Source organism: Pelistega europaea, from assembly GCF_013133775.1.
GTDB classification, from domain to species: Bacteria; Pseudomonadota; Gammaproteobacteria; order Burkholderiales; family Burkholderiaceae_B; genus Taylorella; species Taylorella europaea.
Map to the genome: position 1 here is coordinate 1 of NZ_JABGBO010000009.1, position 57,671 is coordinate 57,671.

Sequence of the window (57,671 nt, forward strand, 5' to 3'; positions counted from 1 at the left end):
CCTCACTATAACCAACACCAGCGCGGAAATCCATATCCATTTTCTCACCAACTGGCGTACTACCATACATACCAAGCAAGAAAGTATCTGCACTTAATGTTTGTTGTGACGGTGAACCGATGCTACCCGCATGGTCATGACCATAACCTACCATCATACCTATACGTGTTTGGTTATAGCATACATGACCACCCGCTGCCGCATAGTAACTCTCGTTACGGTAACCTGCTGCTCCACGATAATTTTAGATTAGTAGTGTTTGTCTCTAAAATAATATTTGCACTAGCAACATCACCCGTTGCTTCGCCATTACCGAGTTGCAAAGTCCCTGCCTTAACTGTTGTATCGCCAACATAAGTATTATCGGCTGCTAAGATTAAATTACCTACTCCCTCTTTGGTTAACGCACCTGTACCACTAATCGCCGCTGTAGCAGATTGCGTGTAATCACCACTTGCAGAAGTAATTAAGGTAGTACCGCCAGCACCGATATTGATAATATCTGGCTTAGTACCTGTTAAGGTATTGAAATTCTTGAAAACACTTCCTGCTTTTGTAATGTCTAAGGTACCACCATCAATATTGACTTCGCCGTAAGTGTTAGCGTTATCAGTATAAATCTCCCCTGTTGTAACTTTACCACCATTGGTAATATTTAAAACACCCGCACCATTAAAACCATTACCACTATCACCAACAGCGATTGCTTGTGTTGCCGTAAGCGTTGAGCCAGATCCTGTCACCGTCACAAAGGAGTCGGTCCCTGTGGTACTAGCCCATGCCCCAATACCAACAGTTCCGTTTGTAGTGACCGTACCACCATTTTGAACAGTCAACCATCCATAATTGGTTCGTCCAATCTCCAACCAGCCTCCACCAGTATGTTGTAGTTTCCCTCCATCCACTAATATTGAAGAGCCAGCAACTGCCTGAACAACAGCATCCGAGGGTGAGCTCGTCACACCACCAGCGTATGCAGTAATTTGAAGATTGCGGCCGGTAGCGTTCAAAACACCAGTGGATGTAATTGTATAATGCACCGCTCCATCATTAGGATACACTGGATCTCCCACCTTAATAGGGTTGGCAGTCATAGTTTTAGTACCGCTAATCGTTTCATATGTATCCACCGCACTTGCCTGCCCAGATACCAATGCCAAGCACGCGACTAACGGTGTCAATACAAACCAGCGTATGGATTTTTTGGCTTCCTCTGTATGAGCTTCAATTCCTGCTAGTGATTTACGCTTACCTTTTGCTGTGGCTAGTTCAGACACACACTGCCACAATCCCAACGTTGCATTCCAAACCACACGATAAATTTTATTCATAGACTTTATTCCTATTTAAAACACGCACTTCTCAAGATGCAACCTCATCAAGAGAAGGCTTGAACTAGCCACTAATGAAGGAAATTGAATCCATAACCTAGAAGTTATTCGCACATTCTAGGGAAGAATTAAAAGAAAAGGAATCTAAAGTGTGAGTATTTATCTTTGGATTTACAATTCGTCTACCATCAAAAATAAAAAAATATATTTTTCAATAAGATGAAAACAAAATAAACCTTATCACGAAATATAAAACCAATACTTTGTCACAAATCACATTGATGACTGTTGTTGTACAACTACGAAAAATAAAGTACAACAAACAATCGTTTGAATATTCTTATTTTTTATAAAAAAATCAATTTATTATAATTCATTAAAGGAAATACGAATCCATCTCAATACGTTATTAAATAGTTCTTGCAATCCAAAAACTTCTCTGCGTTTTATTTTGTACTAATTATTCCTATAACTCATTGTTATATCATTATTTTTTTAAAAATAATACTCCTCACCAACTAAAAAATAAAATCCAAGAAAATTTTTTCGAAAAGAAAATTATTTCCATATTATTAATCTGATAATATCCCTCTATCTGCTTACACTAAAAAGGCTAGAAGAGACTTTCATCATCCTTTCTAGCCTTGTTCAGTCATCCGTATTCGACTAACTATACATCAATCTAATGTGAGTACAGTAGACCCCGTAGTTTTACGTGCAGCCAAATCGGTATGCGCCTGTGCCACCTCACTCAATGGATAACGCTGGTCAATCACAATCTTAATATCCCCTGCCAATACATGAGCAAACAACTCATCCGCTGCTGCCTGCATTTTTTCCAAGGTATCAGTGTGGGTACTAACGGTAGGACGGGTAACATACAATGAGCCTTTAGCAGCTAAGATACCTAAATTAACTCCAGTAACTGCGCCTGACGCATTACCATAACTTACCATTAGACCACGAGGACGTAAACAATCAAGGGAAGTTTCCCAAGTATCCTTACCAACCCCATCATATACCACAGGTAACTTAGCGCCATTGGTAAGTTCCAATACACGTTCCACCACATTTTCGCGACTATAGTTAATGGTTTCCCAAGCACCATATTGCTTAGCTAAAGCCGCTTTTTCATCGGTGGAAACAGTACCAATCAGATTCACACCCAAGGCCTTTGCCCATTGACAAGCAATCAACCCCACTCCACCTGCTGCTGCATGGAATAAGATGGTTTCTCCTTTTTCTAAACGATAAGTTTGGCGAAAAAGGTACTGCACAGTTAGACCTTTAAGCATCATTGCTGCTGCTTCTTCAAAACCAATACCATCAGGCAATTTCACCACTTGACGCGCTGGCACATTACGCACCCCTGCATAAGCACCTAATGGACTCTGACCGTAGGCAACACGATCCCCCACTTTTAAGTGCTTCACATTACTGCCTACTGCGGCAACAACCCCAGCTCCCTCAAAACCCAAACCATGTGGCAGGGCTGCATCATATAGCCCTGTGCGGAAATAAATATCAATAAAATTTAACCCAACCGCTTTTTGCTGAATTTGAACCTCATCGGCTGTTGGTGATGGCACCTCAATTTCTTCCAAACGTAACTGCTCTACACCTCCATGCGCATGCACTCGAACTGCTGTTGTTTTCATAAAAAAACTCCTTGCTAATAGATGATACTAGTGAGTTTAACAAAAATACATTACAATAGAAACAACAGATATTGCCTAGGCAGGCATTTGCGATTACTTATCCCTATTTGATTTATCTGTATTTTTGAACAACTTTTGATACTCCTTGGTTTATTCTATTATCTACCATGTTTTATGATTACAAAAACTGTCCTGAATCACTAGAAAACCCCTTAAGCAATCTGGGTTATCTCATCAAGATGTTACAGGAAACTATGTCGCAACAACTAGAAGATCAAATGAAAGAATTTGAACTTACAGCTGCCCAGTGGCACCCCTTGATTATTATTGATTTACAACAAGCTCGCACACCTGCACAGGTAGCACGCTTAATTAATGTAGATACAGGGGCGACAACACGCATCCTAGATAGATTGGAGCAAAAGGGCTTTATCAAACGTGTTCGCTCTACTGAAGACAGGCGTGTGGTACATCTTCATCTGACTGAAAAAGGTTCAAATGTTACCAAGAAATTAATGCCTGCTGTGGAACTAATTCTTAACAAGGCATTAGAGAGATTCACAAACGAAGAATTTGAACTTTATAAAAAGCTCACCATGAAAATGTTAGTAAACTTAAATCCCTCTGAGGTTGAGTGTATTCGTAGGGATACAGCTACATTATGTGCAAGACCGAACTAACTACCCTCCTTATCTAAGGCAGGAAATTCCCTTAAAATTTGCATCCAATTTTTTGGTGAGAAGCCGGCACAATAAAGAGGGTATTTTATGAAAATTCAGTTTTGTTAGTTCAACAACAATGTCGACTATTCAATCTCTTTAACTGAATTTGTACCATTCGCCTTTTCTAATTCCTCACGAATGGCTTTTAAGTTGTCATGGTTATGGAAGAAAGCAATCACTGTTTCATAACCTATACGGATGAATAAAATACTCAATGGTAAAATAACAAGAATTCCTAGTAAGAATAAAAGAATGGTTCCAACAGCCCCCAATCTCATCGCTGCACCGAAACCAAATGAGTAAACCACTGTACCAATAACAGTTATTACTAGGTGGATACGATAAACAATAAGAATGATAGACGGGGCAATAAACTTATCCAACCGCCAAAGCTTCCCTAAAAAGTTCATATAATATTTCCTCAAAAAAATAACAAATAATAAGCGATTGTGAATATCCGCAACTAAATGCAGATATTCACAACATTATTATTCTATCATTTATTTCATAAGGTTATATTACAATCACGTCATATTACAACTATTATTTAACGCCTTTTACCAATTAAAGACCCCAATACCCCACGTAATAATTGACGTGCCATGTTACGAGCCTCACTCTTAATCACTTGCTGTACCAAACCATCATGTTTACCTCCTCGTGGTCCCGTACTACCCCACAGCACGTCTTTCACTGTACCAAGCAGACCTCCGCCACCATCGTCAGATTGTTTTTCTACTGAAATTTGTTCTGCACGTTTTTGTAAAACCTCATAGGCAGACTCCCGATCCAAGGTACGTTCATATTTGCCTGCAAGAGAAGAAGATTGACGCAATGCTTGACGCTCAGCCTCAGTAACAGGACCGATGCGGCTTGCTGGAGGCATCATCCAAGCCCGTTGAGTAATGCTGGGAATACCTTTCTCATCTAGACAAGATACCAATGCTTCCCCCACGCCCAACTCTGTAATTGCCTGTACAATATCTAATTCCGGATTAGGACGCATAGTATCAGCAGCAGTTTTCACGGCTTTTTGATCTCGGGGCGTAAATGCACGTAAGGCGTGTTGAATACGATTACCTAGCTGACCCAATACATTATCAGGAATATCAAGAGGATTTTGTGTTACAAAATACACCCCTACCCCTTTAGAGCGCACAAGACGAACAATCTGCTCAATACGTTCAATAAGAACTTTTGGAGCATCATCGAATAATAAATGAGCCTCATCAAAGAAAAACACAAACTTAGGCTTGTCTAAATCACCCACCTCTGGCAAGGTTTCATACAACTCTGCTAGCAACCATAATAAGAAAGTTGAATAAAGTTTTGGGGACTGCATCAATTTGTCAGCAGCAAGAATATTCACTACACCTTGACCGTTGCTATCAACACGCATCAAGTCATAGATGTCTAGCATTGGTTCGCCAAAAAATAGGTTTCCGCCCTGCCCCTCAACCTCTAATAAAGCACGTTGAATAGCCCCTACTGAGGCGGCAGAGACATTGCCATAGTTCTGACGCAACTCCGCAGCTCGCTCACTTACATACTGTAACATCGCACGCAAATCTTTCAGGTCAAGAATCAACTGCCCTTCATCATCCGCCAGTTTAAAAACAATATTTAGCACCCCAGTCTGGGTATCATTCAAACCCAGTACTCGTGACAATAACAATGGCCCCATATCACTGATAGTCGCTCGTACTGGATGTCCTTGTTCTCCAAACACATCCCACAGTACTACAGGGCAACCTGCAAAATCTGGCATAGGAAGACCTTTTTCCTCAAGACGTGTCACCAACTTTGGTGAGGCCTGCCCTGCTTGTGAGACTCCTGTCAAATCCCCCTTGATATCCGCCATAAATACAGGCACACCTTGTTGAGAAAATGCCTGAGCTAATACTTGTAAAGAAACTGTTTTTCCTGTCCCTGTCGCTCCAGTGATACAACCATGACGATTAGCGTATTGCGGGAGTAAAAAAACCTCGTGAGCCTTATTTTTTGCTAAAAGAATGGGATTTGCCATATGTAAACTTTCCTAACAATGAAAAGAATGACCACATTATCCAAACACATTGATTTCTTAAAACTCTCCTATATTAGAACAAGCATCAATCCTCTGTCTAGATGTGGTTATGTCTGCTGTTGATAAAACGCTATTATTCAAAAAACACTTTATTTTATAAAAAAGATAAGTCAAGTCTTGTTAAAATATGCGTTTAATCTTTAATTTTAATCAACATTTTCAGGGAGTACTGTAAGTATCCCTTTTTATATGAGTAGAGAAAATTATGGCTGGTCATAGTAAATGGGCAAATATTCAACACCGTAAAGGTCGCCAAGACGCTAAACGCGGTAAACTTTGGACAAAAATCATTCGTGAAATCCAAGTCGCTGCACGTGCTGGTGGTGCTGATCCCAATGCCAATCCAGCATTACGCCTAGCATGGGATAAAGCAATGGCAGCTAATATGCCTAAAGACAACATTATGCGAGCAATCCAACGTGGAGCAGGTGGTGCTGATGGAGAAAACTACGAGAGTATCCGCTACGAAGGCTATGGTCCAGCAGGTGCAGCAGTCATCATTGATTGTATGACAGATAACCGTACACGTACCGTTTCTGATGTACGCCATGCGTTGACAAAATTCGGGGGTAACTTAGGTCAAGATGGTTCTGTTGCCTTTATGTTCAAGCACTGCGGTCAATTTATCTATGCTCCAGGTAGTGACGAAGAAAAAATTATGGAAGCTGCACTAGAAGCAGGAGCTGAGGATGTTATCACTGATGAAGAAGGCGTTATCGAAGTGATTTGTGCTCCTAGTGACTATACTCAGGTCAAAGATGCCTTACATGCGGCAGGCCTTATTCCTGAAGTTGAAGCTATCGTGATGAAACCTCTCAATGAGACTTTCTTAGAGGGTGATGATGCAGTTAAAATGCAGAAAATCCTTGATATGCTCGAAGGTCTAGACGATGTCCAAGAAGTACATACCACCGCAGTATTTGACGAAGCGGATGAGTAAGAATGATTAGGCTATCTTAATGAGGTAGCCTTTATCATACATTGACAATTAATCAAAGGATTCCAAATGAAAGTTCTTGTTGTTGGTAGTGGTGGTCGTGAGCATGCGATTGCATGGAAACTATCCCAATCTTCTCGTGTATCAACTGTTTATGTTGCCCCAGGCAATGGCGGTACCGCATTGACATCTTCTTTACAAAATATCGCTATTTCTAAAAAAGAAGAGTTAGCTCAGTTTGCCCAAAATAACGGTATTGCTTTTACAGTAGTAGGACCAGAAGCCCCTCTAGCAGATGGCATTGTGGACTTATTTCGTGCAAAGGGTTTAGCAATTTTTGGTCCTACACAAGCTGCCGCCCAACTCGAGAGCTCTAAAGACTTTGCCAAGGCATTTTTAACTCGTCATGGGATTCCTACAGCAGCTTATGCAACTTTTACAGATACTACCGCAGCTCATCATTATGTTGATGAGCAAGGAGCTCCTATCGTGATTAAGGCCGATGGTCTTGCTGCAGGCAAGGGAGTTGTCGTTGCCGAGACACTTGAACAAGCCCACAAAGCTATCGATGATATGCTTGGCGGTGGCAAGCTAGGGGCTGCAGGGGCCCGTGTAGTCATTGAAGGCTTTCTCAAGGGCGAAGAAGCTAGCTTTATCGTGATGGTTGATGGTAAAAACGTGCTTCCCCTGGCCAGTAGCCAAGATCACAAGCGTCAACTTGATCATGATCAGGGTCCAAATACAGGTGGTATGGGTGCTTATTCCCCTGCCCCTATTGTGACAGATGTGCTGCATGACCGCATTATGAGAGAAATCATTCTCCCGACGGTTCAAGGAATGGCTGATGATGGCATTGTATTTACTGGTTTTTTATATGCTGGATTAATGATTGATAAAGGAGATGATGCCACACGCCCTATCAATGTGCTCGAATTTAACTGCCGCATGGGTGACCCAGAGACTCAACCTATTATGATGCGTATTCGCAATGATTTTGCAGATGTCATTGAAAAAGCTATTGCCGGCAAGTTAGACCAAGCCCATATTGATTGGGACCCTCGTACAACCTTGGGGGTAGTGATGGCAGCAGAGAACTACCCTGCCTCTCCTCGCACAGGAGACGTTATCACAGGCATACCTGCTGCAACAGCTGATTGCGTAACATTCCATGCTGGCACCAAATTAGATGGTGATACGTTGCGTACCAGTGGTGGTCGTGTATTATGTGTAACAGCTATCGGTGACACTGTGGAGTTAGCACGTAAAACTGCCTATGATACTGTGGCTCAAATTCATTTTGATGGTGCCCAATATCGTAAAGATATTGCTTGGCGTGCATTAAAGAAATAGTCCTTTATACCCATTGTGTATTTGATATGTCAGAGTAACGTTTATGACAACATCAAAACATAAAATTGGTTTACTTGGCGGTAGTTTTAACCCTATCCACTTGGCACACATCCGATTAGCAACTACCGCCTTGCAGCAGCTTTCTTTAGATGAAGTGCAATTAATTCCTGCTGGACAACCTTGGCAAAAGGCACCTCTTGCTGTTAGTAGTGAACAACGCCTCGCCATGTTAAAGATTGCTATAAAAGGAATCGCAGGGCTGCGTATTAACACCATAGAACTTGAGCGTAAAGGCCCTAGTTACACGATTGATACGCTAAGAGAGCTACCTCGCCAATCAGGAGAACGATACTATTGGCTAATGGGAACAGACCAGATTAATAATTTTTGCACTTGGCGAGCATGGCAAGAAATTCTTGACTACGTACAGCTGGTAGTCGCTAAACGTCCTGATTATGCGTTTACACCCCCAGTCGAATTGCTCACTGTTTTGCAACAAAAGAGATGTAATTTAATCTTTCTGAATATGCCAGAGATTGATTTATCCTCGACAGCTGTACGTCAGAAGTTACTTGACCATGCACCAGTAGACAATTTACTAAATCCTGCAGTATTGGCATATATCCAAGCACATAAGCTGTATTATGATTAAAATAACGACTTACTAATTTAACTTGTACATTATGAATATTCAAAAACTACAACGTTTAGTTGTCGATGCGTTAGAGGATGTCAAAGCGCAAGACATTAAAGTATTTAACACCACACACCTAACTAGCCTCTTTGAACGAGTCATCATTGCTAGTGGTACATCTAACCGTCAAACTCGTGCACTTGCTCGTAGTGTTATTGATGCTGTGCGTGCACATGATATTGAGATTATTGCACTAGAGGGAGAGGAAAGTGGAGAATGGGTACTACTAGATATTGGTGATATTGTCATTCATTGTATGCAGCCTGCTATTCGTGCTTACTATGATCTTGAGTCTGTTTGGGGCGGTCGTCCAGTACGTATGAAACTTTTACCTCAGTCCACATCCTCTCAAAACAACGTTGTCTATGATGATTATGAAGAGGAAGAGTAATTGTTTACTCACATCTTCCAATGATGATAAAAGAATGATTCTCTCACTCATATCTTCTTACTACTCATAAAAACAGTACCATTACAGGCTTAAAATACCCTCGATAACGGGTATCTGTATACTACATTGGACAAACCAGTACTTTTCATCATTCCCGTAAGGACTGATTTAATATGAAACTCTACGTGATTGCTGTTGGTAATCGTATGCCAAAATGGGTTGAAACAGCTTGGGAGGACTATGCCAAACGTATGCCAGCTGATTGTGCTATTGAGCTTAAAGAAATAAAACCTGAACCTCGTAGCAATGGGAAAACGCCAGAGCAAATGATGCTAGCAGAGGCCAAACGCATTGAGGCAGCGCTTCCTACAAATGCCATTCGTGTTGTGCTTGATGAGCATGGTAAGGACATCACAACTGTTCAACTCGCCAAATATATTGAACAATGGAAGTTTAGTGGTCAAGATGTGGCAATCATTATCGGTGGACCAGATGGACTAGATGCAAGTATAAAGAATTCTGGCAATACCAAGTTGCGCTTATCTTCGCTCACACTTCCTCACCCTATGGTGCGAGTACTGTTGGCAGAACAACTCTATCGTGCTTGGAGTATTACGGTCAATCACCCCTATCATCGTGCCTGATAAACAGTTCTCTGCCTCATAAGAATCACCTTAGTAGCCAGGCAAAAACACAGACCCCAAAATGTTACTTCCTAGCTATTAATACCATAATCCAATATTCTTAACTTGTAATTGCTTTACTAACCTATGAACATTCCTGCTATTTATCTTGCTTCCGCTAGCCCTCGTCGTCATGAATTGCTCAATCAAATCGGTGTAGAGCATGAAATTCTGCGCGTACCAGCCCCCCCTGGTGAAGATGAACCCCAATTAGCAGGGGAAACCGCAGCTGACTATGTACAACGCACCGCCCTAGAAAAAGCGTTACGCGCTCAGACCTATGTTCAACAACAAGAAATGCTTGTGCGCCCAATTCTTTCAGCTGATACTTGTGTGATTCTTAATGGCAAAGTTCTCGGTAAGCCAACAGACCCAATGGACGCTTCGCGTATTCTTTCTCAACTATCGGGTCATACTCACGAGGTCCACACCGCCGTGGTATTAGCCCATCGAGAACTGCTACTAAAGGCAGTCTCTATCACTCACGTAACTATGCGTAAAATTACTATGAAAGAAATCGCCATGTATGTGGAAAGTGGAGAAGCTGAAGGAAAAGCAGGAGCCTATGGCATCCAAGGGCTGGCAGCTATATTTATTGAAAAAATTGAAGGCAGCTATAGTGGTGTGATGGGACTGCCACTCTACGAAACGTGGAATTTATTAACCCAGCTAGCTTAATTAGACCTAGAGATATTTGACTATCCCATCACTGACATCTGTAAAACCGATGCTAATCCAATCTCAATAGATTAATTTAAAATTAAAATTATTAGGGTGGTTGGCATCACACCAAACCACCTGAAACACTAACTTATAAGGAATGCTGTTAATTAACTATTCCCTAATTTTCTAGACAGCTCTTTTGGCAACGGGAATGAGACATTTTCCTCAATACCAGCCACTTTACGTACAGAAATTGCACCTAATTCTTTAAGGCGATTAATCACATTTTGTACCAGTACTTCGGGAGCAGAGGCACCAGCTGTAATACCAATAGCCTGCTTCCCTTCAATCCATTCTGGTTGAATCATATTGGGGTCATCAACAAGATAAGACGGACAGCCTAGACGGGCAGCTACTTCACGTAAACGATTAGAGTTGGAACTATTAACACTTCCTACCACAAAGAATACATCACATTGTGGTGCAACCATTTTCACTGCATCTTGACGGTTTTGCGTGGCATAACAAATATCACTTTTCTTAGGGGCAACAATATTAGGGAAACGCTCGTGCAGTGCCTTAGTCACTACTGTTGCATCATCTACAGATAAGGTTGTCTGGGTCACATAAGCAAGATTATCTGGATTATCCACCTCAAGTGCAGCCACATCTTCTGGGGTCTCTACCAAGTACATTCGCCCAGCAGCCTGACCAAGTGTCCCCTCTACCTCGGGGTGCCCCTTGTGTCCAATCATAATGATTTCACGACCTGCTTCATGCATTTTGCGGACTTCCACATGCACCTTGGTCACGAGAGGACAAGTAGCATCAAACACTTTAAGACCTCGTTTTTCAGCCTCTTCTCGTACTGCTGCTGAAACCCCATGTGCAGAAAACACCACAATATTGCCAGCAGGCACCTCATCTAACTCAGCAACAAAAATAGCCCCCTTGTCACGTAAAGACTGCACTACAAAGCGATTATGAACAATCTCGTGACGCACATAAATCGGGGCTCCGTGAAGCTCTAAAGCACGCTCGACAATATCAATTGCCCTATCCACCCCTGCACAAAACCCTCGTGGCTCTGCCAATAAAATCTCTGCATTACTCATTGACTACCTCATTCTTTTTACCACCAACCACTGTTTCACCTCATTAGTCCATATCATGTTCAGCATGACTTGCTTATCCACGAAACTCTCCTTATTACACATGCTGTTCAGATCAAGGCTTGAGGATTAACTTTACAGCACCCCTATGATTGATACATCAATTTTTAAATCCACCCCAGCTAGTGGGTGATTGAAATCAAAAATCGCTTTATCGTCCTCAAAACGCTTAAATAAACCAGAGAATTTCCCTCCATTGGGAGCCGTGAACTCCACCAAGTCATTTTCTTCAAATGTAGCATTTTCACCTGCATTTTCAGCAAGCATTTTTTTTGTGACTGCTTGAATCAAATCAGGATTACGCTCCCCAAAAGCATCAACCGCTTTTAAATAATACGTAAACGACTCGCCCTCTTGATGCCCTAATAACGGTTTTTCTAGCGACTCAGGCCATTGCCCTATACCCATTTGAAGTGTTGCAGGCTTACCTGTATATGTATCAATAAACACAGAACCCTTGCCCTCTCCAGAGTCCAAAGAGATGCGATAGTTCAATGTGAGATAAGAATTAGGGTGGACAATTTTGTCCACAGTACTATCATTTTTTTGCATTTTCAGGCACGCTTATAAAAATCAACTTAAAGCGATATTTTAACGATTATGAAGACTTCACGCATGGAATATTTGCAACAACTTCCAAGAGAACGCATTATCAAACACGGTCCGAAAGTCCTCAGCACAGCAGAATTGCTTGCTATTGTGCTAGGGACAGGTACCAAGGGTAATAATGTGATTAGTTTCTGCCAGTCTCTTTTAGACCAATTTGGAGGAGTGAGAGCCTTATTAAACACCACCAGCGAAGAATTACGCCCAGTCAAAGGATTAGGCAATGCCAAAATCGCTCAGCTATTGGCACTCAAAGAACTTGCATTGCGTTCATTAGAGGAGCCTTTGCGTGACTCCAAGGTGTTTAATAAGTCATCTGCTGTGAAACAATACTGCATTCAACTACTGGGGCACCTAGAGGTAGAACAATGTCATATCTTGTTTTTTAACAATGCCTTTAAACTATTACATACTCAACTCGCCTCAGAAGGCACCATTGATAAAGCACAAATTTACCCAAGAGAAATCATTAAACTTGCCATACGCTTTCATGCCACCAATATCATTTTGGTACATAATCACCCCTCAGGCATCCCCAAACCTAGTGATGCCGATGTGCAATTCACTGATGATATAAAATGTGCGCTTGCACTTGTCGACATCCGTTTAGTTGACCATCTCATCATAGCCAACAATGAAGCCGTATCCCTAGCAGAAGAAGGCTACCTTTAAAAACTATTTATCAGTGATGACTTATACTGAGTTTCTCCAAGTCTAACATTTATCCACATTGTCAGTTAAATGACAACTTAAGCCCTCTGTTTATGATAAACCTAGAACATTACTAACTTTATTGGACCTACCATGCACAACGAAGTCACCATTATTTTTAATGCACATGATCAGATGGAGTTTGACTTTTTCTCCCATGACAATTCTGAAGAAACTCGTAAAGCAGCTCGCATTTGGTTAGAGAATAAATGGGAGGAGCTAGAGTGCGAACCCCTACGTCCAAGCGGTAAAGTGTTGCTCCTTGATCGTATTCTTAGCATTGCTGATGCTCTGGGTTATCATTGGTGCCAAGCTCACCCCAAAGAAGCCCAAGAGTTCGCTGAACAATGTGCATTAGCATTGGACTCCGTAACAGTCACTATTGACCTGCCCAATTTCTCAATTAGCTCTAATTAAGCAGACACCCTGAGACATTGTTGATGTTTTGCACTGCACGCCATAGATCTCTTACCATGCCGACACCCTCCTGCATCACAAATAGGTGGCATATTACAGGGGAAATAGGCGTGTTACCATCCTAGTATGTGTTGCCACCACACAACTTTTTTACATTATTAGTGTAAATTTCAAGTAACAACATACACTTTATTAGCCCATTAACGCCATTTCTCCTGTATAATGGCGAATTCAATCTTGGATACGTGGCAGGACATGGTGTTTTCTGCAGGCGACCCACTATATCTTTAAGGAATTGACATGAAAGAAGGCATTCACCCAGAATACCGCGAAGTGGTGTTTTTAGACCAACAAACTGGTAATAACGTCATCATTCGCTCTACTGTACAAACTCGTGAAACTATCGAGTTAGATGGTAAAACTTACCCACTATTTAAATGTGATGTGACTGCAGAGTCTCACCCATTCTACACTGGTGCTCAAACTCGTATCGTTGAAACTGGTCGCGTTGAGAAATTCCGCGCTCGTTTCGCACGTACTGCTGGTACACTTAAGAAATAATTCTAAGTTACCTCTAGCACTCAAGAAGCAGCTTCTCACAAGCTGCTTTTTTATTGTTATTTTTAGATTATATGGGTGGGACAACAACATCTTGCCAAAATTGGCAATAGTCATATGTCTACATAAGGATATGACTACTTCGAATAACAGTCTTCCCCACCATGCAATATAGATTGCCTGATATAATGGCAACTGTTTTGAGTAATCGACGTATTTTAAACGTATAAAAATCGTGGTATCTACACAAAGAAAAACCCCTGCTAGACTTGCTAGCCCAGCAGCCAGAAAATTACCTAGAAAAATTCTCTTTTGGTTCATGCTCGCTTATATTGTGGCGGGTCTATTCGGTCGTGACCCTTGGAAGACAGACGATGTGGCAGGCATTGCTTCTATGCTATCAGCTGTCAATGATGGGCATTGGGTGACATCCTATATTGGATTAATTCCCTACACCGATCACGGCCCACTTACTAGTATGATTGGCGGGCTGTTCATCAAAATCTTCAGTCCTCTTTTTGCTTTATTTACGAATACTCTTGATGCACAGATTATTGCTGCACGCTTGCCCAACTTTATCTACTTCTTTGGAATGATGTGGGGAGTTTGGTATGGTACTTATGTATTAGCACGCCGCCCAGAAGCCCAGCCATTATCCTTACCTTTTGGTGGTGAGCCTAACCCTCGTGACTATGGTCGCATGATGGCCGATGTTGCTTTCTTCTTTATGTTAGCCACTGTCGGCATTGTTATCCGCACCCACGAGACCAGTTTTTATCCTCTGTTAATCTGCTTGCATTCTCTAGCCTTTTATGGCGTTGTGCAGTTACTTAACCATCCCACACAAGGTAGCCTTGTCGTAGGGACAGTAATGGCTTTAACATTTATGACTCGCGGATTTATTGGTGTAGCCCCCATCCTTCTTGTCACTATTTTCTTGTTTTTTAGTAAAGTTTATTCTTTTCGACTTAAAGTATTCCTCTTTTTAAGTCTTGTTCTTGCTAGTCTACTCAGCGTCATCTGGATTACAAGTGCACATGATATGGATCCCGGATGGGTGACTTTATGGTGGAGAGAACAACTACAGACATTTTCACTACCTCAGTTTACAGGCACACTAAAAAGCCTACGTGACCTTGCTTGGTTTTTATGGCCTAGCTGGCCTTTTGCCTTGTTTGCATTATGGAGCTGGCGTAAATGGTTTGATGTACCGCATATTTTTATCCCTGCTTGCTTTATCATAGCTAACCTTATCATGATTCTTGTCTCTCATGAGGCTTTTGAAGCTGAGTACGGTCCTATCACTATGGCATGTGCTGCTCTGGCTGCCATGTCCATTCCTACCTTAAAACGCAGCGTGATCAATCTTTTAGATTGGTATTCTATTATGGTGGTTACGCTTGGTCTATTAGCTATCTGGGTCGGTTGGTCAGCCCTTTACTTTGGAACACCCCCACAAATTCATCGCAACATTATGCGTCTCATACCAGGCTTTGATACGACCATTCCTTGGATTGCTGGCATTATAGGGGTGATTATCTGCCTATTTTGGTACAAAGCTGTTGCATGGCGACTTAAAGCAAATCCTACCGCTAGATGGAGAGGTATTATGCTTACAGCGGCTGGCACCATTATCTCTTGGTTATTATTGTCAACCCTTTGGCTACCTGCTATTGACTATAACCGCTCTTATCGCAGTGTTGGAGCCTCACTTGCTCAGACCATCCAAACCCAGGCTCCTGAGTATGACTGCGCCCTTACTATTGATGTTAATCAAGGGCAAGCAGCGGCATTTGCCACATTCGCTCAGCTACGCCTATCTCGATTACCTCACTGCCGATACGCTCTGATACAGGCCAATGATGCCCAAAGTCTTGCCACAATCCAGCAAAACTATGCAGGCAGGATTATATGGAGAGGGCGTCGCCCATCTGACCGTCATGGAGAAACCTTTTTATTCATTGATTTAGCAACAAATAAAGCGCATAATAACTCACTATAAGACAATATCCTCAAAGGGGGAGGCCCTCTCCCCTTACTTTACGCCGAACCTCTCATATCCGCAGAAACCTTTCTGCTTACAGGTGTTATTTCCAACCATAGTAGCAATATGACGCAGAGTACTCCACAGATTCGTAAATCGTTGATTCAGCAGGCTTGGCCTATCCTTATTGGGCAATGGGCAAGCATGGCTTTTGGTGTATTAGATACCATGATGCTAGGGAATTTTAATGCACAATCCCTGCAAGCGATGAGTTTGGCTGCTTCTATCTTTATTACAGTAAATGTAAGCCTTATGGGGGTCGTACATGCATTGATTCCTATTACATCCCAACTGTTTGGAGCACAGAAAAATAAAGAAATTGGGGTTATGTGGGGACAAGGTATTTGGTTAGCCTTATTTCTTTCTCTCACGGTTGGTCTATTATTGTTATTTCCTGACCAATGGCTCCGTTACTCTGGCAGAATTGATCCAGAGGTACGCAATGAAGTCACCAATTACCTATTAATTTCATTCTTTGCTATTCCTGCAGCGTTGATGTTCCGTGCAGTATATGCCCTATGTACCTCAGCCTCACGTCCAAAACATGTCATGTATATTAATGTCGCTAGTATTGCAGTTAAAGCACTATTGAATTGGGCGTTAATTTTTGGGCATTTGGGTCTTCCGTCACTGGGTAGTGTAGGTGCAGCCCTATCCACTATGATTGTGAGTTGGTTTACCCTATTTTTAGGGTTATGGATTGTTTTCTCAGATGGTTATTATCGACAATTTGAACTCCAGCTAGGCTTACCTAAAATAGATAAGATTATCGAGTTACTTAAACTTGGTCTGCCAATGGGGGGCTCTTACTTTGTAGAAGTCAGCGCCTTTACTTTTATGGCATTACTCGTCAGCCGCGAAGGTACCTTTGTTGCAGGGGGACATCAGATTATGTCTAATCTGGCTGCCATCCTTTATATGATGCCACAATCTATTGGGATTGCTACTGCTGCTTTATCTGCTCACGCCATTGGTCGCCGAGACTATCCTCTATCACATCGCATTAGTACCCAAGGCTTATTACTCGGCTTCAGTGGGGCTGTTATCAGTAGCCTCATTGTTTTCTTTGGTAAACCCTTTATTATTTACCTCTATACCAATGATACACAGGTAGCCCTAATGGCTGCTAGCTTATTAACACTAATGCCATTCTTCCACTTGTTTGACCACTTCCAATGCATTATCACCTATATTCTACGTGCCCATAAAATTGCAACTATCCCATTTATGACTCAGACAGTATTGCTTCTTGGCCTAGGACTCGGTGGTGGTTATTACTTTGGATATGGTTCTGGATATGGACTATTAGCGTGGTTAAGTCATATTGTGACCCCCAACTCAACACTTGGAGTGTCTAGTTTATGGATTATGTGCTGTGTAGCACTTGCTTCCTGTGGTGCGATATTAGCCTTATGGTATAGGACGATTATCCGACGTTTACTTGTCGAAAAATAGCCTATACCTTAAAATTTCTTCGCAAGTCCTGTTTGATAGGTTATAGTGTCCAATTTTATTGGCAAAATTTATTATCGGAATTTATTGTCTGGACTTATTGTCTGGATGCCAAAGTCTAAGCAGTTGCCGACCTCTCATTTAGTGATATGCTCTTCTCTTAATACTTAAAATATTGGTAGATAATAGTTAAGTATTCAGCGAGAATGCAACACTAATGAATAAAAAACTCATTGATATTATTGCATTATTTATATTCTCATTATATAATTTTAGATTAACCTGTGAAGTTTATTAGGGTTTTTAAACTATAAGAAACTACACAGATTTTTACTAAGGCAGATCTGGGCCAACAATCAGGTCTATTAACTTAACGAGGTGTAATATGGCAAAAGTATGCCAACTAACCGGCAAGCGCCCAATGTCCGGTAACAATGTTTCTCATGCGCACAACAAAACTAAGCGTCGTTTCTTACCAAACCTTCAAACTCGTCGTTTCTGGGTTGAGAGCGAAAACCGCTGGGTACGTCTTCGCATTTCTACTAATGCGTTGCGCACTATTGATAAGAAAGGCATTGATGCAGTTATTGCTGAAATGCGTGCTAATGGTCAATCAGTTTAAGCCTTGGGTGCTTAAATTTCATTATTCCCTAGGAGCTTAACATGGCAAAAGGTATTCGTGAAAAAATCAAATTAGAGTCTAGTGCTGGTACTGGTCACTTCTATACTACGACTAAGAACAAACGTAGCATGCCAGAAAAGATGGTCATCAAGAAATATGATCCAGTTGCTCGCAAGCATGTAGAATACAAAGAGACTAAACTTAAATAATCCGTTTAGCCTCCTAATAAAAACCTCGCTAATTAGCGAGGTTTTTTGTTATAGACCAAAATGTTTACGATAACGCGGATCCATACTCAGCGAATCAATAATTACAGGGAAATCCGCCGCATTAAAGTCCTTATCCCAAGCGGGTTCGCCACAAATACGGGCTCCAATTTTAAGATAACCTTTAATAAGAGGGGGAATCTTTACCTTCTCATCTACAGCATTAAATTTCTCTAAATTCTCTAAGGGATAGGGTTGTAACGGTCTGATATAAGGCAAATCAGGGTGGAGTTCCTTTTCTTGTTTAGCAGCACGCCAAACCTCAGCCGCCTGAATACCGCCATCTGCCAAGCTTACACTAGCACACCCCAACATATAACGGTAATTATTCATCCGCAAATATTGTGCAAGCCCTGTCCATAGCAACATAATAGCAGCCCCACTCCGATAATCAGGATGGGTGCAAGAACGACCACACTCTGTTAACTCTGAACGAATGCCTGCTAACTGACTTAAGTCAAACTCTGACTCTGAATAATAACCACCCGCTTTAATTGCATTTTCTGGACTCATTATGCGATAGGTACCAACAACTTGATTGGTTCGCACATCACAAACCATCAGATGCTCACAAAATATATCAAATCGGTCCTTATCAACACCATCCACTGCATCAGGGAAAACCGCCCCCATCTCTTGTGTATAAATATCAAAGCGCAACCGTTGCAATGCTTCAATTTCTTCCGGCGTCGTCGCAATACCAAGCACCAATCCCCTCTCATTGGGATTATCAGATGATGGCGTCCTGAGTAATTCACGCATATACGAACTATTTTCCCTAACTCCGCGACCAATCACAACGTAAAAGGTCTGACTGTCTTCAACAATCAGTGTATGGGTAAACAATGCTAACATTACTCAAATGATATAGCACCAAACCATACACCGTCGCTAGACCTTATTGTAACTGATTTTATTATTTTCTTAAATCAACTGCAGCCAAAATATCGACACACTCTTTAGCCAAAGCATAGTTAGGGGCTTCAACCATCAAACGTAATTTAGGCTCTGTTCCTGAGGCACGAATTAACGTGCGGCCTTGACCATTAAGACGCTGCTCGACCTCTTCTTGTGCTGCCTTAAGTCCAGCATGATTTTTCCAATCTATGCCTTTCTCAATAGGTACATTAATCATCACTTGTGGATACATCTCTAGGTCTTTAACCCATTCTTTCAGCGTTGTATTATTACGCACCAAACCACTTAACACTTGTAATGCCGCAATAATACCATCCCCTGTCGTATGACGATCAAGACACAGTAAGTGGCCTGAACCCTCACCACCATACAGCCAACCATGTTGTTGCAACTGCTCCATCACATAGCGGTCACCCACATTCGCACGTACAAACGGGATACTCATCTCTTGCATACGTTTTTCGAAACCGTAGTTTGTCATCAATGTACCAACCACCCCATTGACAGGACCTTGTTGTAAACGGTCTAATATCACGGCATAAAGTAGCTGGTCACCATTGTAAATATTACCTCGTGCATCTACCATTTGGATACGATCCGCATCACCATCTAGTGCTACTCCATAATCTGCACGATAGGCATTCACCGTAGACACTAACACTTCAGGGTGTAATGCACCAACATTTTTATTAATATTGAAACCATCAGGACTTGACCCGATAGTAATAACCTCTGCTCCTAACTCCTGAAACACATGGGGAGCAACTTGGTAAGCAGCACCATGAGCACTATCTACAACAATACGTAGACCTCGCAGATTCAAATCATGCGGAAAAGTACTTTTACAAAACTCAATATAACGACCAGCCGCATCCTCAATACGTTTGGCACGCCCAATCTTTTCTGATTCTACACACCCTACAGGCTGATCAAGTAATCGCTCAATCTCTTCTTCTACTTCATCAGGCAATTTAGTACCATCTTCAGAGAAGAATTTAATACCATTGTCATCATAAGGATTATGAGACGCACTAATTACAACACCAGCATCTAAACGTAAAGCTCGAGTTAAATAGGCGACGGCTGGTGTAGGAATGGGGCCAGCAAGTAATACATCAATACCCGCCGCACTTAACCCAGCCTCTAGAGCGGATTCCAACATGTAACCTGAAATACGTGTATCCTTACCAATCAAAACGCTAGGGCGAGTATTCCCTTCATGCTTAGAGGTTAAAACTAATCCTGCTGCATATCCCAAACGTAGTGCAAACTCTGCATTAATAACAGCTCCACCTACTTTTCCACGTACACCATCTGTACCAAAATACTTACGACCCATAATGAGACTCCTGTTCAATCGCTTGCCATACATCCACTGCATTTCTGGTTTGCCATACGTCGTGTACTCGTAAAACTTCAGCACCTCTGGCTACACCTGCTAGACCAGCACTCAAACTACCTGGCAAACGATGATGGACATCTTGCCCTGTAACAGCACCAATCATTGATTTACGAGAAACACCCACAAGGATGGGAAGCTGTAAATGCTTAAAAACAGATAAATTTGCTAATAGCTGATAATTTTGTTGAACGGTCTTGCCAAACAACCCGAAACCAGGATCAATCATAATCCTATTGTCACTAATCCCCTTCTCGTGCATCAGTTTGACACGTTCTTGCAAGAAATCATAAACAGCTTGTGTCACATTCCCTGCATAGTCAGGAGGACTGACCTGCATTGTATTGGGTTCTCCCACCATATGCATGATGCACACCCCACATTGAGGGTACTGAGCAATCACATCCATAGCACCAGGTTGTTGTAACGCATAAATATCATTAATCATATCAGCACCAGCATCTAGTGCTGCTGCCATCACACCCGGTTTAAAAGTATCAATAGAAAGTGGGACACCGCAATTTTTGAGGCCTTCAATCACAGGAAGAATTCGACGTAACTCCTCTTCTTCACTCACAGGATCAGCTCCAGGACGAGTAGACTCCCCACCAATATCTAGAATATCAGCACCTTCTTGAACAAGTTGCAATCCATGCTGTATCGCCTGTTCCGCCGCATAATGCTGCATACCATCCGAAAAAGAATCAGGGGTAACGTTCACTATCCCCATAACAAAAGGACGTTCAAACCGAAGTTTGAAACGCCCACATTGAAAATCTTTGCTCATATTAGACAGATTTCACTTCGTTTTGTACTACAGTAGCTCCCGCAGCAGGTGGCTTTGCATCACTACGGTTGTCATAAGGTTTGTCTGGCTCATGAGGAGGACGTGGCTCCTTGCCATCCATAATATCCTTGATTTGATCTGCATCAATGGTTTCCCACTCAAGTAAAGCTTTAGCCATCATTTCCATCTTGTCACGATTAGCCTCAATCAAATCACGCGCTACTTTGTACTGAGCATCAATAATCTTACGGATTTCTGTATCGACCTTCTGCATTGTCGCTTCAGAAACATGAGTTGTTTTAGTCACGCTACGACCTAAGAAAACTTCATTCTCATTTTCTGCATATACCATAGGACCTAACGATTCTGTCATACCATAACGAGTAACAATATCACGCGCCAAGGAGGTTGCACGCTCAAAGTCGTTAGAAGCACCTGTTGTCATTTGATTCATAAAGACTTCTTCTGCAATACGCCCCCCAAATAACACTGAAATCATATTCAGTAAACGCTCTTTGTCCATACTATAACGATCACCTTCAGGTAACTGCATAGTGACACCTAATGCACGTCCACGAGGAATAATAGTTACTTTATGAACAGGATCCGTCTTAGGCAAAAGATAAGCCACAATCGCATGACCAGACTCATGGTAAGCTGTATTCTTACGCTCTTCCTCTGGCATCACAATAGAACGACGTTCTGCACCCATGATGATTTTGTCTTTAGCTTTTTCAAAATCAACCATATCCACTGTACGACCGTTACGACGAGCAGCAAACAGTGCAGCCTCATTAACCAAGTTGGCTAAATCAGCTCCCGAGAAACCAGGTGTACCACGTGCTAATACTGAAGCATTAACATTAGGAGCCAAAGGCACTTTACGCATGTGAACGTTCAGAATTTGCTCACGTCCTCTCACATCAGGGAGATTTACCACAACCTGACGGTCAAAACGACCAGGACGCAATAAAGCGGGGTCAAGGACATCAGGGCGGTTAGTTGCCGCAATGACGATCACAGATTGACCTGACTCAAAACCATCCATTTCTACCAGCATTTGGTTAAGTGTCTGTTCACGTTCATCGTTGCCACCACCAACACCAGCACCACGTTGACGACCAACGGCATCAATCTCATCAATGAAGATAATGCAAGGAGCGTGTTTTTTGGCGTTTTCAAACATATCACGTACACGTGAAGCACCCACACCCACAAACATTTCCACGAAATCCGAACCAGAAATTGTGAAAAATGGTACTTTAGCCTCTCCTGCAATCGCCTTGGCAAGCAAAGTTTTACCTGTTCCAGGAGGACCTACCATTAAGACACCACGAGGAATACGTCCACCTAAACGCTGGAATTTAGAGGGGTCACGCAAGAAATCTACTAATTCTTGTACATCCTCTTTGGCTTCATCAACACCTGCCACATCAGCAAAAGTCACATGGTTGCTATTTTCATCAAGCATACGCGCACGCGACTTACCAAAGCTAAATGCTCCCCCTTTGCCACCACCTTGCATTTGGCGCATAAAGAAAATCCACACGCCGATTAAAAGCAGCATAGGGAACCATGAAATAAAGGCTGTTGCTAAGAAAGAGCTTCTTTCAGCAGGCTTAGCAATCACTTTTACACCATCATTCATCAAATCACTTACCATCCAAAGATCATTTGGACTGGTTAGCTCATATACTCGTCCATCTGTCGGCGTCACTGTCAAGGTGTTGCCTTGAATTTCTACCGTACTGATTTTGCCTGCTTTAGCATCTGCCATAAACTGACTATATGAAATGCCATTGGGGTTAGACATACCTGAACCGTCATACTGTCTAAACACGGTAAACAGCACAACGATAAAAATCGCCCACATAGCAAATTTTGAAAATGAATTTTTCAACGTAAAATACTCCTGCTACGCCTTGAAAGCCAATAAGTCAGGCATACTGCCTGACCCCATTTAATTTTATAAACGCTCGCGAATCACACTTAAAATACGCAATGCTGTCTCAGAATTGTCTACATTGCCATTGCTATCACGAACAGTAACGACGGATTGACCACCACCACTTGCTACATTAATTGTATAAGGTACTGGGGTAATGTTGCCATTATCACCAAACAAGCGAGAGAAAATATTGCTTTCTTTACGTTTCTCACCTGTATCTGTATCAAGATAACGCACAACATAATTACCTGCTGCACTATCAGAGCTATCCATTGTAAAACCCGCCCCTGATAAAGCATAGCCTACATCACGATAGACATCCTCACGCGAACCAACGACAGCCAAAGCTGCTTGACCATTGATAAAACTTGCCTTAGTCTGTGCTGCTGCTTCTGCATGTGCTGATTTCACCGCCTCTTGGGCTTGCTCTTTAGGCATACCCATATAGGCCATCAGGCGAGACAACATCACTGCATTGAGCTCTTGATCCTCTGGAGCAGGCAACCACTTGAAAGTCGTACCATCTTTGTCCATTTGTGTTTCTACTAAACGCTCATGACGAATGTACACTTCTGTCTTGCCATTTACTCGCTCAAGACGAGTAGTAAACCGGTCTCGCTCACCACTATCAGCTACCATATCAATAATACTGCCTAGTGTACGACGTAAGAAGTCACCAGGAATCTTGGCTCGGTTTTCTGCCCAATCTGTTTCAATAAGGCCTGATTGAGGATTTTCACGATTGATAGTAAAACCCTCACTCGCCCAGAAGCCAAGTACATCTTTGTATACTTTAGAAGCATCACGATCGACTTGCAACCAACGCCTATCACCAGAACGCATTACTTGCATACCGTCACCTACAGGCAACACGCCACCTGTTGCGGCCCTTTCTTTAGCTGCCTTATCAACGGCCTTGTTATAAGCCACAGCTGATGCAGAACCAGCATAAGTAGAGTACTGAGGACTGAGCTGCGTACTTGCCAAGTCTGGAGGTAGTGTCAGTGGATTACCACGTACAGTGCTCTTGTAGTCCACTTGTTCAGAATTCATTAAGTCATCTACAGTGCTGCATGCTGTCACAGAAAGTGCTAATAACGCAGTTACGGCAATACGATGAGTTGTGTTGATACGCATTGTCAAAAATCCTTTTAATTTAAATTAAACCCACTTGTTTCAATGCGGCACTAACAACAGCTTTGTTAGTCTCAGACATTGGACACAAAGGCAAACGATAACCTAATTGTGACAATCCCATGCTAGCAACTGCATATTTAACAGGGATTGGATTAGCCTCAATGAAAAGTACGCGGTTCAAAGTCGCTAATTTACCATTTAATTCACGTACACGGGGCAAATCTCCCTGAGCAGCTGCCACGCATAATTCGTGAACTAGACGAGGAGCTACATTAGCAGTCACAGAAATATTAGCTTGTCCACCAAGCATAATTAACGCTGCTGCGGTAGGGTCATCACCAGAATACACTTGGAAATGGGCTGGCTTATCACGCAAAAGCTCTCCCAAACGACTAATATCTCCAGTCGCATCCTTGATTCCCATAATACCGGGAACCTGAGCAAGTCGCAAAATTGTGTCATTGGACATATTAGCCACGGTACGACCTGGAACATTATACAAAATAGTAGGTAGACTTGTATTTTCAGCAATCGCTTTAAAATGCTGATACATACCCTCCTGTGTAGGTTTGTTGTAGTAAGGAACTACCGACAAACCTGCTTGAGCCCCTGCTTTCTCAGCTTGTTGTGCAAGAAAAATTGCCTCTTTAGTAGAGTTAGCTCCTACCCCCGCGATAACCGGAATTCTACCAGCCGCATGTTCTACCGCTGTATGAATCAAACGAGTGTGCTCTTCAAAGTCAACTGTTGGAGATTCACCAGAAGTCCCTACTACGACAAGAGCATCTGAACCCTCTTGCACATGCCAATCGATTAATTTCTTGTAAGCATCATAGTCAATTGCTCCGTCGGGAAGCATTGGCGTAATTAATGCAGGAATGCTACCTGTAAACTGAGGATATTGAAACTCATTGACTGCCATAAGTTGTCACCCTAAAAAATATAAAAACCGATAGCATATTAGTTTAATGGAAAAATGAGTGGAATAACGTGTAAAGCACTTTAAAAATAGAAATTATTGTTACTTGAGAATACTAAATTGTATAAAACCCCCAATACCCCTTAAGCCGCCAGCCCGAGCTGTGCTGGATCACCAGCTCCTAGACGCACTACTTCAGGCGTTTTACCTGACAAATCAATCACAGTCGTAGGATTGACAGGCACGGACTCTGCTGCAATCACTCCTCCCAGTTGTCCCTTATAGTCATCAATAAAGTCTTCATAATGAGTAAAAACCTCCTCTCCCCCTTCAGGAATAAAGGTGGTAGATAACAAAGGCTCACCGACTTCTTCAATCAACGCCAACAATACTTTATGATTAGGAATACGAATACCTATAGTTTTACGCGATGGATGGGACACTCGACGAGGCACTTCCTTGGTCGCTTCAAGAATAAAAGTCCATGGACCAGGCGTCGCCAATTTAAGTAAACGATATTGCTGATTATCCACCTTGGCAAAATGGGCAATTTCCGACAAATCACGGCAGAGCAACGTCAACAAATGTCGCTCATCAAGCCCACGAATACGTCGCAAATTTTTAGCTGCATCCACATCATCTAGACGTGCCACCACCGCATACCCAGAATCAGTAGGCACCGCAACCAACTCTCCATCTCTAATCAACAATGCTGCCTGATAAATCAATCGTTGTTGCGGATTATCTGGATGTATTTCAAATAACATACTCATAAGTCGTAAACCCCCATCGCCGTAAAACCATCGCTAAAACATTACCCCAAACATCGCAAGCACCACCTAAACTATTTTACCAAAAGTCTTCCTTTAAGACATATCTTAAAAAATCAGGTATAATTTTTCGCTTAACGTCCCCATAGCTCAACTGGATAGAGCAACCGCCTTCTAAGCGGTAGGTTGTGAGTTCGATTCTCGCTGGGGGCGCCAACCCAATGTTCTATACATTGTATGAAGATATTTAAACCCTGTAAGACATTTGATTTTACAGGGTTTTTTAGTATTTAGCGTTTTTAACACATTTCATAAAAACACTTGCAGACGCACAAAAATGTGGGTTAGAACCCTCAAGAGTGTATCAGGTCCAATTAAGCCCAAGCGTATGGATTGACAATAGTGGCACATCAAGCAAACCTAGACATTACTGCAAGCCATTCGCTAACTATTTTTCATGTGATAAACGTATTCGATGTTTTGTGCATATTAGATGGCAATCACCACCCTATACACAATCCATCTCTAGTTACCCTGCTTAAAAAGATTTCCCTTTTAACAAGTTGCGTTTTAACAACAAAAAATCAAATTTTTCTTGCTTGAATGTTGTGGGTAATGCTATAGTTTACATCTCTTGTGGTGACTGTAGCTCAGTTGGTAGAGTCCCGGATTGTGATTCCGGTTGTCGTGGGTTCGAGCCCCATCAGTCACCCCAGAATAGTGGCTCTTTAGCTCAGTCGGTTAGAGCGACGGAATCATAATCCGCAGGTCCCCCGTTCGAGTCGGGGAAGAGCCACCATTCACCTCCCCATCTAATGCTTCTATATCAGCACATATCCAACTCTTTCTAACAAAAGTTGAGAAATATTTTACCTTGACTTTTCAATCTAGTGCTACTTCCAATCCACTACAATTAATCTTCAATCTAGTGTTATTTCCACAATTCACTATAATTGGTCTGGTCTAACTTACACCTAATCCAACATAACTTACAATCAATCTAATGTAAATCGAGAAGTCTCAAACACACCTTTTTTCTTGCAGTCTAGATAATAGTGCAAAGTTGACTCTACTGTAGTAAAAGAAATCTCAGACCAAGGAATATCATCCAAGGCAAAAAGCCGCACTTCCAAGGACTCTTCTCCAGGATTAAATTCTGGGCTCAATACCTTGGCCAAGTAGTATATATGCACTTGACTCACGCCTGGAACATCCATCACCGTAAAAAGCGACCCCATCTCTATCACAGCTCCAGCCTCTTCAGAGGTTTCTCTCTGCGCGCCTTGAACCGTACTCTCTCCCATCTCCATAAAACCAGCAGGTAAAGTCCATTTCCCATACCTTGGCTCTATCGCCCTTTTGCATAATAAAATCTTATCTTCATAAACAGGCACTGTTCCCACCACAATCAGAGGGTTACGATAATGCACTGCTCCACAATGCGTACAACAATCACGCACTCGGTTATCCATAGGCGGACACATCTGTGTCAATGGAGATCCACACTGGGTACAATACTTCTGATGGACAGGAGCAGGAAAATAAAACGATGCATCTTTCTCTGTCATAGCACTCTCACCTTGGGAAGGGTAATCTCCTCATTGTACTAAATTACTACCAAGTCTCCCACTATCTACTCCAAGTTTTATCAAATCCCCCTCTAGTACCCCCCCTTTTTTATCTGCGTTACCCACTCATCCTCCTCTTACCAGGCTAGCTCACCTTTCCCGTCTACACTACTCAATTTCCTTATATGAACAATACTTTGTTCCCCAAAAAGTCACTAATCCATCATCTCCAAAACAAGCAAACTATATTTTTGATGGGAAAAAGCAACTATTTGACACTCGTCATAAAATTAAGCATTCACTAACAAAATTAAAAGGTCTATAATACGCCCTATTCAATTTTCCATGCAGTAAAAAATGTTTTCTAAACAAGTTACCAAGGGTTTTATTTTTGGTTGCTTAGGCTCTTGTTTTTATGGTTTAAACCCTTTATTTGGTTTACCGTTATATCAATTAGGTTTAGATCCTGACTCGGTGCTATTTTGCCGTTTTAGTGTTGCCTGCGCCATTCTTGCTGTCCTCATGCAAGTGCAAAAAATACCATTCTCCCTTACTAAAGCGGAGTTTGTTTCTTTTATTTTTGTAGGGGGTATGTTTGCTATATCCTCCCTTTCTCTGTTTATGAGCTACCAACTCATTGAAGCAGGAATTGCCTCCACTATTTTATTTATCTACCCTCTATTAGTAGCGGTGATTATGATGATATTCTTTAAAGAACATCTGAATTTCATCACCATGTTTTCAATTACTCTGGTTATTTTGGGCGTGTCCATGCTCTACAGAGGAGGAAACGGCACCACACTCAATCCATTTGGAGTATGGCTTGTCTTTATCTCAGCTTTGACTTATGCCATCTATATCGTGGCAGTCGAAAAATCCCCTCTACGCAATGTTCCTATTATTAAGTTAACTTTTTATAGTTTGTTGTGTAGTGCTACTGTATTTTTTGTTCGCCTTGATTTTGGCACCCAATTACAGTTGCCTTATTCTTCATCGCTACTTATCAATGTCATAGGACTTGCTGTAATCCCCACAGTACTTTCCCTTGTATTGATGAATCAATCTATTCAAATGATTGGATCAACCACCGCCTCTATTATTGGTGCTTTGGAGCCTATCACTGCCTTACTAGTCGGCGTATTCGTTTTCCATGAACATATGACTATTAGAATTTTTGTGGGTATTTTTATGATTTTATCAGCCATTGTACTCACCATTTCAGGCAAAGAAATACTACGCTATATTAATAGTCATTACCACCATTTTAGACATTAATAATTAAGCAATCCCTAGCACTGACCTCTGCCCCTTGCTAAAGCAAGGGGATGTCTGCAGTAGATACTGCTTATTGGTTCACCTTGGTGAGTTTGTGTGGCTATACCTTCATCATTCACACAAAACAATCTACAATATTCGCTGTATTAACAACAGTAGCAAACTCACCATGTAAACTTGCCAATGCCGTCTCGTGCATAAGCTGTGCAGGAAATTCTTGACCATCAACCCCCATTCTATTAAAAGTCGCTGTCGCATCAGCAACTAAAAAAACATCATAGCCATAATTTCCTGCCATTCTTGTCGTAGTCGATACACAATGATCCGTCGTTAACCCCACAATGACTAATTGCTTAATCTGCTTTTCGTCCAATAAAGTTTTTAATGGCGTGCCTATAAATGCACTATTAACTGTCTTTTGAATAATTCTCTCACCCTTTATTGGCATAACCTCTGGCTTAAACGCATGTCCTGGATGTGTAGGATAAAGACAGGACCGAGGGTTTGATGAGCAATGTTGAATATGAAAAATCGGCAAATGATGACGACGCCACAACTGCAGTAATTTTGCCGCATTAGCTTCAGCACAAGGATTACTCCTCTCTTTCCCCCAATAGTTAGGGACATCAAATCCTTGTTGAATATCAATTAACAATAAAGCAGCATTATCTAACGTAAGCATTTTATTTCCAAACTCTATTTCCATTCCTCACTCCTCACTAACACCATTGAACCATCCTATTTAAGAACCGTCAGACCACTGCATATCTCTCTCCGCAATTAGAAAGCATCCCCATATATTCATTGATACCTTGCACCATCTAATCTATAGGCGGATAACCTTAAAATTCCCATTGGTATTTTTATTGTTTTTAAATAACTCAAAAACTGTCCAAAAATCAAAAACATATGTTTTAGTTAAAACCGTTAAGTAAATTTCGCCTCCTTAAAAATCATAACTCATTGATTTAAATAAATCTCTTTTTTTAAAAAAGAGAATATAGAGTGTTTTAGTTAAGCAACGGTTAAGTAAATTTGATTATACTGAACATCATTTATAGGGTAAACAAAAGAAAAAGCAACCTGCTCCTCATCCACAATCATCAACTATCGCCAAAGCAATAGATAGGAAATATTATTGAAATGAACAGGCAACGAAAATGCTAACAGGATTTAAAAGCAGGATTTAGAGAAGAATGAAATGCGAAAGCCTCTTGCAGGCAGAGCAGTTGATGGAGTGAATACCAGCATTTAGGATGCTTACTATCCCAATTTGCCATACCAGCGCATTTTCCAGGCATAAAAAAACTGGCCTATAAGCCAGTTGTTTTGAGAAGTGGTCGGGACAGTAAGATTCGAACTTACGACCCTCTGGTCCCAAACCAGATGCGCTACCAGACTGCGCTATGCCCCGACTAAGACCACTTTGTTGGCGGGAGCTGTGAGATTCGAACTCACGAAGGGCTACAAACCCTCGCCGGTTTTCAAGACCGGTGCATTCAACCGCTCTGCCAAACTCCCGCATCACGCGACTCAAGAACCAAAAATCTCTGGTGCACTCGGCCGGAATCGAACCGGCACGGACGTTAAATGTCCGAGAGATTTTAAGTCTCTTGTGTCTACCTATTTCACCACGAGTGCGTCGTGTGAAGAATATAACTATACAGATAATTAAAAACTTTGTCTATGCCTTTAACTCAAAAATGTATAAATTGCCCTTTTTTGTATGATAAAAACAACAAAATTGAGTTCTTTAAAAATTTGTCTTCTTGTTTTACCCTCTCTTTACTTATACCTCCCTCTCCACGAATATCACTGGTGACACTACTCTTCAATCAATTAAATACCTTTTCTACGCATCCACACAAAGGCATAATAAAACTTTCCCTTTTTTAAGGGAATCAGCTAATATTCTCTTATGACAATTAAACTGTATACTCTATACCTCTTTGTACGCTAATGAGCATTACCCTGCCCCAACTATCTGCCAGCATAGTCTTTCCTCCATCAGAACAAGCGCTTAAACACCCTGATGGCTTGCTGGCATGGGGAGGAGATTTAAGTACAGAACGTTTGCTTGCTGCTTATCAACGGGGAATTTTTCCCTGGTGCTCAGCCAATGAGCCATTGTTATGGTGGACACCATCAGCCCGTATGGTTCTGCAATTTCAACACTTGCATATCTCTCACAGTCTAAAAAAGCAGCTACGTAAAATACAACGCAACCCCTTAGGTTCTCGTCAAGTCCGTATAGACACTGCTTTCACGGACGTAATGCGAGCTTGTGCAGGCAAACGACAACACCAAGAGGGAACATGGATTGCAGAAGATTTTATTCAAGCATACACGCAATTGCATAACCAAGGCTATGCCCATAGTGTAGAGCTATGGGAAGATGAGCAATTAATTGGAGGGCTATATGGAGTGAGCATAGGAAAAATGTTTTATGGGGAATCTATGTTTTCTCATCAAACTGATGCATCCAAAATTACTCTAGTCTTTTTAATGTATTATCTTGCTCTTCAAGGGGTTTATCTGGTGGATTGCCAACAAGAAACGCCTCATCTTACTAGTATGGGAGGAGCTTGTATTCCAAGGCAGTCCTTTGAGCAACACTTACAACTAGTCTGCCCTCAAGCCCCCATTCAATGGCAAAAAGGATTTGTGTGTCCTGACATCTTAGATTCTACTACGCCGATAGCTGCACTTGCATAATGAAGAGAAAGTCCGTATGCTTTAAAAAGCATTTCCTAGACTAATAACCTCGCCTACATACAATACAAATTATCCCTCATGACCCACGATACAATTCAACTCGGTCTTTTTCTCAGCAGCCCTTATGAATGCAGTTATTTGCCCAATAGGCAAGCTCGTTCGCAAGTCGTAGTACAGTCACATTGGATAACAACACCTATTTACTCAATATTAATTGAAGACGGTTTTCGTCGCAGTGGTATTTCTGTCTATCGACCTCGTTGTAGTCGTTGTCATATGTGTATTTCTGTGCGACTTATTGTGCCTGAGTTTGTCCCCACACGCACCCAGCGCCGCATATTTAAAAAGCATGCACAAACACTAACAGCAGAGCTTATCCAACAGCCTTATTTTGACCAGGAGCATTATGCGTTATATGAGCGTTACCAACGTCTACGTCATGCAGAAGCCGCACCAGAAACAACACCACAGGTCTATGAGGAATTTATTGTGCAATCCCTTATTAATACTCAATTTGTCTGTTTCCGCGATGAACAAGGGGTATTACGTATGGTTAGTGTATTTGATCGTGTAGAAAATGGCTTATCAGCTGTCTACACATTCTATGATCCTGAATATCCTGGCAGCCTAGGTACCTATGCAGTCATGTATTTAGCCAAATTATGTACTCAATGGAATCTGCCCTATTTATACCTAGGCTATTGGGTGGAAAATAGCGAAAAAATGCATTATAAGTTGAAATACCACCCGCTGGAATATTACCAACAAGGACAATGGACAAAAGATAAGCCCACTTTGTGAACATTTCTTTTTCTTTGCGTCAAAAGCCTCCAGTAGATATACTTTAGTTCCTTTCTCCTCGTCTACTAGGTGTAGGTAAAGGATAGCCACCATACACCAGTTACATCACTAGGTACAGTAGGAATTCTCTTGTATAAGCATAAAGGAGGAGAATAAACTTCCATGTTAAAATATGGGCTGGTTTTATTCACTCTCAGTCCTCATTATGCTTAACCCATACAAAATTGCTCGTCCCATTCTTTTTTCTATGGACGCAGAAAAAGCACATCACACCACCCTTCAAAGACTAAAAACACATTACAACAATCCTCTCTTGCGTTCATTGATTAGCAACCATATAGCACCATTACCCACCCGATTAATGGGGCTAACACTGCAAAATCCTGTAGGACTAGCAGCTGGTTTGGACAAAAATGGCGAGTATATTGATGCTCTCTCCAGTATGGGTTTTGGTTTTATTGAAGTGGGTACAGTGACTCCACGTGCTCAGCCTGGTAATCCGCAACCCCGCATGTTCCGCATTCCTAGCAAAGAATGTCTCATTAATCGGATGGGTTTTAACAATGAAGGTTTAGAAACCTTTCTTAACAATGTTCGTCAAAGTACTTATCGTCAAAAGGGCGGTATACTCGGTTTGAATCTTGGCAAGAATGCCACCACTCCCATAGAAAAAGCCAGTGAAGACTACCTCATTGGATTGGCTGGGGTATATCCTTTCGCCGATTACATTACCATCAATATTTCTTCACCCAACACAAAGAATCTTCGTGCATTACAAGGGGAAGATGAATTAAGTCAGCTACTTCGTCAACTTCAAGAAAAACGTTTAGCCCTGGCTGATGAGCATCAACGCTACGTTCCTATTGCAATTAAAATTGCACCTGATATGGATGAAGATCAAGTTAGTTCTATCGCCCATTTGCTCATCACCCATAAGATGGATGGTGTCATTGCTACCAATACCACTCTCTCTCGAGACTATGTAAAGGGATTGCCTCATGCCGAAGAAGCTGGGGGATTATCAGGCCCACCGGTACACGAGATGTCATTAAAAGTGATTCATAAGTTACGTAAAGAATTAGGCAAAGACTTTGCTATTATTGGTGTTGGCGGTATTATGTCTGGCAAACAAGCGGTAGAAAAAATACAGGCAGGGGCTAATGCTGTACAACTCTATACAGGTCTAGTTTACAAAGGACCGCGATTAGTCAAAGAATGTGTGGAATCTATTCGCCGTCATCATTCCTAAAGAAAATACTATTCTCATTCATAAAAAATCCATGCACTCTCCTCTACTGACAGTACATGGAAAAACTTGGCTGCAATAGATGTTGATATTCAACATCTATTGCGATTACTCTGCATGTGTTTGTAAAAAACCTCCACTCTGATGAGCCCAGAGTTTTGCATAAACCCCATTACGAGCGAGAAGTTCCTGATGTGTGCCTTGCTCAACAATCTGTCCTTTATCCATCACAATCAACCGATCCATCATCGCAATGGTTGATAAACGGTGTGCAATCGCAATGACTGTTTTATTTTCCATCAGCTCGCTTAAACTATCTTGGATAGCAAGTTCTACTTCAGAATCTAAAGCACTAGTTGCCTCATCCAGAATTAAGATAGGAGCATTTTTCAACATCACCCGTGCAATAGCAATACGCTGACGCTGTCCTCCTGATAATTTTACTCCCCGCTCACCTACATAAGCATCATATCCTGTGCGTCCCTTGGCATCCCGTAAAGCAGGAATAAACTCAGCGGCTTGAGCGCGACATGCGGCTTCTTGCATTTCAGCATCTGAGGCATCTACACGCCCATATTTGATATTGTCTCGTACTGAACGGTGTAATAATGAGGTGTCTTGTGTCACTAAACCGATATGGCGACGAAGGCTCTCCTGTTGGACATCTGCAATATTTTGTCCATCAATACGAATCTGCCCACTATTAATATCGTAAAATCGCAATAAAAGGTTCATCAATGTGGATTTTCCTGCCCCACTACGACCAACAAGCCCCACTTTCTCTCCGGGTCTGATGGTTAAATTAAAATCCTGTAAGAGCGTCTTGCCATCGGTATAGGTGAAATTCACATGGTCGAACACAATCTCCCCTTGTGACACGGTAAGTTTAGGGGCCCCCACTTTATCAAGGACCTTGCGTGGTTTACTCAATGTATTCATACCATCTTGGACAGTACCTAAATTCTCAAAAAGTCGAGCTGACTCCCACATCATCCAGTGAGACAAACCATGCACCCGTAACGACATAGCAGTTGCTGCAGCGATAGCACCAACACTCACAGAACCATTCATCCATAACCATAAGCCAATACCTGCTGTACCTGCCAGCAAGGTCATATTCATGGTCTGGTTAGCCACCTCCAAAAGCGTCACATAACGCATCTGACCGTGTACTGTTCCCAAAAACTCTTGCATAGAATCTTTGGCATACTTAATTTCTCGATTATCATAAGAAAACAATTTGACAGTCTGAATATTTGCATAAGCATCTGTTACCCTACCTGTCATCAAACTGCGAGCATCCGCTTGAATACGAGAAGACTTTGCTAAACGGGGGATAAACCAGAACAACGCCACAACAAACATCAATAGCCAAACTAAAAAAGGCAAAATCAACCATCCGTCAAATTGAAGCAAAATAACGCCCACTGTCAAGAAATAAACCGCCACATACACCATCATATCGGCAATACTCATGACAACATCACGTACCGCTAATGCAGTTTGCATCACTTTAGCGGATACCCGTCCAGCAAACTCATCTTGATAAAAGGCCAAACTTTGCCCCAACATCAAGCGGTGGTAATTCCATCGCAACCGCATGGGGAAAACACCTTGTAAACTTTGAAATCGGATACAACTGGAAAGTCCTACAACAGCAGGAAACAGCAATACAAGCACCGCCATCGTAATGATAGATGAGGATTTTTCAGCCCATAACTGACTAACATTGTAGTGTCCCATCCAATCCACGAGAGACCCCATAAACTTAAACAGCAAGGCTTCAAATGCCCCTATAACAGCTGAAAATACAATCAATAAAAGTAAATACTTTTTCAGTCCAGACAGTCCTGAAATAATAAACGGCACCACCCCTTTTTTAGGAGGTATGGGTTCCTCTTCTGGATAAGGATTAATCCGATTCTCAAACCATTCAAAAATAAAATTCATCATTGTTATAAAAAGAATATAGTGTTTGTTAGACCCACTTTATATTATTTAGAATATGGGCTTTATGCTGTATTTTTCAAGATAACCAAGAGGCTGTCTACATCATGCAGAATAATACTATGCCCCCAACAGAGGTTTAGTATCAATAACCCTATCTCACAGAAGGGCATATGCAAACAATAAATGCTCAAAAAAGAAAAAGGAGGGCACCACGCCCCCCCTACTATCTTACGGAATAGTGATAAGTTAAGAATTGTCCACCGCTTCAGAGGCTTGACGCATAAGTAAAGTCACCACACGCACTATTTCATTCTTCATATCTTTACGGCTGACCACCATATCAATGGCCCCTTTGTCCAACAGAAACTCAGCACGTTGAAATCCTTCAGGAAGCTGTTCGCGTACTGTTTGCTCAATCACACGGGGGCCAGCAAAACCAATTAATGCCTTGGGTTCAGCTATCACCACGTCTCCCATAAAGGCAAAACTTGCTGATACACCACCCATAGTAGGATCAGTAAGTACACTAATAAAGGGTAAACCATTCTCTGCTAAACGTGTCAACATAGCATTGGTCTTGGCCATCTGCATAAGAGAGAATAGGCTTTCTTGCATACGTGCCCCTCCCGACGCTGCTACGCAGATAAATGGCGTGCGATGTTCAATAGCAACTTGTACACCACGCACAAAACGCTCACCTACGACTGAACCCATAGAGCCTCCCATAAAGTTAAACTCAAAGGCTGCCAACACCACAGGGACAGAGGACATAGTACCACGCATCACAACCAATGCATCTGTCTCATCAGTCGATTTCATCGCCTCACTGATACGGTCAGGGTATTTGCGAGAGTCTTTAAACTTTAAGGGGTCTGTAGAACGAACGTTTGCCCCAATTTCCTCTCTATCCTCGGCATCTAATAGGATATTAATGCGTTCGCGAGCACTAATACGCAAATGATGATCACACTTAGGACATACATTGAGATTTTTAATTAAGTCATCATGATAAAGGGCGGTTTCGCATGAAGGACATTTAACCCATACCCCTTCTGGCACACGACGACCTGCGTTTTCTGAACGCTTAATTTTGGGAGGAAAAACCTTATCTAACCAGCTCATTATTGTTCCTTTGTTATACGGAAATGCCTACCAACAAGTAAGTATTTGCCTACCTATTAGAGTGATGATAATAAATAAACACTTTCATCATAGTAGCAAATGTGCATCAAATCATCACTGTTAAACTATATTATTTCAACGCCTTAGCGATACCTTTAATCCATTCGCCTGCGGCGTTGACCACCTTATTAGCTATGCCTTGAGCAGCCTCACCATCCAATGCCTTGTGCATAGTATCTACTAGCTTACTACCAATCACTACACCTTCAGCGACTGCACCAATACGCTGAGCACTCTGTGCATCAGAAATACCAAACCCCACACAAATAGGAATCTGGATATACTTTTTCATCACAGCAAGCTGACGCTTTACATCGTCAATATCTAGGCTGGCTGAGGCACCTGTCACTCCACGTAACGACACATAGTACAAATAGCCACTCGCCACACGAGCAACTTGTTGCATACGATCTTCTGTTGATGTCGGGGCCAATAAAAAGATAGGATCAATACCACGAGAAGTTAGCATATCACCAAAATCATCATATTCCTCAGGGGGATAATCCACAATAAGGGCCCCATCCACACCCGAATCAGCAGCGGCTTGCGCAAATGCTTCTCGACCCATTGCCTCAATAGGATTGGCATATCCCATCAATACAACAGGAGTATCTTGGTTTGTCTGACGAAATTCACGTACGATTGCCAACACCCCATGCAAAGTCATTCCTGCAGCTAAAGCACGCTCACTCGCATGCTGGATAACAGGACCATCTGCCATAGGGTCAGAGAAAGGCATTCCTAATTCAATAATATCCGCCCCATTAGCCACTAGGGTATGCATCACTGCTAATGTAGTTTCTGCATTAGGATCACCAGCACAAATATAAGGAATCAATGCGGCACGACTTGCTACTTTTGCAAAAGTTTGTTGAATTCTAACGCTTGCCATATCTATTCCTTAGAGCTCAAAATGCAGACACTCTGCCACTGTGTGCATATCTTTATCACCACGACCAGAGACACTAACTAAAATAATTTTATCCTGTGCTAATGTAGGTGCCAACTTTGCTGCGTAAGCTAGGGCATGAGAGGACTCCAATGCTGGAATAATCCCCTCAAAACGGCAGCAATCTTGGAACGCCTGTAAAGCCTCATCATCGTTAATTGTCACATAGCTTGCACGCCCAGTATCATTTAACCATGCATGCTCAGGACCTACTCCAGGATAATCTAAACCCGCAGATACAGAATGAGTCTCTTGCACCTGACCGTCTGCATCTTGCATCACATAAGTACGGTTGCCATGTAATACACCAACCTGACCTGCATTAATCGAAGCAGCATGACGAGAGGTAGTGATACCCTCACCACCAGCTTCAACACCGTATAATTTTACGTCAGCATAAGGGATATAGGGATAAAAAATACCCATAGCATTGGATCCACCGCCCACACAAGCCACCACACAATCAGGTTGGCGACCGACAAACTCATCCATCTGAGCAATGCATTCTGTACCAATAACTTTCTGAAAGTCACGTACCATCATCGGATAGGGATGAGGACCTGCAACAGTACCAATAATGTAGAAAGTGTCGTCCACATTAGCAACCCAATCCCGCATGGCTTCATTTAGTGCATCTTTCAATGTACGTGAGCCAGACTCAACAGGAACTACCTTGGCTCCAAGCAACTTCATGCGATGCACATTCGCCGCTTGACGACGCACATCCTCTGCCCCCATATAAACAACACATTCTAGACCATAACGAGCTGCCACAGTAGCTGTCGCTACACCATGCATACCAGCTCCAGTCTCGGCAATGATACGTTTTTTACCCATACGCTTGGCTAGAAGCATCTGACCGATACAGTTATTAATCTTATGTGCACCTGTATGATTTAAATCCTCGCGCTTAAACCAAATCTGTGCTCCCCCAAGCGACTGAGACCATCGCTTTGCATGATAAATTGGGCTGGGGCGACCAACAAAATGCTTAAGCTCGTAGTGAAATTCGGCAAGAAACTCAGGGTCATCTTTATAACGCATGTAAGCATCTTTAAGCTGAGTAATGGCGTGCATTAATGTCTCAGCAACAAAAAGACCCCCATATTGCCCAAAATGACCTCTTTCATCAGGTAGCTGAACAGTAACCAAAGATAGCTCCTAGATTTACAAACAAAGGACTATTTTACCTTATTTTTAAAAGATAAAGGGGCATCATAGTCTAAAAACATGATACCCCCTTTATATAAGGTTAATTAACTTGCTACACCCGATAAGCACTGGTGACACCTGTCACATCACTCAACACCTTGAGGGCTTTGCTCAACTGCTCTCCACTACCGATTTCAACCGTAAAGTTCATATAAGCATTAGATTCTTTGGTCTGGGTATTCACCCCCACCACATTCAGCTTTAACTTTGCAAAAACTTCAGAAATGTCGCGCAGTAAACCGCTACGATCCATTCCTGTAATCATGATATTAACGGGATAAACAGTACCTTCTGTCTCACCCCAATCGACCTCAATCACACGATCGGGTTCTTTTTGTTGAAGCACTTTAAACGATGGGCAATTTGCACGGTGTATAGATACCCCTCTACCACGGGTTACAAAACCAACAATCTTATCCGGAGGTGCTGGGTGACAACAACGAGCAAGCTGTGACATAAGAGAGCCAACACCAGCTACTAATACACCACTTTTACCTGTTACGCTTGCACTTGTTGCCGCACTTTGCCGTGGCACAAGAGCCTTTTCCTCGGTCTCAGGTTCAGGCTCCACAAATGCTTGTGCAATCTGACGCAGGCTAAACTCATCTTTTGCCACAGCGACGTACAAATCATCTAAGTGGGCAAAACCTAGTTTTGTTGCTAATTGGTCAAGATTAACAGATGTTTTACCCAAGCGTTGAAGTTCTTTTTCAACAAGCTCCTGACCATTGTTAATACGTAGTTGCAACTCAATCGCATTAAACCATAAACGGACTTTTGCCTTGGCACGAGGACTATGCAAATAACCTAACTGTGGATTTAACCAATCCCGAGAAGGTCCACCCGACTTCGCTGCAATAATTTCGACTGTCTGCCCTGTCTTGAGTGGTGTATTCAAAGCAACTAACTGTCCATCTACTTTAGCTCCTCGACAGCGGTGTCCCAAGTCAGTATGCAAAGAATAGGCAAAATCCACTGGAGTACTCCCCTCAGGCAACTCAATGAGACGTGCCTGTGGAGTCATCACATAGATGCGATCAGGCTTCCCTTGAGATGGCTTACTTTGTATCAGCTTTTGCTCTTCTTGCTTCAACTCTGTCTTTTTGCGTTCTAGATCGACAGCAGAGACAGTTTGCTTCTTCTCAGCTTGCTCAGTAATACCAACCTCTTTGCGCCAAGATAACAACTGACGCATCCACGAAATCTGTCTGTCATAAAGACTAGAAGCACTAACCGTCCCCCCTTTTGAACCAGCTTCCTTATATCGCCAGTGTGCTGCCATACCATACTCGGCAAACTGATGCATCTGCTTAGTACGAATCTGTACTTCAAAAACATGTCCAGACTCATCACGCACAACGGTATGTAAAGAACGATACCCATTGGGCTTAGGGCGTGCAATATAATCATCAAACTCTTCCATCACAGGAGCCCAATGTGAATGCACTAGCGATAAAGCGGTATAGCAATCACGCTCAGTATTTACAATAATACGAATCGCTAATAAATCGTACAACTCTTCAAAAGCGAGCGATTTATTACGCATTTTATTGTAAATACTGTAGATATGTTTGGCTCGACCTGCAGTATCTGCCTTAATGTGTTGTTCTTCGAGTGCCTGACGCAACTTGATTAGAAACTGATTGACCAGCTCCTCACGCTGTTTACGAGTTGCCTCTAACTTGACAGCAATTTCACGATAAACATCAGGCTTAAGAAAACGTAAAGATAAATCCTCCATCTCCCACTTAATCTGCCAAATACCAAGACGATTAGCTAATGGAGCATAGATATTGCTGGTCTGTAAAGCAATCTCGCGAGGACATGGTAATTTACTCTCTGCATACCACCGCAAGGTTTGCAAACGGGCTGCCAGGCGAATCAATACAATACGCAAGTCTGCCGCCATCGCTAACAACATCTTGCGTAAGATTTCCTGTTGTACTTTTTCTAGTTCTTCTGTTGCCTGTGTCGCCTGTGCTGTCACGTAACCAATACGAATCAACGCCTGCGCTCCCTCTACAAGCTCAAATATCTCTGCACCAAAAGCATCCATCACTTTTGTCTTGAACTGACTATCCTCAAGAGCAGAGTCTTTCATTAACAATGTAATGGTAGAAATCAATGCCGCTGCCATAGTAGTAGCATCCATTTCTAGAAGCGACAGAACTTTAAGGGTTCCTTTGACATGATGAATGGCAGGCTCTTGGGTAAATAACAACTTATCCTGCAAATAAGGCTCTACCCAGGTGATAACCTTATCCAAGAATTGCTGGTCACTATCACTCAAATCACCAAAAACATCGGCTTTCCAAGCCTCATCAAAGACACTGGTGGTGATGTTACTTGTATCCATACACTGAAGTCTCGTTTGATTAAAACATAGCGATATTATATATTTTTTATACCCAAAACAGCACAAATACCATTTTCAGTAGATTGCAACTGAGAGCTACATCCCCAACATGCCACGTAATTGCTCTTCATCAATAACAGCAACTCCCAATGACTGCGCTTTATCTAGTTTACTACCTGCCTCAGCCCCTGCCACCACATAATCTGTCTTCTTGGATACTGAACCACTAACCTTACCACCTGCAGCCATAATATATTGAGCTGCCTCATCTCGTTTCCAGTTGGGTAAGGTCCCAGTCAATACAAATGTCTTCCCACTGACTGCATCATTCTGACTTGCCTCAGTCTTGACATTTTCTTCGACCTCCACACCAGCAGCTAATAAGGCATGAATCACTTCTTGGTTATGTGCTTCAGCAAAAAAGCGCACAATAGATTCTGCGACTACTGGACCAACATCATTCACAGCGAGTAAATTTTCCATACTTGCCTGAGAAAGTGCATCAAGCGTCCCAAAATGTCCTGCTAAATCGCGTGCGGTTGCCTCTCCAACATGACGAATACCAAGTGAATAAATAAGGCGTGCTAATGTTGTCTGCTTACTCACATTAATAGCAGATACTAAATTCTCTGCCGATTTACGCCCCATACGGTCTAATCCAATGAGTTTTTCTACTGTCAATTTATACACATCTGCAATCGAATGCACCAAGCCTACATCAACAAGTTGGATAACAAGTTTTTCTCCCAAACCATCCACATTAAGCGCCTTACGACTCACTGCATGCATAATGCTTTGTTTGCGTTGTGCTTCACAAAACAATCCGCCAGTACAACGCGTTACCGCTTCATCAGGCAAACGTTCCACTGTTGAATGACACACAGGGCAACGATCAACCATCACAAAAGGTCGTGCATTGGCAGGACGCAATTCAGGAATAGCGCGGACAACCTCAGGAATCACATCACCAGCTCGGCGCACAATAACAGTATCACCAATCCATACATCTTTACGACGAATTTCATCCTCGTTATGTAGCGTTGCATTCGTAATAGTTACCCCACCCACAAACACTGGCTTTAACCGTGCTACTGGGGTCAATGCCCCTGTGCGCCCTACCTGAATATCAATATCTGTAATCACTGTACGGGCTTCTTCTGCAGGGAATTTATGGGCTATTGCAAAACGAGGGGCACGCGATACAAAACCAAGTGCTTGTTGTTGGGTTAAGCTATTGACCTTATACACCACGCCATCAATATCAAAAGGCAACTCTGCACGCCAACTCGACACATCTTTAAAGAACTGATAAAGTCCTGCTACACCACGCACAACTTTGCGCTGTTTTGCCACCACAAAACCTGCTTGACTGAAATACGCCAAACGCTCTGACTGGGTTTGCCCAATATCAAAAGACTGCCCTTCTGTAAATCGAATTTCCCCCCAACCATAAGCAAAAAAACGCAAAGGGCGTTGAGCAGTAATACGAGGATCCAGTTGCCGCAAACTACCTGCCGCTGCATTACGAGGATTTACAAAAGTTTTTTCCCCTTTACGAGATTGACGCTCATTAAGGACGAAGAAATCTTCTCTATTCATTAATACCTCTCCACGTACCTCCAGCACCTCGGGATAAGGTGCATTAAGTCGTAAAGGTACCGATGGGATAGTACGTACATTCGCTGTGACATCTTCACCAATTTGACCATCACCTCGGGTGGCAGCATGAGTTAACACACCTTTCTCATAACGCAGACTCATTGCCAAACCATCAAACTTTAGCTCACAATCATATTCTACCTGCTCCCCTGGTTGCAATAACTCTGCACCCATTAAGTCGTCCCGAATACGCTTATCAAAAGCTTTTAATTCTTCTTCACTAAATACATTACCTAGTGACAACATTGGTTGTGCATGTTGAATCGTAGCAAACTCTCGTAAAGGAGCTCCACCTACACGCTGAGTTGGAGAGTCTGGTGTAATCAACTCAGGATGCTCCGCCTCCATTGCCTGCAACTGACGCATTAACCCGTCATACTCATTATCCGTAATTGTGGGAGCGTCTTGAACATAATAAGCATAATCGTGACGGCGAATTTCATCACGAAGAGCTTCTAAACGAGCCATAAATTCGAGCATAAGATGAATTCTCTTTAAGAATAAATGGTTGACAACAACTCACTGTTATCAACATCAAAGGTTACTTTCACCATGAAAAAATACGCGTGATACTTAGGATAAAGCATCACGCGTCGGTAATCAACACAATGAGAAATTTGAATTACTCACCTAGAAACACACTAGCTAAATAAACGTGCTGCACGCTCAGAACCAGCAGCTAGACCATCATTTTCTAGCTCCTGATAGACTTGTGCGAGCTGTTCATCCATCATTGGGATGGCACGATTATCAGGATTTAAAGGCTGACCTTGATCGTCTACCACCTGTGCATTAAGTGCTTTAGCCAATTCATAAGCACATTTCACTAAATAAGTAAAGGGTTTATCAATTACTTGGCTATTAGGTACATCAATAAGGAGCTCCACAAAATCCACACCTGCTGAACGCACATCAGCACTTAATTCACCACCTAATAACAACATAAAGATAGGCTTACCATTCTCGTGTAGTCTCACATGACCACGACCATACTCACTATAGCCTAGACGATTAGCAATGGTGAGAATTGCTTTAACAGGTTGCGTACCTTCAAGTACCAATTTGACACCAACTTGTGCTTCCAGACGAGCACATAACTCATCCAACTGCACAGCACGAGCAAGTACATCCTCTTTGTTAGGCAACTCAATCGTACCATCAAAAGTCTGTGCAATATTATCAGCCAATACCACTGCACGGTCCCACTCTTCTATACGCAAAGGACCGCTGCGATTAGCTAATAGCAATGCCATCTGTACAGAACTGTACATTTCTGACGGTTGAATACGCGCACGATGATAACCATCAGAGGTGGTTGCAAAGTAACGAATTGCTTTCTGCCCAGCAGAACGCAAAGATTGCAAATGGCTGATAAGTTGTGATCCCAAGACAGGCATCACAAATTGAATATCAAAAACGGCCTCACACAAGGCATCAGGAGATTCTTCATCATGTTCTTGGGTGACCGAAACTTGCCCCTCTTCAAGATTAAATGAAGGTTCTTTGGACTCACTCGGATTAATAGCATGCATACCATGCAGCAAAGGATCGTGTTCTGATGCTGGGAACTGCTCTCTGATGCGTTGCTGGGCCTTCTTCTCTTGCAACCAGTTATAAGCAACAACACCCAGGATAGCCAATACCCCTAATATAACGATACTAATTTGCAGACTTGACATATATTCCCTAACGACTTTTAAGTATCACTTTAATCTACCAACCCCCACCAATCACCCATTATGGCGAGCGTGTAGTATTATTTTAAGCCCTTTATAGCCAAATAGATAACAAAACGATATGATTTTACACATTATTCAGCACGTTAGGCTATTATTTTCACGTTTTTCCTTAAGGAAAAAGGATTTTGAAGCCTTTTTGTACCTATTATGCATCGTTTTTTAGTTATCCCCCATCAACCGCACTGCTGAATCAATATCAACTGCCACAATACGAGATACACCTTGCTCCTGCATTGTTACACCCACAAGTTGCTTCGCCATCTGCATAGCAATCTTATTGTGCGAAATAAACAAGAACTGTGTTTGATCACTCATGCTAGCAACCAAGTTAGCATAGCGCTCAGTATTTGCATCATCTAGTGGTGCATCTACCTCATCCAATAAGCAGAATGGGGCAGGATTCAATTTAAACAACGCAAATACTAATGCGGTAGCGGTTAGGGCCTTTTCCCCCCCAGAGAGCAGATGAATCGTACTGTTGCGCTTACCTGGGGGCTGAGCCATCACCTGGACTCCAGCATCCAAAATTTCATCGCCAGTCATTCGCAATTTTGCTTCTCCCCCACCAAATAATCGAGGGAACAACTCCCCAAAATGCTGATTGACTTGATTAAAAGTATCTTGCAACAACTCTCGCGTTTCTCTATCTATTTTGCGAATGGCTTCTTCCAATGTATGAATCGCCTCGCTCAAGTCACTATGCTGCTCATCTAGGAAAGTTTTGCGTTGTCTTGCCTCATTTAACTCATCTAATGCAGCCAAATTAACTGGTCCTAGCGCATCAATTTGTCGAGAAATGCGTTGCACCTCACTCTGTAGCCAAGTCACTTTCTGCCAATTATCTCCCAACGCTCGGATTTCCGCACGCAATGCTTCTCTATCAACCTCACGTGAAGCCAACTGCTCAGCAAACTGCTCTACAGCTAACCGTGCTGCTTGTGCATCTAATTGCAACTGCATAATCTTGGCACGGTAAGGCTCCAATGAATGTTCAATACGTAAACGTTTCTCATCACTTTCGCGCAAGCTCGCCTCTAGATTATCTAATTGAATACGTGCTTCATTTAATAAGGCTTGTTTTTCTGCTTGCACTTGTAAAGCATCTTCTAAACCAGTACGAGTTGCTTCTTCATCAAACTCAAATAATTCTGCTTCCAAATTCTCAAGCTCTAGTTTCGCTTGCTCGGTTTGGCTTTTAGACAAATCACGATTACGTTTTAACTCTTCCATACGTGATTGCAAGCCACGTTGGGCAAAGCCTATTTCTTGTACCTGACGCTCTGCACCATGAATTTTTTGTTTCAAGGCTTCTGCTTGAGCATCCATATCTTCGCCATCCATCTGTGCTTGTGCATAGCGTGTTTGCTCTTCTCCTAGAGTCAAGTCAAGCTGCTCAAACTTTTCCTCACACTCTGCTGAACGAACCTCTAGCTCTTCCATCTGCATTTTGACATCTTCTAAATCATCATGCAGACGTTTACTTAAAGTGTGAGATTGTTCGATACGACTTTGCAGTTGAGCGTAGTTAAGCTGAATGTCATGAGCTCGGCGTGTATAATCTGCTACTCGTTGACGGGCTGGAGGCAAAGTGCTGGCTATTTGTTGATAAGCCTGCTCAGCACGCACCACTTCATCCGTAGACTGATCTGCTTTTAATTGAGCTGCACGAATCTCTTTACGTAGATTCTCAATTTCCTGCTGACGTGCAAGCATACCAGCTTGTTCTGATTCCGCTGCATAGAAATACACTCCATATGCATCCACAAGATGCCCCTCTTTCACCACAAAATAGGCTTTATCACGTAATTGACTACGCATTTTCAAGGCTGTTGGTAAGTCTGGTGCAACATAGACCCCTGCCAACCACTGCATGACTAATGATTTCAAGTCAGCGTCTGCCACACGTACCAAACTACTTAAGGGCTGTAATCCTGGAATCATGTCAGTCGAAGCGCTGTCTGAAATTGCTTGTAGTTTGCTATAAAAAGCCAATCGCGCAGGTGGGGGGTCATAAGCAAAGCCAGCAACCATATCAAGATGGTGTACCTGCAAAGCGGTAATACGTTCACGTAGTACAGACTCTATTGCTATTTCCCAACCGGTATCAACTTGTAGTGACTGCCATAAGCGAGGGAAGCGAGTTAAATCATTTTTCTGCAGCCACGGCTCTATCGCCCCCTTAGACTGAACATCTTCTTGCAATGCAACCAGAGCATTTAGTCGTGCTTCTAATTTAGACAGTTGTTGTGCCTCTTGTTGTGCGCGTTGCTGGGCTGCTTGGCGTGTTTGTTCTGCAACAGGCAGTTTATCCTCAATTTCCAGAAGTTTTGCTTGTGCCTCTTCGAGATTTTCTTGAGCCATTTCGCGCTCCATGCTCAAGGCTTCTAATTGTTCTTGGTCAGGAACATCTAGTTCACTTTTTTCTTTTTCAAGTCGCTCTTTACGCAGCTCTAATGCCTGCAGCTGACGATTAATATCCTGTTGCTGTTGTCCAATGAGTGCAAGGTTTTGTTCAATACCTGATAACACCTGACGGATTTGTTCTCGTGTTTTAATCGCTTCACGCACTTTATCCTCTAAATCAGGCAGCTGACCTCGGTATTCTTCTTCTTGCAATTTTGCATCTTCCAAACGCTCAACCCCCATTGCCAGCTCTTCTTCAATATGGGTAATCTGCTCCTCACAATGATTAAATTGCTCTTGCCACTCTTGGATTTTGGCATTTAATTGAGTTCTTCGTGTATTTAAACGTTGACGTGCATCCACTACATGTCGAATCTCTGCCTCCAGACGACTTACTTGGGTATTGGCTTCATAATAATGTGTTTGAGCCTTATGTACAGCATCACTTGCAGCATAATGTTCCTGACGGCGAGACTCCACTTCACTCTCAATTGCACGTAACTCTGCCATCGCACCTTCCAACTCTGTCTGTGCTGCTTCAATCTCGGCATTTTTGCGTTGCTGATCATGCAAGGCATTTTCTTCACGATTTAACCAAAGAGCTAATTGCTTTTTTTCACCCTCGTCTTGTAGGCTACGATAATGTGCAGCAACTTCCGCTTGAGCTTCTAACTTAGTCAGTTGTTTTTCAAGCTCAGTTTGAATGTCTTCTACACGTAGCAAATTCTCACGAGTATCAGCAAGACGATTTTCTGTCTCACGACGTCGCTCCTTGTAGCGTGATACCCCTGCTGCCTCTTCAAGATAAACGCGTAATTCCTCGGGTTTTGCCTCAATCAAACGATTGATCATTCCCTGACCGATAATCGCATAACCACGAGCACCAAGACCAGTCCCTAGAAAAATATCATGCACATCTCGACGCCGCACTTGTTGATTATTAATAAAATAACTACTAGTTCCATCTCGTGTTAATACTCGACGAACAGCAATCTCAGCATAACTACTCCATTGACCTACTGCACGTCCATCGGAATTATCAAACACCAACTCAACGGCTGCACGACCAGCTGGTTTACGATTGCCTGAACCATTAAAAATCACGTCTTGCATGGATTCGCCTCGTAGCTCAGAGGCTTTGGTCTCTCCTAATACCCAACGTACGGCATCAATAATATTCGATTTACCACAGCCATTAGGCCCTACGACACCAACCAACTGACTAGGTACAGGAATCACTGTAGAATCAACAAACGACTTAAAACCTGATAATTTAATTTGGGTTAAACGCACAGTAAACTCAATGGAATAAGGGTTAAAAAAGAGAAGTTTAGCAAATTATCCTAGCAATGTAATATGTTTTGATACAAGATAAAATAATCGCTTATAATGGTTGTTTTGGTTCAACCTGCGATTGCTCATTATGGCGGCGTAGATAAACCCTCTTACTTATAGACAGGTACTGGTTTTGAAAAAAGGTTTTTATACAATCATGGTGGCGCAAGCCTTGTCATCGCTTGCAGACAACGCCTTATTTATCGCTGCTATCGCACTTATTGATCAACTATCAGGACCAGATTGGTTGGACTCACTGCTTAAATGGTCTTTTGCTGCTGCTTATGTCGTACTAGCAGCCTTTGTAGGTGCTGTAGCAGACTCATTCCCCAAAGGTCGTGTCATGTTTGTGACCAACTCTATTAAAATCGTTGGCTGTCTATGGATTTTTGTGTCAGGCTTTATGGCTCACCATAATCCTGAACTACAAACCTACCTCATCTGTGCAGCCTATGGTTTAGTGGGCATCGGTGCAGCAGCCTACTCACCAGCTAAATATGGTATTGTTACTGAGCTACTCCCCCCAAAAGACTTGGTCAAAGGCAATAGCTGGATTGAAGGTCTGACAGTATTGTCAATTATCCTTGGTTTTGTATTAGGTGGATTTCTTATTGCCCCTAAATTCACTAACTGGATTGTATCATTCCCTATATTTTCCCCATTTAGAGATGCACCCGCACAAATTGCTGTGATGCTTATTGGTGTCATCTATATTGCGGCAGCCGTCTGTAACCTGCTCATCCCTCGCACCTATTTTGTTTACCCCAAACAACCAAAGAACCCCATCGTGCTTATCAATACATTTGCTAAATACGTTAGTATTCTCTGGCGCGACAAGGTAGGGCAAATTTCACTAGCAGTAACTACCCTCTTCTGGGGAGCAGGTGCCGTTATCCAATTAGTTGTTCTTAAATGGGGTATTGATCATCTAGGACTTGAAGTTTCTCAAGCCTCTTATCTTATGGGAGTAGCTGCTATTGGTACTATCATTGGAGCAGTATTGGCTGGTAAAGTCTCCCTTGAGAAATCACTCTCTGTACTCTGGGTCGGTGTTATCATGGGTTTATGTGTAATGCTTATGGTGATTGTGAAATCTCTATGGGCTGTATGTGCTGTACTCATCTTAGTAGGAGCACTTTCAGGCTTTTTCGTGGTACCGCTCAATGCTTTACTACAACACCGTGGACATGTGTTGCTTTCAGCTGGACATTCTATTGCTGTACAAAACTTTAACGAGCAGCTTAACATCCTTCTCATGGTTGCCATTTATGGCTTTATGGTGCATTCAGGCTTACATATCAACACCATTATTGTCATTTTTGGCACATCAGTAGCTATACTCATGTTTGTCGTGATTTTATGGAGCAAGTACAACCAACGTCAATACCCTCAAGCGTTTGCGGAGATTGGCGACACAGGTCATGGCAAAGCACAATAAATTTAGTATAGACCATGCAATCTTCACCTTGTGTCTTTGCAAGGTTTCATAGTGTAATCCGGTTAATTATCCTATTAATATCATTTATCCCTTGATATAGGGAAGGATTTTTTGTAGGTCAGTCCAGATATCTGCTTTTAAGGAAGGGTTGATAAGCAATAAACTAGGGTGATGACTGACAATCACTGGGATTTTTTGCGTCTCATTAAGGGGATAAAACCACTCTTGCATACGCAAACCATCCATTGTACTGTTGTCCTGCTGCAGAAATGATTGAGCAGCTCTTGTCCCTAATAACCAAATACACTTAGGTTGTAATAACTGAATTTGTGCTTGTAAATAAGGAATGGCATACGAAACAGGGATGTTCTCATCACGGGCATGAAACTTAAACAAACTGGTAATAGCAACATCATTTTTTGCCACTCCTAAAGGAGCCAACATGTTTGCCAATAATTTTCCGCTTGCACCAGCAAATACTTGCCCCTCTAAGGCATCTTCAGCTCCTGGCATCTCTTCGATAATTAATATATCCAGTGGTTTTTTACCTTCTTGCCCCACAAGCACCTCACGCTCATCCTGTACCCACCCCCATTGCAGGTATTGGTGACATACTGACTGAACCAACTCATCCCATGAATTCACTTGTACAGTCGGCATGGCACCAGGTTGAGCGGGAGAGGAAGTACGATAAGATTGTCGAGATAATTGTTCAAACCCCTTCTGAATGGTCTGAATGGCACGTGCTTGCTCTTGACTAACAGGGCGTCCAGCTTTTACTCTCCCCTCAGGAGAACCTCGTTTGATGAGACTAACTTCCGAGTCTGATACCGATGACACACCACTAGGGGCAACTGTTTGGTTTGGTGCTACTGCTGCTGGAGTCATTTTCTCTGATGACACCACTTCTGCTGAAATGGCAGTGGATGTTGCCAAAGTTGATGACGGTATGGCTCCTAAAGGAGTAGTCACTGTTGTCTGCTGAGAAGTAGCTGCATCGAGATTTACCTGTGCTTCTGAGGCTACTGGTTCCTCTTTGTTCTCTTGCAGCTCTCGTCCCCACAACATAGTCACGCCCAACTCTTTGAGCCATAAGACTTGTACAGATGAGAGTGATAAACCATTAGAGGCAGTATGTTGTGGAAAGTTATTCATAGACAAAATATCACCTAACTTATTAAGCCTTAAGCCCATTCATCTCGAATGCATGACAAGGTAGAACAGTCTTCATTTTAGAAGCCTTATTTAGGCTGTGTACAGATTTTCGAGGTTTTTCTGTAAAACAAGCGCATCCTCACGGCCACCCTCGGTTTCATAATACCCTTTGCGTATCCCTATCTGCTCATACCCCATACTCTCATACAGGGTTCTAGCTACCACGTTAGAAACACGCACCTCAAGCAAGTGTAAATATGGACCTTGTGCTTGACTTGCAATAAACAACTCCAACCATTTTAATAATAATTTCCCCAATCCATGTCCTTGATAAGCTGGAGCAACAGAAATCGTCATGAGATTCACAACATCAGGATCAATCATCTGAACTGCAAATGCCACAACCTGATCATCCCCATCTACCAATGCCCAATTATGATAGTTCACATGCATAAACGCCGCAAAAAACATCCCCTCACTCCAAGGGTTATATTGTGTCTTTTGTTCTATTGCCAGTACCGCAGGCAAATCACTTCTTTTAAGAGGGCGAATCCAATACCCCTGTGCCAGCAACTCATTTGCAAATGCTTGTTGTGCTTGCTCTAGTTCTGACAATATAGGCAAAGCAATCTGCGGATTACCTCCTAGACCTGACTCCCGTTCCACGGTCGTAAAAGCTACCTTATCACGCAGATACAAAGGAGCAAGCTCATCAATCTCATAATTGGGGAAATCACCTTGGGTTTGTATGCGTTGATAAGCCATCCTTACTAAAGTATCAGCATGTGCCCACTCTGTTGCACCAATGTGCCATTGCTCATTTGGCAAAATAAATAAATCCTTATACTCACTAACAGCATTACCAGCAAGACAAACTTGTAAATCTTTGGGTGCCCAATTATGTAAAAGACACCACCGAGGCAGTTGTTGCTGTATCCATGAAACGACATCTTTGGCTTGTATTAATAGAGGTTTTAATACAGGTTGGTCTAATAATTTCCCTTGTTTGACCTCATAAGCAGCCAAATAAACTTCTTGCATACGAGCATCTAATGCCACTACTATCAAACCATCGGAGAGACAATGCTGTGCTAAAACGGCACTTGCCTCTAAAGAGCAAACTGGGACAATAGGGATATTCAGCCCCAATGCTAAACCCTGAGCCAGCCCACTAGCTACCCGCAACCCTGTAAACCCTCCTGGTCCTTGGGAAAACGCAATGCCGTGGATATCCTGCTTTGACAATCCAGATTCTGCCAATATCTCATCTAGCATTGGTAAGACTTGTTCTGCATTTTTCCCGCCCTCATCAGAAGTACGATAAAACACACGAATGCCATCTGTTGGTTGAGAAGTCACTAAATTCTTTTTTGAATTCGACAAATCAACGTCTTGTTGATTCAAATGGGATTGTAAAAGTGCTACGCTCGCTCCATCCGCTGCATTTTCTATAGCAATCAAATTCACAGTAAGACCTCATCCATTTTTCTAGGACACTATTGTAGCAAGACTCACTAACGCCTTGCCATATCATGCATTTTTTTGCTGATAAATTTCAATTTATTACTAATTTAAATTTTTTTCGCTTTATCTCATAGAAATTTGGTAGGTTTTTATGTAACATTTACATTAATGTGAAACTAGTGGCTTGAAGTGTTTTTTATTACACTCTTGTCTAACTATACTTTTTTATTCACTTTCATTACACATTTAGCTCGCATAAAAATTTTAACAAGGATAGATTTCTATGGTACAGAACGCATCCAACTCTTCTCTTCCTCGCAAAATTCTCGTTGTAGACGATGATGTCCGTCTACGAGATTTACTCAGACGTTATTTATCTGAACAAGGGTTCACTGTGCACACTGCTGAAGATGGCAAAGAGATGTCTAAAGCTATTCAGCGCGAAGTTTTTGATTTATATGTATTAGATCTTATGTTACCTGGTGAAGATGGTCTTTCTATCTGCCGACGCTTGCGCGGTGCTAATGATACAACCCCTATCATTATGCTCACAGCAAAGTCTGAAGATATTGACCGTATTCTTGGTTTGGAAATGGGTGCAGACGACTACCTTACTAAACCATTCAACCCTCGCGAATTACTCGCTCGTATCAATGCGATACTTCGTCGTTTACAAGTTGAAGAGCATCCCGGTGCACCTAGCCACGAAGCAGAGATTGTTCGTTTTGGTCCATATACACTTAATTTATCTACTCGCACATTAATGAAAAATGGCGAAATCCTACCTATCACTACAGGAGAATTCTCTGTTCTTAAGGTTTTTGCCCGTAATCCTCGCAATCCTATGTCACGTGATAAGCTTATGGAGCTTGCTCGTGGTCGTGAATACGAAGCATTTGACCGTAGTTTGGATGTTCAAATTTCTCGTCTACGCAAATTACTTGAGCCAAACCCTGCAAAACCTATCTATATCCAAACCGTATGGGGGTTAGGTTATGTCTTTATCCCTAATGCAGACGAACAAGTCCAGCAGCAATAACCTTTTGTTATGATTGCCAATCCTGTTAAGCTTTTATTTGATAAACTCAAGCATCAAATACAGTTAGGAATATTCAGCCGAGTGTTCCTAACTCTTTTTGCTTTACTACTTTCAAGCCTATCGGTTTGGCTATTCATCTTTTTATTGGCTCAGCAAGCACCCCGTGCCACCCAAATCGCCGATAGAGCCATTACCTCCTACTACATTACTCAACGAGCGTTCCGTTTTGCACCACCAGAAAAACATGCTGACCTCATCATGGAATTGGTGACCATTGGTGATACTCAAGTTTTCCCCCGAGAATCTACAGATACCTTTGTTCCCATACCCAACACAAAGTTCTGGAAACTAGTCTCTAACCGCATCAGGAAGAACCTCATTCATGACCCGAATCTTGTTATCGCTAAATCGGTCAATGGTGAGGGAGGTCTCTGGATTAGTTTAGACACACCAGATGATGAGCAATACTGGTTGCTCATTCGTTATCAGGCACTTGATATAAAACAAGAATGGATTTATTGGAGTGCCATTATTCTATTACTCTCTCTCATTGGTTCAAGTATTGTTGCTTTACTTGTTAATAAGCCACTTAAACAGATTTCACAGACTGTTCGCTCCATTGGTCGAGGCGAGGCTCCTAAACCACTTCCCGAAGACAAGGGCCCCCACGAATTACGTAATCTCTTCAAAGATATTAATCACATGGTTAATGATCTCAAAGAAGCAGAAAATGATCGACAAGTGATGTTGGCAGGTATTTCTCATGATTTGCGTACCCCGCTGGCACGTATCCGTCTTGAGATTGAAATGTGTCATATCCCCGAAGAGTCTCAAAAAGTTATTGATGAGGATTTGGAGCAGGTAAACCATTGTATTAACCAATTATTGGAGTACTACCGCCCTGTCACCTCGACTTCTCCTCAGATTATCAACATTAGCAAGACTCTCAGACGGGTGTGTGAGCTTGAGCAATCTTATACAGCTAGCCTAAATGGTACTTTCACCTACTCTATTGAAGAGGGGTTATATGCAGATTTCACAGGTGGCAATATCAAACGGGTCGTCAGCAACCTTATTGAGAATGCTCGTCGCTATGGTAAAACAAAAGATGGGGAAATAAGGGTTGAATTACGGGTATATCGTCACCATCTAAAAATTCACATTGACGTGATGGACTATGGTGTAGGTGTGGCTCCCGAAGAAATTGCCCGTATTTTGCGACCGTTCTCCAGAGGTGAACAGGCTCGTACTGATACCAACGGTTCAGGTCTGGGCTTAGCAATTTGTGAACGCCTACTTAAACAGTTTGGTGGTTCATTAAGCCTTTTACCCAATAAACCCTGCGGTCTCTTATGTCGAATAGAAATTCCCTTAAGAAACAATAGAAATATTCAATTAGACGAAATTAATTAATAGCTTTAGAATATCGTTATGGTGAAGTTAAGTCATAACGACTCAACCACTTAATTAACTTAAAAAGGAACTTATTATGAAAACAGTTGGTGATAAATTAGAAGCGTTCAAAGTAGTTGGTGTTAAACCTGGTTTCAACAATCACGAAGAAAACGGTGTGTCAGCTTTTGAAGACATCACTGAAAGTTCTTTCCCAGGCAAATGGAAAGTTATCTACTTCTATCCTAAAGATTTTACTTTTGTTTGCCCAACAGAAATCGTTGGTTTTAACAAACTAGCTAAAGAATTTGAAGACCGTGAAGCTGTATTAATGGGCGGCTCAGTAGACAACGAATTTTGTAAACTAGCATGGCGTCGTGACCACAAAGACCTAGATCGTTTAGGTCACTACCAATTCTCTGACTCTACTGGTTCTTTAGTTGACCAATTAGGCGTTCGTGAGAAATCAGCTGGTGTTGCTTTACGAGCAACTTTCATTGTTGACCCAGACAACGTTATTCAACACGTTTCTGTAAACAACTTGAACGTTGGTCGTAGCCCAGAAGAAATCTTACGTATTCTAGACGGTCTACAAACTGATGAACTTTGCCCATGCAACCGTGCAGCTGGTGGTGCAACACTATAATCTATTTATAGATTAAACATATAGCATGAGAGAACCCAGCTATATGGCTGGGTTTCTTTTTACCTAAAATTAGGTTTATACCTCATAACATAGTGTAGTCACTACAGAAATTACCCCATCTGAAGTGTCTGTCACTGTCATCGGAGAATTATTATGGAATTTCTAACAACCATCAAAAATGAAATCCCTGATTGGGCAAAAGATATTCGTTTAAACTTAGATGGCACTATTGCTCGCTCATCTTTATCCCCTGCAGACGCCGTAGGTGTTGCTTTAGCAGCTGCTTATGCAGCCAAAAGCCCTTTCCTTGTTGAGCAATTTAAACTAGGATTAAGCCCTGAAGATATAAATGGTGTACTTACTGCAGCTGCATTAATGGGTATGAATAATGCCTATTATCCATTTACTGAAATGGCTGGGGATGAGCAACTTCGAACCTTACCAGCAAAACTACGCATGAATGCTTATGCTTCACATGGTGGCATTGAAAAAGTACGTTTTGAGATTTTTGGTTTAGCCGCTTCTATTATTGGTAAATGTCATTTCTGCGTTAAAGCCCACTATGAGGGTGCCAAGGCAGAAGGCATGACCACTGAGCAACTACAAGATGTGGGTCGTATTGCTTCTGTCGTCAATGCGGCAGCTCAAGTGCTTGCAGCTCAAGGCAAGTAATCTCTTTCCTCCCCTTGGGGTTTGTGCTCTCCAAGGGGGTCTCTATGCATCTTTACAAAGAAGTACCACAACTGTTGCAGCTATCCCCTCTTTGCGCCCCAAAAAGCCTAGATGCTCATTGGTCTTTCCCTTAACATTCACCGCACTTTCCTCTATTTGCAAGTCTGTAGCAATGTTACTCACCATCGCTGGTGCATAAGGCATAATTTTGGGGGCCTGTGCATGAATTGTCGCATCCACATTGACCACCAACCAACCAGCCTCGCGAACACGCTTAAAAGCAGCTCTTAATAATACCCGACTATCCGCCCCCTTATACTGAGGATCTGTATCAGGGAACAAGCGTCCAATATCACCTAGACCAGCCGCTCCCAGCACTGCATCTGTAATTGCATGAAGTAAGGCATCCGCATCAGAATGCCCCATCAACCCATGCGTATGGGGAATAGTCACCCCCCCTAAAATCAGAGGACGCCCCTCTACCAACGCATGCACATCAAACCCTTGCCCTACACGAAAATTCATTCCCATTGATATACCTTCAAATGATTACAACTTATCAGAGTTTACTTCCCAGTAAACTGCTAAACCCGACAGTAAACTGCCAAATTCAAGGAGTCTACTATTAACCCAATTAAAGAAATAGTCCTATGTTAAAAAAGACTCCACCAGTTCAAAATCTTCTGCCCATGTCACCTTCAGATTACGCCAATGTCCTTTTATCAATAGACTTTTTTCCCCTACAAACTCAATAGCACTAGCCTCATCAGTAATTGCAAATCCATGAGATAGAGCCACTCTTAATGCTTGTTCCAATAGCTCTTTTTTAAAAAGTTGGGGGGTTTGAGCCAACCACAAACCATCACGACTCACAGTCTCATCGATATACATTGCAGTAGTATTTGTCGTCATATCTGAAAGAGGCTTCTCTGACAATCGTTGCTGCCGCTTCACCGTATCTCCAACAGGTAGAGCTAAAATTCCTCCTGTATCCATAGACAAACACGTTGTTATCAATCGATTTAACGCATCAAGGGGAAGCCCTGGTCTGGCAGCATCATGAACAAGCACCCATCCCTCATTTGGCAAGGTGCTTATTGTATTTAGTACGGTATCAGCCCGTGTAGCACCGCCTGTCCGGTGAATATAACAATGCTCAGGTAATATTTGCTGCAAAATCCAATCATCATCTGCTGCCACACCAATATGCACACTCTCAATCGCAGGATGAGCC

The 57,671-nt window shown here is 42.2% G+C and carries 50 protein-coding genes, 6 tRNA genes and 1 pseudogene (1 of these 57 running past the window's edge); 26 read left to right on the top strand and 31 right to left on the bottom strand.

What is annotated here, in order from left to right; genetic code table 11:
- The 3 genes and pseudogenes from HKX40_RS10910 to HKX40_RS08385 all read right to left on the bottom strand — a co-directional run.
- Nucleotides 1–175: pseudogene (locus HKX40_RS10910) on the bottom strand (hypothetical protein); the annotation flags it as partial.
- A gap of 40 nt (nucleotides 176–215) precedes the next feature.
- The gene (locus HKX40_RS08380; RefSeq protein WP_171589130.1) at nucleotides 216–1,331 is read right to left on the bottom strand and encodes an ESPR-type extended signal peptide-containing protein; all 1,116 of its coding nucleotides are present in this window, start codon (nucleotides 1,329–1,331) and stop codon (nucleotides 216–218) included.
- 677 nt (nucleotides 1,332–2,008) lie between these two features.
- On the bottom strand, nucleotides 2,009–2,989 hold the full coding sequence (locus tag HKX40_RS08385; protein ID WP_171589131.1) for a quinone oxidoreductase family protein: 981 nt from the start codon (nucleotides 2,987–2,989) through the stop codon (nucleotides 2,009–2,011).
- A gap of 254 nt (nucleotides 2,990–3,243) precedes the next feature.
- Here HKX40_RS08385 and HKX40_RS08390 point away from each other — a divergent pair, with 254 nt between their 5' ends.
- On the top strand, nucleotides 3,244–3,669 hold the full coding sequence (locus HKX40_RS08390; RefSeq protein ID WP_171589132.1) for a MarR family winged helix-turn-helix transcriptional regulator: 426 nt from the start codon (nucleotides 3,244–3,246) through the stop codon (nucleotides 3,667–3,669).
- Between the two features lie 125 nt (nucleotides 3,670–3,794).
- Here HKX40_RS08390 and HKX40_RS08395 read toward each other — a convergent pair whose 3' ends face one another.
- Nucleotides 3,795–4,121: a DUF4282 domain-containing protein gene (locus HKX40_RS08395; protein ID WP_171589133.1), complete on the bottom strand. Its 327-nt coding sequence runs from the start codon at nucleotides 4,119–4,121 to the stop codon at nucleotides 3,795–3,797.
- Nucleotides 4,122–4,258: 137 nt separating this feature from the next.
- Nucleotides 4,259–5,737, bottom strand: coding sequence for a helicase HerA-like C-terminal domain-containing protein (locus HKX40_RS08400; RefSeq protein ID WP_171589134.1), 1,479 nt, complete (start codon nucleotides 5,735–5,737; stop codon nucleotides 4,259–4,261).
- Nucleotides 5,738–6,002: 265 nt separating this feature from the next.
- On the opposite strand from HKX40_RS08400, the gene HKX40_RS08405 reads away from it, so the two are divergent.
- From HKX40_RS08405 to HKX40_RS08430, 6 genes are all read left to right on the top strand, one after another.
- Nucleotides 6,003–6,737 (top strand): YebC/PmpR family DNA-binding transcriptional regulator, encoded by a 735-nt coding sequence (locus HKX40_RS08405; protein ID WP_171589135.1) that lies wholly within the window; start codon nucleotides 6,003–6,005, stop codon nucleotides 6,735–6,737.
- Between the two features lie 66 nt (nucleotides 6,738–6,803).
- Complete coding sequence (gene purD, locus HKX40_RS08410; RefSeq protein WP_171589136.1) at nucleotides 6,804–8,084, top strand: phosphoribosylamine--glycine ligase; 1,281 nt, start codon at nucleotides 6,804–6,806, stop codon at nucleotides 8,082–8,084.
- A gap of 43 nt (nucleotides 8,085–8,127) precedes the next feature.
- A complete protein-coding gene (nadD, locus tag HKX40_RS08415; RefSeq protein WP_171589137.1) occupies nucleotides 8,128–8,736 on the top strand; it encodes a nicotinate (nicotinamide) nucleotide adenylyltransferase in 609 nt (202 codons plus the stop codon).
- Nucleotides 8,737–8,767: 31 nt separating this feature from the next.
- The gene (gene rsfS / locus HKX40_RS08420) at nucleotides 8,768–9,169 is read left to right on the top strand and encodes a ribosome silencing factor (protein WP_171589138.1); all 402 of its coding nucleotides are present in this window, start codon (nucleotides 8,768–8,770) and stop codon (nucleotides 9,167–9,169) included.
- A gap of 173 nt (nucleotides 9,170–9,342) precedes the next feature.
- A complete protein-coding gene (gene rlmH, locus HKX40_RS08425; protein WP_171589139.1) occupies nucleotides 9,343–9,813 on the top strand; it encodes a 23S rRNA (pseudouridine(1915)-N(3))-methyltransferase RlmH in 471 nt (156 codons plus the stop codon).
- A 126-nt stretch (nucleotides 9,814–9,939) separates the two neighbouring features.
- Nucleotides 9,940–10,530 (top strand): Maf family protein, encoded by a 591-nt coding sequence (locus HKX40_RS08430; protein ID WP_216605210.1) that lies wholly within the window; start codon nucleotides 9,940–9,942, stop codon nucleotides 10,528–10,530.
- A gap of 152 nt (nucleotides 10,531–10,682) precedes the next feature.
- Here the strand turns inward: HKX40_RS08430 and ispH are convergent, their stop codons facing one another.
- Nucleotides 10,683–11,630, bottom strand: a complete 948-nt coding sequence (gene ispH / locus HKX40_RS08435) for a 4-hydroxy-3-methylbut-2-enyl diphosphate reductase (protein ID WP_171589140.1) — start codon at nucleotides 11,628–11,630, stop codon at nucleotides 10,683–10,685.
- A gap of 132 nt (nucleotides 11,631–11,762) precedes the next feature.
- Nucleotides 11,763–12,239 carry an FKBP-type peptidyl-prolyl cis-trans isomerase gene (locus HKX40_RS08440; RefSeq protein WP_171589141.1) on the bottom strand — a complete coding sequence of 159 codons (477 nt, stop codon included), beginning with the start codon at nucleotides 12,237–12,239 and terminating at the stop codon, nucleotides 11,763–11,765.
- Between the two features lie 48 nt (nucleotides 12,240–12,287).
- On the opposite strand from HKX40_RS08440, the gene radC reads away from it, so the two are divergent.
- The 7 genes from radC to rpmG all read left to right on the top strand — a co-directional run bounded on the left by radC (nucleotide 12,288) and on the right by rpmG (nucleotide 18,306).
- Nucleotides 12,288–12,965 (top strand): RadC family protein, encoded by a 678-nt coding sequence (radC, locus tag HKX40_RS08445; protein ID WP_171589142.1) that lies wholly within the window; start codon nucleotides 12,288–12,290, stop codon nucleotides 12,963–12,965.
- 132 nt (nucleotides 12,966–13,097) lie between these two features.
- The gene (locus HKX40_RS08450) at nucleotides 13,098–13,421 is read left to right on the top strand and encodes a hypothetical protein (RefSeq protein WP_171589143.1); all 324 of its coding nucleotides are present in this window, start codon (nucleotides 13,098–13,100) and stop codon (nucleotides 13,419–13,421) included.
- A gap of 300 nt (nucleotides 13,422–13,721) precedes the next feature.
- Nucleotides 13,722–13,982, top strand: coding sequence for a type B 50S ribosomal protein L31 (locus HKX40_RS08455; RefSeq protein WP_171589144.1), 261 nt, complete (start codon nucleotides 13,722–13,724; stop codon nucleotides 13,980–13,982).
- Nucleotides 13,983–14,214: 232 nt separating this feature from the next.
- Nucleotides 14,215–15,981 carry an ArnT family glycosyltransferase gene (locus tag HKX40_RS08460; RefSeq protein ID WP_171589145.1) on the top strand — a complete coding sequence of 589 codons (1,767 nt, stop codon included), beginning with the start codon at nucleotides 14,215–14,217 and terminating at the stop codon, nucleotides 15,979–15,981.
- A gap of 108 nt (nucleotides 15,982–16,089) precedes the next feature.
- Entirely contained in the window at nucleotides 16,090–17,478 is a 1,389-nt protein-coding gene (locus HKX40_RS08465) for an MATE family efflux transporter (RefSeq protein WP_171589146.1), read from the top strand.
- A gap of 382 nt (nucleotides 17,479–17,860) precedes the next feature.
- A complete protein-coding gene (gene rpmB, locus HKX40_RS08470) occupies nucleotides 17,861–18,097 on the top strand; it encodes a 50S ribosomal protein L28 (RefSeq protein ID WP_171589147.1) in 237 nt (78 codons plus the stop codon).
- Between the two features lie 41 nt (nucleotides 18,098–18,138).
- Nucleotides 18,139–18,306, top strand: a complete 168-nt coding sequence (rpmG, locus tag HKX40_RS08475) for a 50S ribosomal protein L33 (protein WP_171589148.1) — start codon at nucleotides 18,139–18,141, stop codon at nucleotides 18,304–18,306.
- Nucleotides 18,307–18,354: 48 nt separating this feature from the next.
- Here rpmG and HKX40_RS08480 read toward each other — a convergent pair whose 3' ends face one another.
- The 7 genes from HKX40_RS08480 to HKX40_RS08510 all read right to left on the bottom strand — a co-directional run bounded on the left by HKX40_RS08480 (nucleotide 18,355) and on the right by HKX40_RS08510 (nucleotide 26,244).
- Nucleotides 18,355–19,125, bottom strand: coding sequence for a GNAT family N-acetyltransferase (locus HKX40_RS08480; protein WP_171589232.1), 771 nt, complete (start codon nucleotides 19,123–19,125; stop codon nucleotides 18,355–18,357).
- A gap of 154 nt (nucleotides 19,126–19,279) precedes the next feature.
- The gene (gene glmM / locus HKX40_RS08485) at nucleotides 19,280–20,623 is read right to left on the bottom strand and encodes a phosphoglucosamine mutase (RefSeq protein WP_171589233.1); all 1,344 of its coding nucleotides are present in this window, start codon (nucleotides 20,621–20,623) and stop codon (nucleotides 19,280–19,282) included.
- Nucleotides 20,610–21,467 (bottom strand): dihydropteroate synthase, encoded by an 858-nt coding sequence (folP, locus tag HKX40_RS08490; RefSeq protein WP_171589149.1) that lies wholly within the window; start codon nucleotides 21,465–21,467, stop codon nucleotides 20,610–20,612. The genes glmM and folP overlap by 14 nt, the downstream gene beginning before the upstream one ends.
- 1 nt (nucleotide 21,468) lies before the next feature.
- Entirely contained in the window at nucleotides 21,469–23,367 is a 1,899-nt protein-coding gene (ftsH, locus tag HKX40_RS08495; RefSeq protein ID WP_171589150.1) for an ATP-dependent zinc metalloprotease FtsH, read from the bottom strand.
- 66 nt (nucleotides 23,368–23,433) lie between these two features.
- On the bottom strand, nucleotides 23,434–24,552 hold the full coding sequence (gene bamC / locus HKX40_RS08500; RefSeq protein ID WP_171589151.1) for an outer membrane protein assembly factor BamC: 1,119 nt from the start codon (nucleotides 24,550–24,552) through the stop codon (nucleotides 23,434–23,436).
- Between the two features lie 19 nt (nucleotides 24,553–24,571).
- Nucleotides 24,572–25,474, bottom strand: coding sequence for a 4-hydroxy-tetrahydrodipicolinate synthase (gene dapA, locus HKX40_RS08505; protein WP_171589152.1), 903 nt, complete (start codon nucleotides 25,472–25,474; stop codon nucleotides 24,572–24,574).
- A gap of 140 nt (nucleotides 25,475–25,614) precedes the next feature.
- A complete protein-coding gene (locus tag HKX40_RS08510) occupies nucleotides 25,615–26,244 on the bottom strand; it encodes an L-threonylcarbamoyladenylate synthase (RefSeq protein ID WP_171589153.1) in 630 nt (209 codons plus the stop codon).
- A gap of 136 nt (nucleotides 26,245–26,380) precedes the next feature.
- Here HKX40_RS08510 and HKX40_RS08515 point away from each other — a divergent pair.
- From HKX40_RS08515 to HKX40_RS08525, 3 genes are all read left to right on the top strand, one after another.
- Nucleotides 26,381–26,457, top strand: a tRNA-Arg gene (locus tag HKX40_RS08515).
- A gap of 423 nt (nucleotides 26,458–26,880) precedes the next feature.
- Nucleotides 26,881–26,956: transfer RNA gene (locus tag HKX40_RS08520), tRNA-His, on the top strand.
- A gap of 7 nt (nucleotides 26,957–26,963) precedes the next feature.
- A tRNA-Met gene (locus HKX40_RS08525) sits at nucleotides 26,964–27,040 on the top strand.
- A gap of 196 nt (nucleotides 27,041–27,236) precedes the next feature.
- Here the strand turns inward: HKX40_RS08525 and HKX40_RS08530 are convergent.
- Nucleotides 27,237–27,809 carry an NUDIX hydrolase gene (locus HKX40_RS08530; protein WP_171589154.1) on the bottom strand — a complete coding sequence of 191 codons (573 nt, stop codon included), beginning with the start codon at nucleotides 27,807–27,809 and terminating at the stop codon, nucleotides 27,237–27,239.
- 357 nt (nucleotides 27,810–28,166) lie between these two features.
- Here HKX40_RS08530 and HKX40_RS08535 point away from each other — a divergent pair, with 357 nt between their 5' ends.
- Nucleotides 28,167–29,084 (top strand): EamA family transporter, encoded by a 918-nt coding sequence (locus HKX40_RS08535; RefSeq protein WP_171589155.1) that lies wholly within the window; start codon nucleotides 28,167–28,169, stop codon nucleotides 29,082–29,084.
- A 115-nt stretch (nucleotides 29,085–29,199) separates the two neighbouring features.
- On the opposite strand, the gene HKX40_RS08540 is transcribed toward HKX40_RS08535, so the two are convergent.
- The 4 genes from HKX40_RS08540 to HKX40_RS08555 all read right to left on the bottom strand — a co-directional run bounded on the left by HKX40_RS08540 (nucleotide 29,200) and on the right by HKX40_RS08555 (nucleotide 30,725).
- On the bottom strand, nucleotides 29,200–29,790 hold the full coding sequence (locus tag HKX40_RS08540; RefSeq protein ID WP_246233651.1) for a cysteine hydrolase family protein: 591 nt from the start codon (nucleotides 29,788–29,790) through the stop codon (nucleotides 29,200–29,202).
- A gap of 631 nt (nucleotides 29,791–30,421) precedes the next feature.
- Nucleotides 30,422–30,498: transfer RNA gene (locus HKX40_RS08545), tRNA-Pro, on the bottom strand.
- A 16-nt stretch (nucleotides 30,499–30,514) separates the two neighbouring features.
- Nucleotides 30,515–30,605 (bottom strand) — tRNA-Ser (locus tag HKX40_RS08550).
- Between the two features lie 30 nt (nucleotides 30,606–30,635).
- Nucleotides 30,636–30,725 (bottom strand) — tRNA-Leu (locus HKX40_RS08555).
- Nucleotides 30,726–31,043: 318 nt separating this feature from the next.
- On the opposite strand from HKX40_RS08555, the gene aat reads away from it, so the two are divergent.
- The 3 genes from aat to HKX40_RS08570 all read left to right on the top strand — a co-directional run bounded on the left by aat (nucleotide 31,044) and on the right by HKX40_RS08570 (nucleotide 33,849).
- Nucleotides 31,044–31,799 carry a leucyl/phenylalanyl-tRNA--protein transferase gene (gene aat / locus HKX40_RS08560; protein ID WP_171589156.1) on the top strand — a complete coding sequence of 252 codons (756 nt, stop codon included), beginning with the start codon at nucleotides 31,044–31,046 and terminating at the stop codon, nucleotides 31,797–31,799.
- 78 nt (nucleotides 31,800–31,877) lie between these two features.
- Nucleotides 31,878–32,600, top strand: coding sequence for an arginyltransferase (locus HKX40_RS08565; RefSeq protein ID WP_171589157.1), 723 nt, complete (start codon nucleotides 31,878–31,880; stop codon nucleotides 32,598–32,600).
- Between the two features lie 205 nt (nucleotides 32,601–32,805).
- Nucleotides 32,806–33,849: a quinone-dependent dihydroorotate dehydrogenase gene (locus tag HKX40_RS08570; protein ID WP_246233653.1), complete on the top strand. Its 1,044-nt coding sequence runs from the start codon at nucleotides 32,806–32,808 to the stop codon at nucleotides 33,847–33,849.
- Between the two features lie 105 nt (nucleotides 33,850–33,954).
- On the opposite strand, the gene HKX40_RS08575 is transcribed toward HKX40_RS08570, so the two are convergent.
- From HKX40_RS08575 to smc, 8 genes are all read right to left on the bottom strand, one after another.
- Nucleotides 33,955–35,796, bottom strand: coding sequence for an ABC transporter ATP-binding protein (locus HKX40_RS08575; protein WP_216605215.1), 1,842 nt, complete (start codon nucleotides 35,794–35,796; stop codon nucleotides 33,955–33,957).
- A 246-nt stretch (nucleotides 35,797–36,042) separates the two neighbouring features.
- Nucleotides 36,043–36,918: an acetyl-CoA carboxylase, carboxyltransferase subunit beta gene (accD, locus tag HKX40_RS08580; RefSeq protein WP_171589160.1), complete on the bottom strand. Its 876-nt coding sequence runs from the start codon at nucleotides 36,916–36,918 to the stop codon at nucleotides 36,043–36,045.
- 130 nt (nucleotides 36,919–37,048) lie between these two features.
- A complete protein-coding gene (trpA, locus tag HKX40_RS08585; RefSeq protein ID WP_171589161.1) occupies nucleotides 37,049–37,870 on the bottom strand; it encodes a tryptophan synthase subunit alpha in 822 nt (273 codons plus the stop codon).
- A 9-nt stretch (nucleotides 37,871–37,879) separates the two neighbouring features.
- Nucleotides 37,880–39,079: a tryptophan synthase subunit beta gene (gene trpB / locus HKX40_RS08590; protein ID WP_171589162.1), complete on the bottom strand. Its 1,200-nt coding sequence runs from the start codon at nucleotides 39,077–39,079 to the stop codon at nucleotides 37,880–37,882.
- A gap of 112 nt (nucleotides 39,080–39,191) precedes the next feature.
- Entirely contained in the window at nucleotides 39,192–41,495 is a 2,304-nt protein-coding gene (locus HKX40_RS08595) for a RelA/SpoT family protein (protein ID WP_171589163.1), read from the bottom strand.
- 96 nt (nucleotides 41,496–41,591) lie between these two features.
- A complete protein-coding gene (ligA, locus tag HKX40_RS08600; RefSeq protein ID WP_171589164.1) occupies nucleotides 41,592–43,634 on the bottom strand; it encodes an NAD-dependent DNA ligase LigA in 2,043 nt (680 codons plus the stop codon).
- A gap of 161 nt (nucleotides 43,635–43,795) precedes the next feature.
- On the bottom strand, nucleotides 43,796–44,833 hold the full coding sequence (locus HKX40_RS08605) for a cell division protein ZipA C-terminal FtsZ-binding domain-containing protein (protein ID WP_171589165.1): 1,038 nt from the start codon (nucleotides 44,831–44,833) through the stop codon (nucleotides 43,796–43,798).
- 219 nt (nucleotides 44,834–45,052) lie between these two features.
- On the bottom strand, nucleotides 45,053–48,589 hold the full coding sequence (gene smc, locus HKX40_RS08610; protein WP_171589166.1) for a chromosome segregation protein SMC: 3,537 nt from the start codon (nucleotides 48,587–48,589) through the stop codon (nucleotides 45,053–45,055).
- 175 nt (nucleotides 48,590–48,764) lie between these two features.
- Here smc and lplT point away from each other — a divergent pair, with 175 nt between their 5' ends.
- On the top strand, nucleotides 48,765–50,069 hold the full coding sequence (lplT, locus tag HKX40_RS08615) for a lysophospholipid transporter LplT (RefSeq protein WP_171589167.1): 1,305 nt from the start codon (nucleotides 48,765–48,767) through the stop codon (nucleotides 50,067–50,069).
- A gap of 84 nt (nucleotides 50,070–50,153) precedes the next feature.
- Here the strand turns inward: lplT and HKX40_RS08620 are convergent, their stop codons facing one another.
- Both HKX40_RS08620 and tsaB read right to left on the bottom strand, forming a co-directional pair.
- Complete coding sequence (locus HKX40_RS08620) at nucleotides 50,154–51,224, bottom strand: uracil-DNA glycosylase (RefSeq protein ID WP_171589168.1); 1,071 nt, start codon at nucleotides 51,222–51,224, stop codon at nucleotides 50,154–50,156.
- Nucleotides 51,225–51,314: 90 nt separating this feature from the next.
- The gene (gene tsaB, locus HKX40_RS08625) at nucleotides 51,315–52,691 is read right to left on the bottom strand and encodes a tRNA (adenosine(37)-N6)-threonylcarbamoyltransferase complex dimerization subunit type 1 TsaB (protein WP_171589169.1); all 1,377 of its coding nucleotides are present in this window, start codon (nucleotides 52,689–52,691) and stop codon (nucleotides 51,315–51,317) included.
- A gap of 280 nt (nucleotides 52,692–52,971) precedes the next feature.
- On the opposite strand from tsaB, the gene ompR reads away from it, so the two are divergent.
- The 4 genes from ompR to HKX40_RS08645 all read left to right on the top strand — a co-directional run bounded on the left by ompR (nucleotide 52,972) and on the right by HKX40_RS08645 (nucleotide 56,437).
- Nucleotides 52,972–53,727 carry an osmolarity response regulator transcription factor OmpR gene (gene ompR, locus HKX40_RS08630; protein ID WP_171589170.1) on the top strand — a complete coding sequence of 252 codons (756 nt, stop codon included), beginning with the start codon at nucleotides 52,972–52,974 and terminating at the stop codon, nucleotides 53,725–53,727.
- Between the two features lie 9 nt (nucleotides 53,728–53,736).
- A complete protein-coding gene (locus HKX40_RS08635; protein ID WP_171589171.1) occupies nucleotides 53,737–55,140 on the top strand; it encodes an ATP-binding protein in 1,404 nt (467 codons plus the stop codon).
- Nucleotides 55,141–55,216: 76 nt separating this feature from the next.
- A complete protein-coding gene (locus HKX40_RS08640) occupies nucleotides 55,217–55,765 on the top strand; it encodes a peroxiredoxin (protein WP_171589172.1) in 549 nt (182 codons plus the stop codon).
- Between the two features lie 153 nt (nucleotides 55,766–55,918).
- Nucleotides 55,919–56,437 carry a carboxymuconolactone decarboxylase family protein gene (locus HKX40_RS08645; protein ID WP_171589173.1) on the top strand — a complete coding sequence of 173 codons (519 nt, stop codon included), beginning with the start codon at nucleotides 55,919–55,921 and terminating at the stop codon, nucleotides 56,435–56,437.
- 42 nt (nucleotides 56,438–56,479) lie between these two features.
- On the opposite strand, the gene ispF is transcribed toward HKX40_RS08645, so the two are convergent.
- Both ispF and ispD read right to left on the bottom strand, forming a co-directional pair.
- Nucleotides 56,480–56,968, bottom strand: coding sequence for a 2-C-methyl-D-erythritol 2,4-cyclodiphosphate synthase (gene ispF / locus HKX40_RS10750; protein WP_246233655.1), 489 nt, complete (start codon nucleotides 56,966–56,968; stop codon nucleotides 56,480–56,482).
- Between the two features lie 117 nt (nucleotides 56,969–57,085).
- A protein-coding gene (gene ispD / locus HKX40_RS10755) for a 2-C-methyl-D-erythritol 4-phosphate cytidylyltransferase (protein ID WP_246233657.1) crosses the window boundary here: on the bottom strand, nucleotides 57,086–57,671 show its 3' portion. Its footprint extends 158 nt past the window's final position; the window shows 586 of its 744 coding nt (coding positions 159–744); the start codon falls outside the window, past its right edge; the stop codon is at nucleotides 57,086–57,088.

Excerpts from the sequence above, each read along its gene's own strand:
- accD (WP_171589160.1), bottom strand. The coding sequence starts at position 36,918 with ATGAGCTGGTTAGATAAGGTTTTTCCTCCCAAAATTAAGCGTTCAGAA.
- HKX40_RS08395 (WP_171589133.1), bottom strand. The coding sequence starts at position 4,121 with ATGAACTTTTTAGGGAAGCTTTGGCGGTTGGATAAGTTTATTGCCCCG.
- HKX40_RS08390 (WP_171589132.1), top strand. The coding sequence starts at position 3,244 with ATGTCGCAACAACTAGAAGATCAAATGAAAGAATTTGAACTTACAGCT.
- HKX40_RS08450 (WP_171589143.1), top strand. The coding sequence starts at position 13,098 with ATGCACAACGAAGTCACCATTATTTTTAATGCACATGATCAGATGGAG.
- HKX40_RS08510 (WP_171589153.1), bottom strand. The coding sequence starts at position 26,244 with ATGAGTATGTTATTTGAAATACATCCAGATAATCCGCAACAACGATTG.
- nadD (WP_171589137.1), top strand. The coding sequence starts at position 8,128 with ATGACAACATCAAAACATAAAATTGGTTTACTTGGCGGTAGTTTTAAC.
- rpmG (WP_171589148.1), top strand. The coding sequence starts at position 18,139 with ATGGCAAAAGGTATTCGTGAAAAAATCAAATTAGAGTCTAGTGCTGGT.
- aat (WP_171589156.1), top strand. The coding sequence starts at position 31,044 with ATGAGCATTACCCTGCCCCAACTATCTGCCAGCATAGTCTTTCCTCCA.
- HKX40_RS08400 (WP_171589134.1), bottom strand. The coding sequence starts at position 5,737 with ATGGCAAATCCCATTCTTTTAGCAAAAAATAAGGCTCACGAGGTTTTT.
- HKX40_RS08385 (WP_171589131.1), bottom strand. The coding sequence starts at position 2,989 with ATGAAAACAACAGCAGTTCGAGTGCATGCGCATGGAGGTGTAGAGCAG.
- ispH (WP_171589140.1), bottom strand. The coding sequence starts at position 11,630 with ATGAGTAATGCAGAGATTTTATTGGCAGAGCCACGAGGGTTTTGTGCA.
- HKX40_RS08635 (WP_171589171.1), top strand. The coding sequence starts at position 53,737 with ATGATTGCCAATCCTGTTAAGCTTTTATTTGATAAACTCAAGCATCAA.
- dapA (WP_171589152.1), bottom strand. The coding sequence starts at position 25,474 with ATGGCAGTCAATGAGTTTCAATATCCTCAGTTTACAGGTAGCATTCCT.
- rlmH (WP_171589139.1), top strand. The coding sequence starts at position 9,343 with ATGAAACTCTACGTGATTGCTGTTGGTAATCGTATGCCAAAATGGGTT.
- HKX40_RS08380 (WP_171589130.1), bottom strand. The coding sequence starts at position 1,331 with ATGAATAAAATTTATCGTGTGGTTTGGAATGCAACGTTGGGATTGTGG.
- rpmB (WP_171589147.1), top strand. The coding sequence starts at position 17,861 with ATGGCAAAAGTATGCCAACTAACCGGCAAGCGCCCAATGTCCGGTAAC.
- HKX40_RS08530 (WP_171589154.1), bottom strand. The coding sequence starts at position 27,809 with ATGACAGAGAAAGATGCATCGTTTTATTTTCCTGCTCCTGTCCATCAG.
- HKX40_RS08605 (WP_171589165.1), bottom strand. The coding sequence starts at position 44,833 with ATGTCAAGTCTGCAAATTAGTATCGTTATATTAGGGGTATTGGCTATC.
- radC (WP_171589142.1), top strand. The coding sequence starts at position 12,288 with ATGAAGACTTCACGCATGGAATATTTGCAACAACTTCCAAGAGAACGC.
- purD (WP_171589136.1), top strand. The coding sequence starts at position 6,804 with ATGAAAGTTCTTGTTGTTGGTAGTGGTGGTCGTGAGCATGCGATTGCA.
- HKX40_RS08535 (WP_171589155.1), top strand. The coding sequence starts at position 28,167 with ATGTTTTCTAAACAAGTTACCAAGGGTTTTATTTTTGGTTGCTTAGGC.
- HKX40_RS08570 (WP_246233653.1), top strand. The coding sequence starts at position 32,806 with ATGCTTAACCCATACAAAATTGCTCGTCCCATTCTTTTTTCTATGGAC.
- bamC (WP_171589151.1), bottom strand. The coding sequence starts at position 24,552 with ATGCGTATCAACACAACTCATCGTATTGCCGTAACTGCGTTATTAGCA.
- ompR (WP_171589170.1), top strand. The coding sequence starts at position 52,972 with ATGGTACAGAACGCATCCAACTCTTCTCTTCCTCGCAAAATTCTCGTT.
- HKX40_RS08565 (WP_171589157.1), top strand. The coding sequence starts at position 31,878 with ATGACCCACGATACAATTCAACTCGGTCTTTTTCTCAGCAGCCCTTAT.
- folP (WP_171589149.1), bottom strand. The coding sequence starts at position 21,467 with ATGAGCAAAGATTTTCAATGTGGGCGTTTCAAACTTCGGTTTGAACGT.
- HKX40_RS08465 (WP_171589146.1), top strand. The coding sequence starts at position 16,090 with ATGACGCAGAGTACTCCACAGATTCGTAAATCGTTGATTCAGCAGGCT.
- trpA (WP_171589161.1), bottom strand. The coding sequence starts at position 37,870 with ATGGCAAGCGTTAGAATTCAACAAACTTTTGCAAAAGTAGCAAGTCGT.
- HKX40_RS08595 (WP_171589163.1), bottom strand. The coding sequence starts at position 41,495 with ATGGATACAAGTAACATCACCACCAGTGTCTTTGATGAGGCTTGGAAA.
- rsfS (WP_171589138.1), top strand. The coding sequence starts at position 8,768 with ATGAATATTCAAAAACTACAACGTTTAGTTGTCGATGCGTTAGAGGAT.
- HKX40_RS08405 (WP_171589135.1), top strand. The coding sequence starts at position 6,003 with ATGGCTGGTCATAGTAAATGGGCAAATATTCAACACCGTAAAGGTCGC.
- ligA (WP_171589164.1), bottom strand. The coding sequence starts at position 43,634 with ATGCTCGAATTTATGGCTCGTTTAGAAGCTCTTCGTGATGAAATTCGC.
- HKX40_RS08620 (WP_171589168.1), bottom strand. The coding sequence starts at position 51,224 with ATGAATAACTTTCCACAACATACTGCCTCTAATGGTTTATCACTCTCA.
- HKX40_RS08455 (WP_171589144.1), top strand. The coding sequence starts at position 13,722 with ATGAAAGAAGGCATTCACCCAGAATACCGCGAAGTGGTGTTTTTAGAC.
- HKX40_RS08640 (WP_171589172.1), top strand. The coding sequence starts at position 55,217 with ATGAAAACAGTTGGTGATAAATTAGAAGCGTTCAAAGTAGTTGGTGTT.
- HKX40_RS08440 (WP_171589141.1), bottom strand. The coding sequence starts at position 12,239 with ATGCAAAAAAATGATAGTACTGTGGACAAAATTGTCCACCCTAATTCT.
- HKX40_RS08480 (WP_171589232.1), bottom strand. The coding sequence starts at position 19,125 with ATGCGTGAATTACTCAGGACGCCATCATCTGATAATCCCAATGAGAGG.
- HKX40_RS08645 (WP_171589173.1), top strand. The coding sequence starts at position 55,919 with ATGGAATTTCTAACAACCATCAAAAATGAAATCCCTGATTGGGCAAAA.
- HKX40_RS08575 (WP_216605215.1), bottom strand. The coding sequence starts at position 35,796 with ATGAATTTTATTTTTGAATGGTTTGAGAATCGGATTAATCCTTATCCA.
- ispF (WP_246233655.1), bottom strand. The coding sequence starts at position 56,968 with ATGGGAATGAATTTTCGTGTAGGGCAAGGGTTTGATGTGCATGCGTTG.
- HKX40_RS08540 (WP_246233651.1), bottom strand. The coding sequence starts at position 29,790 with ATGGAAATAGAGTTTGGAAATAAAATGCTTACGTTAGATAATGCTGCT.
- HKX40_RS08430 (WP_216605210.1), top strand. The coding sequence starts at position 9,940 with ATGAACATTCCTGCTATTTATCTTGCTTCCGCTAGCCCTCGTCGTCAT.